45 protein-coding genes and 3 pseudogenes (2 of these 48 running past the window's edge) are annotated in these 57,671 nt (G+C 39.7%); 22 read left to right on the top strand and 26 right to left on the bottom strand.

What is annotated here, in order from left to right; all coding sequences use genetic code 11:
- Nucleotides 1-1,251 carry the 3' portion of a pentapeptide repeat-containing protein gene (locus H6G69_RS05130; protein ID WP_190682587.1) on the top strand. Its footprint begins 216 nt before the window's first position, so only the last 1,251 of its 1,467 coding nucleotides appear in the window; its start codon lies beyond the left edge, outside the window; its stop codon occupies nucleotides 1,249-1,251.
- 68 nt (nucleotides 1,252-1,319) lie between these two features.
- Here the strand turns inward: H6G69_RS05130 and H6G69_RS05125 are convergent, their stop codons facing one another.
- From H6G69_RS05125 to H6G69_RS05095, 8 genes and pseudogenes are all read right to left on the bottom strand, one after another.
- Complete coding sequence (locus H6G69_RS05125; RefSeq protein ID WP_190682584.1) at nucleotides 1,320-3,641, bottom strand: NACHT domain-containing NTPase; 2,322 nt, start codon at nucleotides 3,639-3,641, stop codon at nucleotides 1,320-1,322.
- A 350-nt stretch (nucleotides 3,642-3,991) separates the two neighbouring features.
- Nucleotides 3,992-5,170 carry a response regulator gene (locus H6G69_RS05120; RefSeq protein ID WP_190682580.1) on the bottom strand — a complete coding sequence of 393 codons (1,179 nt, stop codon included), beginning with the start codon at nucleotides 5,168-5,170 and terminating at the stop codon, nucleotides 3,992-3,994.
- 186 nt (nucleotides 5,171-5,356) lie between these two features.
- A complete protein-coding gene (locus H6G69_RS05115) occupies nucleotides 5,357-6,577 on the bottom strand; it encodes an EAL domain-containing response regulator (RefSeq protein WP_190682577.1) in 1,221 nt (406 codons plus the stop codon).
- A complete protein-coding gene (locus H6G69_RS05110; RefSeq protein ID WP_397326886.1) occupies nucleotides 6,570-9,968 on the bottom strand; it encodes a PAS domain S-box protein in 3,399 nt (1,132 codons plus the stop codon). Before H6G69_RS05110 ends, H6G69_RS05115 begins: the two co-directional genes overlap by 8 nt.
- A gap of 114 nt (nucleotides 9,969-10,082) precedes the next feature.
- Nucleotides 10,083-11,678: pseudogene (locus H6G69_RS34760) on the bottom strand (PAS domain S-box protein); the annotation flags it as partial.
- Nucleotides 11,679-11,939: 261 nt separating this feature from the next.
- Nucleotides 11,940-14,621 (bottom strand): family 10 glycosylhydrolase, encoded by a 2,682-nt coding sequence (locus H6G69_RS05105; protein WP_190682572.1) that lies wholly within the window; start codon nucleotides 14,619-14,621, stop codon nucleotides 11,940-11,942.
- A 99-nt stretch (nucleotides 14,622-14,720) separates the two neighbouring features.
- Nucleotides 14,721-16,061 carry a TIGR03279 family radical SAM protein gene (locus H6G69_RS05100; RefSeq protein ID WP_190682569.1) on the bottom strand — a complete coding sequence of 447 codons (1,341 nt, stop codon included), beginning with the start codon at nucleotides 16,059-16,061 and terminating at the stop codon, nucleotides 14,721-14,723.
- 113 nt (nucleotides 16,062-16,174) lie between these two features.
- Nucleotides 16,175-17,131 (bottom strand): undecaprenyl-diphosphate phosphatase, encoded by a 957-nt coding sequence (locus H6G69_RS05095; protein ID WP_190682566.1) that lies wholly within the window; start codon nucleotides 17,129-17,131, stop codon nucleotides 16,175-16,177.
- A gap of 400 nt (nucleotides 17,132-17,531) precedes the next feature.
- Between H6G69_RS05095 and H6G69_RS05090 the strand changes: the two genes are divergently transcribed.
- The 3 genes from H6G69_RS05090 to nadB all read left to right on the top strand — a co-directional run bounded on the left by H6G69_RS05090 (nucleotide 17,532) and on the right by nadB (nucleotide 20,832).
- A complete protein-coding gene (locus H6G69_RS05090) occupies nucleotides 17,532-18,311 on the top strand; it encodes a DUF3120 domain-containing protein (RefSeq protein ID WP_190682563.1) in 780 nt (259 codons plus the stop codon).
- 263 nt (nucleotides 18,312-18,574) lie between these two features.
- Complete coding sequence (psbU, locus tag H6G69_RS05085) at nucleotides 18,575-19,003, top strand: photosystem II complex extrinsic protein PsbU (protein ID WP_190682560.1); 429 nt, start codon at nucleotides 18,575-18,577, stop codon at nucleotides 19,001-19,003.
- Nucleotides 19,004-19,161: 158 nt separating this feature from the next.
- Nucleotides 19,162-20,832: an L-aspartate oxidase gene (gene nadB / locus H6G69_RS05080; protein ID WP_190682964.1), complete on the top strand. Its 1,671-nt coding sequence runs from the start codon at nucleotides 19,162-19,164 to the stop codon at nucleotides 20,830-20,832.
- 119 nt (nucleotides 20,833-20,951) lie between these two features.
- Here nadB and H6G69_RS05075 read toward each other — a convergent pair whose 3' ends face one another.
- From H6G69_RS05075 to btpA, 7 genes are all read right to left on the bottom strand, one after another.
- Nucleotides 20,952-21,212, bottom strand: a complete 261-nt coding sequence (locus H6G69_RS05075; protein WP_190682557.1) for a hypothetical protein — start codon at nucleotides 21,210-21,212, stop codon at nucleotides 20,952-20,954.
- A gap of 186 nt (nucleotides 21,213-21,398) precedes the next feature.
- On the bottom strand, nucleotides 21,399-21,524 hold the full coding sequence (locus tag H6G69_RS34325; RefSeq protein WP_277883346.1) for a hypothetical protein: 126 nt from the start codon (nucleotides 21,522-21,524) through the stop codon (nucleotides 21,399-21,401).
- Between the two features lie 474 nt (nucleotides 21,525-21,998).
- On the bottom strand, nucleotides 21,999-22,511 hold the full coding sequence (locus H6G69_RS05070; RefSeq protein ID WP_190682554.1) for a L,D-transpeptidase: 513 nt from the start codon (nucleotides 22,509-22,511) through the stop codon (nucleotides 21,999-22,001).
- An 81-nt stretch (nucleotides 22,512-22,592) separates the two neighbouring features.
- Nucleotides 22,593-23,225: a bifunctional 4-hydroxy-2-oxoglutarate aldolase/2-dehydro-3-deoxy-phosphogluconate aldolase gene (locus H6G69_RS05065; RefSeq protein WP_190682551.1), complete on the bottom strand. Its 633-nt coding sequence runs from the start codon at nucleotides 23,223-23,225 to the stop codon at nucleotides 22,593-22,595.
- A 98-nt stretch (nucleotides 23,226-23,323) separates the two neighbouring features.
- Complete coding sequence (locus tag H6G69_RS05060; protein ID WP_190682548.1) at nucleotides 23,324-25,522, bottom strand: CHASE2 domain-containing protein; 2,199 nt, start codon at nucleotides 25,520-25,522, stop codon at nucleotides 23,324-23,326.
- Nucleotides 25,523-26,294: 772 nt separating this feature from the next.
- Nucleotides 26,295-27,278, bottom strand: coding sequence for a vitamin K epoxide reductase family protein (locus H6G69_RS05055; RefSeq protein ID WP_190682546.1), 984 nt, complete (start codon nucleotides 27,276-27,278; stop codon nucleotides 26,295-26,297).
- 101 nt (nucleotides 27,279-27,379) lie between these two features.
- Nucleotides 27,380-28,228: a photosystem I biogenesis protein BtpA gene (gene btpA / locus H6G69_RS05050; RefSeq protein ID WP_190682543.1), complete on the bottom strand. Its 849-nt coding sequence runs from the start codon at nucleotides 28,226-28,228 to the stop codon at nucleotides 27,380-27,382.
- 653 nt (nucleotides 28,229-28,881) lie between these two features.
- Here btpA and rimO point away from each other — a divergent pair.
- The 4 genes from rimO (at nucleotide 28,882) to H6G69_RS05030 (ending at nucleotide 33,169) form a co-directional block, all read left to right on the top strand.
- On the top strand, nucleotides 28,882-30,207 hold the full coding sequence (rimO, locus tag H6G69_RS05045; RefSeq protein WP_190682540.1) for a 30S ribosomal protein S12 methylthiotransferase RimO: 1,326 nt from the start codon (nucleotides 28,882-28,884) through the stop codon (nucleotides 30,205-30,207).
- A gap of 54 nt (nucleotides 30,208-30,261) precedes the next feature.
- The gene (locus H6G69_RS05040; RefSeq protein WP_190682537.1) at nucleotides 30,262-31,788 is read left to right on the top strand and encodes a DEAD/DEAH box helicase; all 1,527 of its coding nucleotides are present in this window, start codon (nucleotides 30,262-30,264) and stop codon (nucleotides 31,786-31,788) included.
- Between the two features lie 127 nt (nucleotides 31,789-31,915).
- On the top strand, nucleotides 31,916-32,476 hold the full coding sequence (locus tag H6G69_RS05035) for a Uma2 family endonuclease (RefSeq protein WP_190682534.1): 561 nt from the start codon (nucleotides 31,916-31,918) through the stop codon (nucleotides 32,474-32,476).
- An 81-nt stretch (nucleotides 32,477-32,557) separates the two neighbouring features.
- The gene (locus H6G69_RS05030; RefSeq protein ID WP_190682531.1) at nucleotides 32,558-33,169 is read left to right on the top strand and encodes a Uma2 family endonuclease; all 612 of its coding nucleotides are present in this window, start codon (nucleotides 32,558-32,560) and stop codon (nucleotides 33,167-33,169) included.
- Here the strand turns inward: H6G69_RS05030 and H6G69_RS05025 are convergent.
- The 4 genes from H6G69_RS05025 to H6G69_RS05010 all read right to left on the bottom strand — a co-directional run bounded on the left by H6G69_RS05025 (nucleotide 33,166) and on the right by H6G69_RS05010 (nucleotide 37,200).
- Nucleotides 33,166-34,140 (bottom strand): aldo/keto reductase, encoded by a 975-nt coding sequence (locus H6G69_RS05025; protein WP_190682528.1) that lies wholly within the window; start codon nucleotides 34,138-34,140, stop codon nucleotides 33,166-33,168. The two genes, H6G69_RS05030 and H6G69_RS05025, sit on opposite strands and share 4 nt — an antisense overlap.
- Nucleotides 34,141-34,439: 299 nt before the next feature.
- Entirely contained in the window at nucleotides 34,440-34,877 is a 438-nt protein-coding gene (locus tag H6G69_RS05020) for a type II toxin-antitoxin system VapC family toxin (protein WP_190682525.1), read from the bottom strand.
- 36 nt (nucleotides 34,878-34,913) lie between these two features.
- Complete coding sequence (locus tag H6G69_RS05015; RefSeq protein WP_190682523.1) at nucleotides 34,914-35,255, bottom strand: hypothetical protein; 342 nt, start codon at nucleotides 35,253-35,255, stop codon at nucleotides 34,914-34,916.
- 139 nt (nucleotides 35,256-35,394) lie between these two features.
- Complete coding sequence (locus H6G69_RS05010; protein ID WP_199335740.1) at nucleotides 35,395-37,200, bottom strand: PmeII family type II restriction endonuclease; 1,806 nt, start codon at nucleotides 37,198-37,200, stop codon at nucleotides 35,395-35,397.
- 114 nt (nucleotides 37,201-37,314) lie between these two features.
- Here H6G69_RS05010 and H6G69_RS05005 point away from each other — a divergent pair, with 114 nt between their 5' ends.
- The gene (locus tag H6G69_RS05005) at nucleotides 37,315-37,497 is read left to right on the top strand and encodes a hypothetical protein (protein WP_190682520.1); all 183 of its coding nucleotides are present in this window, start codon (nucleotides 37,315-37,317) and stop codon (nucleotides 37,495-37,497) included.
- A gap of 201 nt (nucleotides 37,498-37,698) precedes the next feature.
- Here H6G69_RS05005 and H6G69_RS33775 read toward each other — a convergent pair whose 3' ends face one another.
- The 3 genes and pseudogenes from H6G69_RS33775 to H6G69_RS33765 form a co-directional block, all read right to left on the bottom strand.
- Nucleotides 37,699-38,592, bottom strand: coding sequence for a tetratricopeptide repeat protein (locus tag H6G69_RS33775; RefSeq protein ID WP_242071985.1), 894 nt, complete (start codon nucleotides 38,590-38,592; stop codon nucleotides 37,699-37,701).
- 111 nt (nucleotides 38,593-38,703) lie between these two features.
- Nucleotides 38,704-39,885, bottom strand: a pseudogene (gene rpoD, locus H6G69_RS33770) (RNA polymerase sigma factor RpoD); the annotation flags it as partial.
- Nucleotides 39,886-40,296: 411 nt separating this feature from the next.
- A pseudogene (locus H6G69_RS33765) lies at nucleotides 40,297-40,617 on the bottom strand (nuclease-related domain-containing protein); the annotation flags it as partial.
- 226 nt (nucleotides 40,618-40,843) lie between these two features.
- Here H6G69_RS33765 and H6G69_RS04995 point away from each other — a divergent pair.
- The 4 genes from H6G69_RS04995 (at nucleotide 40,844) to H6G69_RS04980 (ending at nucleotide 44,955) form a co-directional block, all read left to right on the top strand.
- A complete protein-coding gene (locus tag H6G69_RS04995) occupies nucleotides 40,844-42,277 on the top strand; it encodes a BCD family MFS transporter (protein WP_190682513.1) in 1,434 nt (477 codons plus the stop codon).
- 70 nt (nucleotides 42,278-42,347) lie between these two features.
- On the top strand, nucleotides 42,348-43,154 hold the full coding sequence (locus H6G69_RS04990; RefSeq protein ID WP_190682511.1) for an inositol monophosphatase family protein: 807 nt from the start codon (nucleotides 42,348-42,350) through the stop codon (nucleotides 43,152-43,154).
- A gap of 184 nt (nucleotides 43,155-43,338) precedes the next feature.
- A complete protein-coding gene (locus H6G69_RS04985) occupies nucleotides 43,339-43,914 on the top strand; it encodes a hypothetical protein (protein WP_190682508.1) in 576 nt (191 codons plus the stop codon).
- An 81-nt stretch (nucleotides 43,915-43,995) separates the two neighbouring features.
- The gene (locus tag H6G69_RS04980) at nucleotides 43,996-44,955 is read left to right on the top strand and encodes an alcohol dehydrogenase catalytic domain-containing protein (protein ID WP_190682507.1); all 960 of its coding nucleotides are present in this window, start codon (nucleotides 43,996-43,998) and stop codon (nucleotides 44,953-44,955) included.
- A gap of 109 nt (nucleotides 44,956-45,064) precedes the next feature.
- On the opposite strand, the gene H6G69_RS04975 is transcribed toward H6G69_RS04980, so the two are convergent.
- The 4 genes from H6G69_RS04975 to H6G69_RS04960 form a co-directional block, all read right to left on the bottom strand.
- A complete protein-coding gene (locus H6G69_RS04975) occupies nucleotides 45,065-45,358 on the bottom strand; it encodes a hypothetical protein (RefSeq protein WP_190682504.1) in 294 nt (97 codons plus the stop codon).
- Between the two features lie 245 nt (nucleotides 45,359-45,603).
- Nucleotides 45,604-46,653 (bottom strand): chlorophyll synthase ChlG, encoded by a 1,050-nt coding sequence (gene chlG / locus H6G69_RS04970; RefSeq protein ID WP_190682501.1) that lies wholly within the window; start codon nucleotides 46,651-46,653, stop codon nucleotides 45,604-45,606.
- Between the two features lie 80 nt (nucleotides 46,654-46,733).
- Nucleotides 46,734-47,834, bottom strand: coding sequence for an ArsA family ATPase (locus H6G69_RS04965; RefSeq protein WP_190682499.1), 1,101 nt, complete (start codon nucleotides 47,832-47,834; stop codon nucleotides 46,734-46,736).
- Between the two features lie 86 nt (nucleotides 47,835-47,920).
- Nucleotides 47,921-48,112 (bottom strand): DUF2862 domain-containing protein, encoded by a 192-nt coding sequence (locus tag H6G69_RS04960; RefSeq protein WP_190682496.1) that lies wholly within the window; start codon nucleotides 48,110-48,112, stop codon nucleotides 47,921-47,923.
- A 116-nt stretch (nucleotides 48,113-48,228) separates the two neighbouring features.
- Here H6G69_RS04960 and H6G69_RS04955 point away from each other — a divergent pair, with 116 nt between their 5' ends.
- From H6G69_RS04955 to H6G69_RS04915, 9 genes are all read left to right on the top strand, one after another.
- Nucleotides 48,229-49,020: a Uma2 family endonuclease gene (locus tag H6G69_RS04955; RefSeq protein WP_190682493.1), complete on the top strand. Its 792-nt coding sequence runs from the start codon at nucleotides 48,229-48,231 to the stop codon at nucleotides 49,018-49,020.
- Between the two features lie 10 nt (nucleotides 49,021-49,030).
- Entirely contained in the window at nucleotides 49,031-49,765 is a 735-nt protein-coding gene (locus H6G69_RS04950) for a Uma2 family endonuclease (RefSeq protein WP_190682490.1), read from the top strand.
- A gap of 234 nt (nucleotides 49,766-49,999) precedes the next feature.
- Nucleotides 50,000-50,806: an ABC transporter permease gene (locus H6G69_RS04945; protein ID WP_190682487.1), complete on the top strand. Its 807-nt coding sequence runs from the start codon at nucleotides 50,000-50,002 to the stop codon at nucleotides 50,804-50,806.
- 4 nt (nucleotides 50,807-50,810) lie between these two features.
- Complete coding sequence (locus tag H6G69_RS04940; protein WP_190682485.1) at nucleotides 50,811-51,557, top strand: ABC transporter ATP-binding protein; 747 nt, start codon at nucleotides 50,811-50,813, stop codon at nucleotides 51,555-51,557.
- 29 nt (nucleotides 51,558-51,586) lie between these two features.
- Nucleotides 51,587-52,519 (top strand): NAD(P)-dependent oxidoreductase, encoded by a 933-nt coding sequence (locus H6G69_RS04935; protein WP_190682480.1) that lies wholly within the window; start codon nucleotides 51,587-51,589, stop codon nucleotides 52,517-52,519.
- A 12-nt stretch (nucleotides 52,520-52,531) separates the two neighbouring features.
- Nucleotides 52,532-53,272 carry a sugar phosphate nucleotidyltransferase gene (locus tag H6G69_RS04930; protein WP_199335737.1) on the top strand — a complete coding sequence of 247 codons (741 nt, stop codon included), beginning with the start codon at nucleotides 52,532-52,534 and terminating at the stop codon, nucleotides 53,270-53,272.
- A 3-nt stretch (nucleotides 53,273-53,275) separates the two neighbouring features.
- Nucleotides 53,276-54,508, top strand: coding sequence for a hypothetical protein (locus tag H6G69_RS04925; RefSeq protein ID WP_190682477.1), 1,233 nt, complete (start codon nucleotides 53,276-53,278; stop codon nucleotides 54,506-54,508).
- Between the two features lie 105 nt (nucleotides 54,509-54,613).
- Nucleotides 54,614-55,594, top strand: a complete 981-nt coding sequence (locus tag H6G69_RS04920; protein WP_190682473.1) for a GHMP kinase — start codon at nucleotides 54,614-54,616, stop codon at nucleotides 55,592-55,594.
- Between the two features lie 25 nt (nucleotides 55,595-55,619).
- On the top strand, nucleotides 55,620-57,671 hold the 5' portion of the coding sequence (locus H6G69_RS04915; RefSeq protein WP_190682470.1) for a glycosyltransferase. The gene runs 933 nt beyond the window's last position; the window shows 2,052 of its 2,985 coding nt (coding positions 1-2,052); the start codon lies at nucleotides 55,620-55,622; its stop codon lies off the right edge, out of view.

Below are 57,671 nucleotides of genomic sequence, written 5' to 3'. Positions count from 1 at the left end.
GCGGAAGCAATGCAGAAAAATGCGATCGCATCTGAAAAAAACGTAGAATTGAGCCTCCAAAATGCTCAAATCTCTCAAGACAGATTGATTGCCGAACGCTATATGGCGGCAATTACGCAACTTGGTCATAAGAGAATCGAAACCCGTATCGGGGCAATCTACATTTTAGAGCGCATTGCCCAAGACTTTCCCAAAGAACACTGGACAATTATGGAAATCTTGGCCGCTTTTGTGCGTCAAAATACGGGGATTAAATCAGCAAACCCAGTTACAGAAGAAGACTCAGTACCAGTGTATTGGGGCAAGCAAAAAAACAGAATGCTCAGTACAAAGCCAATTGAGCAAGAGCAAGAAGAAGCACCCAAAATTCGCCGCGACGTACAAGCTGCACTCACAGTCATTGGTAGACGCAATTCTTTACTAGAGTTAGAAAACCAAAAACTAGATTTACGCAACACAGATATTAGGCGAGCCGATTTACTAGGAGCGAATTTAGAAAGAGCCGACTTACGCGGTGCAGACCTTTCCGGCGCAGACTTACGCGGTTCTAACTTGTCTGGCGCTAACCTGCATGGCGCGAAATTGGCTAAGTCGATTCTTTATGAAACCAATTTACTCAAAGCCAACCTGCGAGGAGCCAACTTACAAGGTGCAAACTTAAATCGTGCCAATCTGTTTGCGGCTAACTTACGTGCAGCCAACTTACAACAAGCAAGTTTACGCGCCGCCAATTTGCAAAGCGCTAATCTTTATAAAGCCAACTTGCAACAAGCCACGTTAAAAGTTGCCAATCTTTCTGGCGCGAAGTTGTTTTTGGCTAACTTACAAGGAGCAAAGTTAGGTAAAGCTAATTTACATTTATCGGGATTAATAGGCGCAAACTTGCAAGGCGCAAATCTCAATGGAGCCAATCTTTGTGGCGCAAATTTAAATGCTGCCAAACTCCAACAAAGCGAAGTGTTCTTTGCCAACCTGACAGAAGCGAGTTTAACAGAAGCTGACTTGCATCAAGCTAACCTCATGGGAGCCAATCTTAACCGGGCGATTCTTTATCAAGCTAACTTGTCTGGGGCCAATTTGATTGGAGCAAATTTATTTGGCACAAACCTGTGCGATGTCAAATTAGAAGGCGCGATTTTAACAGGAGTAAAAAATTTGGACTCTCAACAGATTGGCATGGCAGTAGGCGATCGCACAACTCGCCTACCGGATGATATGGAAACGCCGCCCCATTGGCGACAATCGGGCTAATTTCGTTCAAAATGATCACTTGTTGATTCCAGATTATCTCTCCCATTCAGGGTAAATATTTTCAAAAATCAAACATACTTCCTATCAACATTTTCAATTAAGAACAAGGTTTTTTTCAGATTAATGCGTAAATCTGGCGAAATCTCAGCACTACTCTTCAGACAATCTAACAGCAATTTATTAGCATCCCAATACTGTTGAATATCATGTAAATCTTGCGGCGTGAACTGCCAATCATGACCAATTTGGCGAGTCTCAATCATTAAAGTTCGTAATGCTTCAGTCCAGAATTTTCCGTTGGTTTGCCACCATACTTTTAAAGTATCTCTACCTTGGCTAGGAGAAGGCAGCTGATTTTTGAGATTTTGCAGCGATGCTTGTAAATATGGTTCATTAGTTAACAAATGCTTCAAATCCAGAGCTAAACTCAAAGCTGAAAATCTTGGCAAAAATATATCACCATTTATCCCTAAACTAACCGTTAATCCATGAATCAAAGCAAGATCCAATGCCAAATCTGCTGATAGATTTCCCGCAAACTGACTATCTAACAATATGGCTAAATCTTGTTTACAAGCTAGCGAATGTTCTGAAGGTAGGGCAAGAGTAAAGTAAAAAGCACGCAAACTTGCTGGATGATAAAATGTACTAGCGGCGGCGGCTTTCTTTTCTAACCAAATCAAAAAGTCCCACAATTTAGAATTTGTGGTAGCTAAAGTGTTAATTTTTTGCTGAATAGCAACTAATAAATCATCTGCTGGGTTCAACATTCCAGCACTGATTAAAAATACTGTCTGCCAATGTTTTTCACTTATGTGATTCATGAATTCTGGCATCGGTTGAGTATTCAGACTAGTAACTACTTCCCTAGCGGTGAAATATTTTTGAAAGCTCAGATGGGAAAAAGAGTAAATGCCTCGCGCTCTTTTGACTAATAATCCATGCTGGATTTCAAAGGCTTTCAAGATGGATGTAGTTTCTAATTCTAAAGCTTCTAAGTCAACTGGCTCGTGGATAATCTGCCGCAGGTAATTTGTAATTAATTGACGTAGTTTGGCTTCAGATAGAAAATAATTACCTTGAGCAAAGCTATGCGCTGCGATATAACAAAGTAACTTAATCTTGTGTAACAAAGTTAAGTTACAAGGAAACTTATCTCGCTTCATGCCTCTAGCTTCATCCCATCGCATCAGCATCAAATCTATTGCTTGTTTATAAAATTCTGTCCGATGATCAGGAAAATCACCATTAAACAGAAATACTAAGCACAGAAAACTGAGTAATAGCGGTGTAGTTGCTAAATCTAAAATTTCCCCATTTGCTGGCAATTCTAGCTTTTGCATAAACCGAGATACTAAATCTGTTGCTGTCGCAGAATTTTTAGTATTATTATAAAACCACTTTTCGGCAAATTTTGTTATTTGTAGTTTGCTAAAATCAGCAATTTCAACTTCGGTAAAACCAGAAAACTTGTAATTTTGACTGCCTAATCTGCTAGTAATAACTAGAGAATTTTTATAATATTTTTCAGTAAACTGCCGAAGTTTATGAAATATGAGTTCGCAATCTTCCTCCGCAATTTCATCCCAACCATCTAATAAAATTAATGCCTTACCGTGAGCTAAAACAGTTGCGATTTCTTGGGCATGAATCCCCAAATTGCTAAAGTATTCTTGCAAGTATTGACAAAAGCTAGTTTTTTTTCTTCCTTGAATATCTTCAGCAAAATTTTGCAAGCGAATATATATGGGTAAATAATCAGCTAGATAAATACCTTGATTGCAACTGTTAGCTATTGCTTGTAAAAGTGTGGTTTTTCCTGAGCCTGGCTTACCAAATACCATGAGTTTGGAATATTTACTCAGTGCTTCTAATCCGGAAACTCTGGTTTGTGTTAAGTCAGTGAAACTGAAGTGGTGATTTTCCTCAATTAACAAATTAGGTAACTTGTGAATATCTAACCATTTTTGGCTATTAATTTCTTCGAGGATATCAACATCAATATAGATGTCGTTGAAATTAATTGGTCGTGGAATATCTAAAAGTTGTACAGTTCCACACTGTGCTTGTATATTTTCTTGATGAACAGACCTAAGTTTATGCACTAAAGTCTCAATATCGATAGGGATATCTAAAGACAGATTCAATAGTGTTGCTTCATCTCCGGCTACAGGTTGAATAATTTCTGCGGAGTCGAGTTCCAACACAAAGCAGATATCGTTGAAAACATGACGGTCAATAGGTTTACCTGTAAAAAACTTCCAAATAGTTTGGCGAGTCTCTAAGCCTACTTCAGCTGCTAGATATTCTTGTGTCCAACCTTTACGCTTAAAAGCTTGTTTTGCTTTTCTAATACCCTCTGCTGATGCTTGAAGCGATCGCCTTGCCATAATTCTACCACCACACTACTTCGGAAGTTGCTTGTTTGTATACAACTTATACAAGTTATACGCTAACTTCAACATAAACCCCAACATTAATTCATACATCGGTTGGACATAATAGTATTCGAGTCAGCCAAATCTACATACCCAACTAGCTGAAGGCATTGCCAAACCAGCTATTGCTTAGTTAGCAATGCCCAAGCTTTTATTTATGTTGTGTATAAAGTTTGCTCCGTAGCCGGAAATAAATTCCATAGCTATGGATAAACTGGGCATTTAAAGTCAAACTTTCAATTAGCTCGAAAAATCCGAGTTAATGCCCACTTTAGCGATACTAATTTTTTCACAACTAAATATTATACCAAATTAGAATAAGTAGTGGTGTTGGCAATCTCTGGAAGCGTCTGATTGTCAATTAGATTATTGTTCGTGCTGACTACCTGGGTGTGATGTGGAAGTATGACGGTTACAAGAGTTTGTACTTGTGGTTGGCTGTGGATGCTCATCTGGCCGCCATGTAACTCTGCTAAACGTTTGGCGATGATTAAACCTAACCCAGAACCTTGTTGTTCGTGCAGTTTGCGCTCAAATTGGCGATAAGCTCCTAACTCGGCAATTTGCTCTAAGGTCATACCGCGTCCGCGATCGCCTACTGTTAAACTAAAATGATGATTAACGATTTGGTTCTTAATTGTAATTGGTGTGCCACTAGGCGAAAACTTGCAAGCATTATCAATTAATTCTTCAATAATTTTGCTAATTTTATTTTCGCCAATCTTGATTATACAGGGATAAAATTCTATCTGTACATCTGCTTCCCTGTCATAACTTTTAGCTTTTTCCCTCACTAAATTAATCAAATTGTTTGTGGGGAAATCTGTTATCTGACTTTGGAGTTCATGAATTCGCTTGGGGTCAGTGGCAATAATTTCTAATTCTGCGTATAACAAAAACTTTTGAATTAAATGAAATAAACGTTGACTAGATATATGAATAAATTCTGCCATTTCTTTAATGGATTCTATATCCAGTAACTCGCTTTCCTCCATGAGCATTTGCGAAAAACCTAATATCCCATTTAAAGGAGTTCGCATTTCATGGGGGAGAGATAGCGTGATACTATTGCGCAAATTATCTAATTTTTCTTGAGTGCGTTGATAAATTGCTGTTTGTTTATTTAAGCGACAGGTAATTGCTGCCAATAATTCTGTCCGTGAAAAAGGCTTGACAATATAATCATCTGCACCTAATTCCATCCCTTTGCGAAAGTCTGTTTTCTCGGATTTAGCAGTTAAAAAAATAAAAGGAATAATGGCAGTTTTAGGATTTTGACGTAATGATTTAACGACTTCATAGCCATCTAATTCTGGCATCATGATGTCGCAAATTATCAAATCTGGAATTTCTGTTTGTGCTAATTGCAAGCCAATATAACCATTATCTGCTGTAATTACATTAAAATTTTCAGCATAAAGTAAATCTACCAGATTGAGACGCACACTTATATCATCTTCAATAACTAAAATTTTAGTCATATTATAATATTTAATGGCATTTTATCAAACAATACATAAATTTCTCTTAATAGTATTTTTAGCAAAATGTTGAATAGAGCCAATTTAATTTATAACAAATGTCTAAAAAATTATATATTTATGTTGGTCAAGTAAACACAAAAATTCTATATATCAAATCAGCATAATTTTAAATTTTCTATAAATTTAGATATACAAATGCCGATTACTCCATAAAAAGTTCTCAAAATCTGCTGCGGGTAATGGACGGCTAAATAAATAACCTTGCATAGCATCACAGTGATGATGACGCAGAAAATTTAATTCCTCTTCTGTTTCTACGCCTTCAGCAACTACCCGCATATTTAGGTTATGAGCCATTTCAATCAAGGCTTTTGTAATCGCCGATTTTTGGCTATCGATAGATACATTGTGAATAAAATAGCGGTCAATTTTTAAAGTATTTACAGGCAAATTTTTTAAATAAACCAATGAAGAATAACCAGTGCCAAAATCATCAATAGCAATTTTTACTCCTAAAGTCTGCAATTTATTCATAGTGGCGATCGCACTATTAATATCTTGCATTATCATACTTTCTGTCAGTTCTATTTCGAGATATTGAGGTTCTAAATTATTGATTTTGATAAACTCACTAATTTTGTACGTTAAATCAATACTCTTAAATTCAACTACTGATAAATTCACACTCATGGTTAAGTAAGAAATACCTACATCATGCCAGCTTTTTATTTGACGACAAACATTTTGTAAAACCCATTGATCAAGCTGTATAATTAACCCAGTTGATTCAGCTATGGCGATAAATTCTGTTGGTGTCACTAAACCCAACTCAGGACTTTGCCAACGCAATAAACTTTCAGCTGCAATTATTTGTCCCGAGGCAATATCAACTATCGGTTGATAATAAACTTCAAATTCTTGAAACTTTTGCTGTTGCACAGCTTTTTGTAAACTAATTTCCAGTAACTGGATTTTGGGAGATAAATGTTTATTGCTTTTTTCTGGTAGCGGTGTTGATAAATACTTTTTTAAAGTTGCTTGTCTCTCTAAGCGGTTGATAATTGCACTTAATAATTCAGCGCGGGTAAAAGGCTTTGTGAGATAATCATCAGCCCCCATATCCATACCTTGGCGGAAATCAGCTTTGGCAGATTTAGCAGTTAAAAAAATGAATGGGATGGTTGCTGTTAATGGATCTTGGCGTAATGCTGTTAGTACTCCATAGCCATCAACTTCTGGCATCATCATGTCGCATAAAATTAAATCTGGCACTTCAGAAATAGCTAAACTGAGGCCGATTTTGCCATTAGCTGCTGCCAAAATCTCAAAATCTTCTGCTTCTAGTAAATCTAAAAGATTTTCCCTGACGGATTCTTCATCTTCAATTACTAAAATTTTAACCATCTTCTTCCTCATTTAAGATTGCATTATTTAACGGTAGCCTCACAGTAAAAGTTGTACCAATTCCCAGTTTGGTATTAATATCAATTTTCCCTTTGTGGATATCTACACACTTTTTCACAATTGCTAGACCTAATCCAGTGCCTAGGATATTCCCAACATTCCTCGCTCGGTGAAAGGATTCAAATAAATGTGGTAAATCTTCTTGGGGTATACCAATTCCTTGGTCTTGAATTTCGATGATTACTTGTTCATTTTCACAAACAAGCTTGAAGTTGATAGTACTACCTTGGGGAGAATATTTAACGGCGTTTGAGAGTAAGTTACTTAAAATATGGTTGAGTAATTTCTCATCCATACAGCACAAAAGAGATTGATATTGGCTGATAAAAGCAATGGTGCAATGATTATGTTGATTTAATTCAGTTTCTTCAACTATATGCGAACAATATGCAATCAAATCAAACACCGATGGATTATATTCAAGTTTTCCAGCTTCTGCCTTGCCAATGATTAAGATATCATTCAACATCTCATTCATCCTCTGTACTGCTGCTTGAATGCGTTGCAGGTGGGTAAGTTGTTTTTCCTCCGTCCATTTATAACGATAATGTTCTAGTAATTCTGAGGAAGAAAGGATTGTACTCAACGGTGTCCGAAATTCATGGGAAGTCATGGCGACAAACCGAGATTTTAATTCGTTGAGTTCTTTTTCTTTAGCCAGAGCTATTCTGATTTCTTCCTCTAATTGCTTGCGTTCGGTAATATCTGCTAAGTAACCAACCAGTTCTACAGGGTTTCCTGCTTCATCCCGAACTAGTTTACCTTGGTCAGAGACCCAATGGTAAATACCATTTTTGTGCAGAAAACGGTATTCTAACCTGTAATGTCCTTGTTCCCAGATGTTTGCGAGTTCTGCAAATACCTGCGGTGCATCCTCTGGGTGGATATGGCTAAACCAAAAGTTACTATCTTTGGTAAAGTCTTCTGGTTGATGGCCGATGACGCTGCTGACATTATCACTCACAAAGGTAGTGCCGAATCTTTCATCAACTTTGCTGGTATAAATGACCGCAGGGCTAGAAGATAATAAATATTGCAGTCGTTGTTGACTAACTAATAGTGCTATTTCTGTTTGTTTACGTTCGGTGATATCTGTTTGGATACCGATGTAATGGGTAAGTGTGCCATCGGCATCGTATACAGGAGAAATATTTAGTTCATTCCACCATAAGCTGCCATCTTTGCGATAGTTGCGGAGAGTCAAGGTATGGTCTTTGCCTGCTTGGATAGCAGCATTTAGGTCTTGGAAACTAGATTGGTCAATGTCTGCGCTTTGAAATAAGCGAAAGTTCTGGCCGATAACTTCATCAGCACAGTAGCCTGTCATCCGCTCAAAAGCCGGATTCACATAAATAATTGGCCCGTTGGGAATGCTGGCATCGGCGATAATAATCCCATTACTACAAGCGGCGATAGCTCGATCTCGCAGTCGTAAGCCTTCTTCCGCTTGTTTACGCAAAGTTAAGTCAGTATGAATACCCACTAGCGCAGTAATTTTACCAGTAGCATCTTTGACAGAATTAGCCCGTAAATAAATTTGTAATAATCGACCATCGCGGGACTGCATTGTCACTTCACCACGCCATGACTCACCACTTTGCAGTTGATTGAATACTTGCTGTAACTCTGCTGGATGCTTGAAGATGCTAGTGGCTCCGCCTGCCGCCTGAAATTCTGCTAAAGTGTAACCATAGAGATTCGTAAATCCCGAATTGACATAATTTACTTTCCCTGTGATGTCGGTCATACAAATAGCATCACTGGTACTGTCTATGGCTTGATGAAAGCGAATTAATGATTCTTCGATTAATTTATAGTCAGTAATATCTGTAGAAATTCCACACACAGCATAGGACACCCCGCGAGTATCTTTTAACGGAAATTTAACTGAAAAATAAGTGTGGATACCATCATCTAGCGGGACAATTTCTTCAGCTTTGACAGGGGTATCATTCGTGAGTACTTGGTGGTTATTAATTGCAAAACCATCGGCAATTTCTTGAGACCAAATCTCATAGATACTCTTACCCACCATTTGCTCTTGGGTCATGTTGAAGATTTGGGTAACATGACGATTCACTAACAAAAATTTATTGTTAGTATCAAATACATAAATTGCTGCTGGGGAGTTATCTAAAATTGCCTGTAACTGCTGTTGAGTTTCTTGTAATGCGGTTTCTGCTTGTTTGCGGGCGGTAATGTCCCGATTTGTGCCACGATAACCAATAAATTTGCCATCTAAATCAAAAACAGGGACACCACTAGTTTCTAAAATTACTTGATGGCCATCTCGATGAATTTGAATATTTTCCAAGCATTGAAATGGCTGTGGCGTTGCTAAAATCGCAGCAAAACCGGGAGCGTATGTTTGCTGTAATTCTAGTGGCATAAAATCTAGAGGCATTTTGCCTAAAACTTCTTCTGGTTCATAGCCTAAAATATCGTAGATTTTAGGACTAACGTAAGTATAGGTACAATTTTGATCGACTTCCCAAATTAAATCGTAGCTGGATTCGACTAAGTTGCGAAAGCGTTGTTCGCTATGCTTCAGCGCCAGTTCAGCACTCACGCGATCGTCAATGTCCGTATTAGTGCCAAACCAGGTATAAATTTGACTTTCTTGCTCGTACCAAGGAATGGCGCGGACTAAATGCCAGCGATAGGTTTTATCTGCGCCTCTCAGCCAGCGTATTTCTTTTTCAAAGGGTTGACCCGTAGCTAAAGATACTTTCCAGGCGGCTAAACACTGGGGTAAATCTTCTGGATGCGCCCATTGCTGCCATGCTTCACCTAGGACTTGCTCAGGAAGACAATTAAAATAGTCTAAAGTCCGTTGGTTAATATATTCGACTTTGCCATGAGCATTGGCAATCCAAACTTGTTGCGGGATGGACTCTGCCAAGCAGCGAAAGCGTTCTTCACTTTTTTTTAAAGCTGCCTGTGCTTGTTGGCGTTCTGTAATATCTTCAACTGTACCTAGTAATCCGACTACATTACCTGCGCTATCGTGCAGGGGAATTTTATTAACTTCTATCCAACTTTTTCTGCCATTAACTAGTTGTAAAGGTGCAATTAGGTGATACTCAGCTTGATTTGTCTGGATGACTCTCAAATCACATTCTCGATGAAAATCGGCTTCTGGGTTGTTGGCTAGAACTTCATGAGTTGTCTTACCAATGAGATATTCTGGCTGTTCTACATCAAGTAATTTGGCAAAGTTACGATTACAACCCAAAACCACAGAATTCAAATCTTTCCACAAAATGCCTTGGGGAATAGCATCCATCACTAATTGCAGCATTTTTTGAGATTGTCGGAGTTGCCCTTCGATAATTTGGCGTTCAGCAATCTCAGATAGTAGTTGCTGATTGGTTTGTTCTAAGGCGATGGTACGTTCTGAAACTCGTCGTTCAAGTTCGAGATTAGCTTTTTTGAGTGCGGCTTGAGTTTGTTTGAGTTCGGTGATATCTCGCCCTTCGGCAATTAACAAGATAGTTTGTCCTGTCTCATCTTTTAAGGGTTTTAAGGAGAAGTCTACAGTGCGTACTGTTTGGTTAGCACCCAAAATATCCACTTGATAGCGGATAAATTCACCCCTAGCGGCGATCGCAATAGCCTGTTTTAATTGATTTTGGGTTGTTTGGTTCTGACTCCACCACAAAGTTTCCCAAAACGGACGTTTAACTACCTCTTGTAACTTTAGCCCACCAAAATCAAGCAGAGTTTGATTCGCTTCTAGTAAAATTCCGTTTAATGTTAATAATCCTGAAAACTGAAATGTTCCGTTGAAAATCGCCCGAAATCGTCTTTCACTTTCGTGCATTGCGGCTTTGGTTTGGATGCGTTCAGTTATATCTACGTCTATACCCACGAATCGATGAACTGGCCCAGGTTGATGCATCACCGGAAAGACCTTGGTAGAAATCCAGCGAATTTCCCCATCAGGACGAATTATTTGATATTTTTCTATCAGGCATTGACCTGTTAACAAACTATCAAATGCCGCAATAATGCGATCGCGGTCTTGGGGATGAATGGTAGCAAAATGAGATTGGGGATTTTTTAACAAGCTTTCTCGACTTCTACCCCAAATTTTTTCGTAAGCTGGACTGAGATAACTAATTTGCTGCTCTTGAGCATCCCAGACATAAAATACTTGGGGAATATTTTCTGTAAATAGTTGTAAGAGTTCTTCACTTAAGCGCAGCTTTGCTTCTGTTTGTTTTCTGTCAGTAATATCGCGGTGTATAGCTACAAAATGAGTAATACGTGCTTGAGCATCTTTAATTGGTACTAGGTTCATATCTACCCAGTATGTTGAGCCATCTTTGCGATAACTCAGTAATTCTGTTCTCATCGACACCCCAGCTTGTACAGCAGCAAACAGTCTCTGCATTTCAGTACGGCAAGTCTTTTCTCCGTGGGAAAAGCCTGGTGCTTTGCCAATTACTTCTTCTAGGGTGTAGCCAGTCATTTTCGTATATGCCGCATTAGCATAAACTATGCGCGGTTGGATCTTACCCTCAGCAATATGAGCTTCTGTAATTAATAAAGAATCGTTGATATTGACGACAGCTGACTCTAGCAAACTTAACTGTTCTAGCTGAGTTGAATTGGACAATGATGTTTGTTCAACAGACTGTTCTAGTGCTGACAAAATGCTTTCAGTGCTAACTGTGCCTATTAATCTATTTTCATCATCCACAACTGGCAACATACTCAACTGCTGCTGACGCAACAGTGAAAATATCGTGATTAAATTATGAAATTCTGATAGCTTAAGTGTGACTACAGAAGCTTGCATCACTTCTGCAATCTGGGTAGTTTTGCAGTCAATACCTGAAGCTATTAGCTTGACTATATCTTTTGCTGTTAGCCATCCCACTACCTGCGAAACCGATAAGACCACCACTCCAGCCCCCTTGTTGGCCATCAGTGAGATCGCTTCTGACACTAAAGTTTCCGGCTGAACTGTTAGTGGCGCAAAGTCAATTACTGACTCTAAGCTTTTTAGCCAGAGAATTTGTTTGAGGGTACGCATAGATAATCACGATAGCTATCATAAATCAATAGTTATCTCAACTTAAGTTTATTCCAGTATTTTTTCGTATTTGGAACTCAAAGGAATATTATTATCCTAGTGAAAAATACTGTTAATCTACTGTAAATTTTGCATGAAGCAAAGCAAATATTAAGTTATATGAACACAGTAACTAGTTCGGAGGTAAATAAATAAAAAATAACAGAAAATTGACAGATTTATTTTTCTCTGGTCAATCTTATTATTTAGTTTATGTCGTGATTAGCGTAGCCGCGATCGCCTCTCACCATAACGTAACAGTCTTTCGATAGTGGCTAGCCGATTTTCCCAAACTTTCACCTGATAAGGGTTGTTGAGCGTAACTTCGCGCATCCAAATGCGAAATTTTGACTGAAAACGCGTTAAGGTGGCTTTAGCTGTCAGCAACTTAGTCGCAGAAGGCGCAGCAGCTAACTGACCCAAAGCTTTGTCCACTACTTCTATCTGGTTATTAAACTCAGAAATGGTTGTCCCAGGTATGGGCAATTGCTCATTTTGGATGAGAAACTGCCATTCTCGTTTTAAAGCAGCATAACGAGCAATAGCAGTTTGAAAAGGTTGGCGATGGGGAATCGGTTCACTGGCTACAGGTTGTACCTTGCCTTGGGTACTACTAAAAATCTTCAACAAGTCGCTGTTAAAATTCTCGGCGGCAAAAAGCGCATACCCACTAGCAGGCAAATCGCGGATTAATTGTAATTGGTCAAAGGCAGCGAGATTTGGCAAAGACAGCAACCGAATTCCCGGCACTAGCAAAGTCGAACCTAATTGGGTAGAAGCTATCCAAGGTTGCGCTAGACGCTGAAAACGCGCTGTATCTTGGGCATAAGTCATCGGCACGATTAAATCTATATCTCCCCGTCTCGCCCACACTTCCCAGTGCTGTTGTAGCTTTTGGATGCGTTCTTGTTCTGGTAAGGGAAATACAGCCACCGATAAAATGAGATGTTCACCCTTTTGTCGCAGCATCTGGGAGACATCAGCCACAAAGCTATCAACTTGCTGAGTCCGAAAATCTGTCCACTTTTGCCATAAATCGGTTTGCGTCGGCGAAATAGTTAGCGGATCGACCCCGGTTAATTGCTGAAATTGCGCTCTGGCGGCTTTACCATAACCATAAGTCCTACCCGCACTAGGGTCTTGGAAAGGATAGCGAATATAGTCTAGCTGTAAACCATCTACTTGATAATCAGTGACAATTTCCGCAAATAGTTTTAAGAGATATTGCCGTAACTGTGGGTTAGCTTGGTCGAAAAAGGGCTTGGTTTGTCCAGGGGGAATGGTGTTGCCTTTGTTGTCGTAGTTGGCCCAATCTGGATGTGCGGCTAAGACTGGCCCTGGATAATTGGGATTAACATTAATAATCTGATTATGGCGTTGATTGCCAGCCGCAAAAGTCCATACCCAGGCGTGTAACTCCATACCGCGTTCGTGGGCTAATTTCACGCCAGATGCTAGGGGGTTCCAGCCACGAATCAGGGAATTTTGCTGTGGTGCTACTTTGCTGGGATAAATCGGATAACTGGCGTTGATAGTTTCAAAAAAAACTGTGTTAATTCCTGACTGTGCCAAACGGTCAAAAACTTCGGCTAATCCTTTTTCGCTTCCCGCCCGCACAATTGTGCCTCGGTCTAGCCAAACTGCCCGAATTTCTGCTGGGGCTAACCGACGATTAATCGGAAAATGTTTCCATAAACTAGCCCTTGTGGCTAACCATTGCTGACGGGCTAAAGCATAGTTTTTCTTGGCAATTAGCTGGGGAATATTTTTGGCAACTAACCGCGCTTGTGCTATTGCTTGCTGTTTATTTGGCGTAGTAAATCCTGGTCTAGTTGAGGCGACGCGCGTTTCTTCTTCTTTTAAAGACTGCGGTTTGCTAATAATAGCTTCGGCAACATTCGCAGGATGAACTGAAGCCGCTAAATCAGCACTTTCTATCCGACTAATTAAATTTTCTAACTCTTGTTGCAGAGCGATCGCTTCTCGTTCATCAATTGGTGTATTGGAATTTGGTTGCACATTCCAATGGACGGTTTGTTCTAGTTGGTCAATGGGTTCTACTTGGGGAGTGGGGAGTTGTGAGTTTACAGTGTTTTCTCTGCTCCCAGTCCCCTTATCAGGCGCACTCGCTATTGTGGTAGAACAATTGGCAGTAGCTCCGGGAATTTTATTTCTATTTTGAGATGATGTTGTTAAATGACGATTGATAGCTGCTTTTAACCAAGCATTATCTAACTCGAATGTAGAGGCGATATCTGTACCCCAGCGCCAACCCATTAAAGTAGACCTTTCGGTTGTGACTACAGCCGCAGGATTATCTTGTGCATTCCACACCGCCGCCGCTTGGCTAATGGCACTGTCAGCAACCAACACACCACCACGAATTTTGCCAAACATTTGCGCTTGATTTGCCCATGCTGGTGATTTAGTGTTGGCTGGTTTGATTTGTTGAGTTCCAGCTAGGCCAAATCCCCAATAACTGCCGAGGAGCGATCGCAATAACTGTCTGACTCCCGGTGCTGATAAACTGCCGACAGGGCCACTGGCGATGATATTGCCGCCTTTGCTTGACCATTCTTCAAGGGAAATGACTTGTGTTGGTGTTAATGTCTCGACGTTAGGTAAAAATAATACTTTGCGATCGCCCCAATCTGCGGCAGTTTTAATTTCTGCTAAGGAAATCACACAGTATTTTAACCCAAGGCTTTGCAAGCGTTTCGTAATTCCTGTCCACTGCTGGGTGTTTTCTTTACTTTGAACGACACTGAATACAGGTTCATCATTTGCTGCCCTGACCTGAGCAATATTTAGAGTGCTGAAACAATTAATAATTAACAGGTTAAAACTAATGATGAAGAATCTGTGTTTTTTTGTTTTTTTTGTTGCACATTCTTGATTCTTCACCACTTAAGCCTCACTTAATTTAATCGGAAATTTCCTTTACTAGTTATTATTCAGCATAACAACTAAAAACCTCCGAGAATCAACTGAATATTTTATATTTTAATTTTTGAATTTCTCCGCACTACAGGTGTTGATTAATTCTTGAACTCCTGCTATGGGAAATATTTTTGTATTGAGTTTCCTAGCTAATTCTTCAACGCTAACATCATCTAAAAATACTAATTCGCCATGTTTAAGCATCACATTGGGCAACAAAATGCCATCGCCTAAATCTTTTTCTTTTAAGTTTAAAAGTAAATCATGTCCTGTAAGTAGGCCAGTAACACTAATAGTTTGCCCCCAGTAATCACTAGCTAAGGCACACATATTTACTTCTAAACCATCAACAGAATTTAAGCACTGCAAAATAGGTTGAAATGCTTTTTCCACCGCGTTACCGACTACCCAAGTCAGTTTTCTTTGAGGATAAACTTTTGCTGGCAGTAATTCAGCTGCGGCAGATGCAAATTGCTTGAGAAATAGCTGAATTGAACCAACACCGTTATCAATTTGCGGATAGTCTTCGTATTCTGATTCTTTTGGTAGTTCTTCCCCCGCAATTAAATACCACTCATCGGCTAACCAAACAACATTAGTGCCGAATTTTTGGCGAAATTGCTGGGCAAGCGATCGCACCTGTAAAATTACTTCTTGGGCTTTTTCTCTGGTAACAGGGATTAATTCGTCTTCTTGGGGACGGAACCGCGTCAAACCTACTGGTACAACTGCCACTGATGCCACAGCAGGCAGATCACCAGTATAAAATGACGCTAAATCTTTGAGGGTTTGTTCCAGATGTTGCCCATCATTGATACCAGGGCAAACTACCACTTGAGCGTGAATTTGCAGCCGTCTTTTTTGGAACCAGCGCAGCTGTTCCATAATTTGTCCCGCCCGTTGGTTTTTGAGCAGGCGAATTCTCACATCGGCTTCGGTAGCGTGAACCGACACAAACAAGGGAGACAAGCGCATTTGTTCAATTCGCTGCCACTCCCGTTCGGGTAAGTTGGTTAAAGTCAAGTAAGAGCCATACAAAAAGCTCAAACGATAATCATCGTCTTTTAAATATAAGCTGGAGCGTTTACCTGGAGGCTGTTGATCGATAAAACAAAAGGGACATTTATTATTGCACTGAATTAAAGCATCAAATAAAGCTGTTTCAAATTCCAGCCCTAAATCATCGTCATAATCTTTTTCAATTTCGACGTGATGGGTTTTACCAGCAGTATCTAAAACTTCTAGTTCTAAAAATTCATCAGCACAGAGAAATTGATAATCAATTAAATCCCGGGGACGTGTACCATTGATAGCAACGATCGCATCCCCAACCTCAAAGCCAATCTCAGCAGCGATGGAGTCTGGTATTACTTTGGTAATTTTGGCAGGACGAAGGTTAGTCATCGGAAGTATGAAGTGTGAAGTTTGTAGACGCTTCTAGCGGCTTGCCGCAGGCTAGTGTGAAGTATTATTTTTTCATCCTTCACTCTTCATAATTTATCCTTCATCCTGGCTCATCAACTATTTTTCAATACTCCGGCACTAATAGCACTTAAAATTGCCACACCAAAGGCTAGGCGATACCAAATAAATACCCAGGTGCTTTGGGTTTTGAGGAAGCGGAGTAAGCCAACGATAGATATATAGGAAAAAATTGTGGCGGAAATTACGCCAGCGAATAAGGGAATTATCCCAGTACTGCTAATATCTCCCAACACATCTTTTAATTCGACTAGCCCAGCGAGGGTAATGGCTGGGATACCGAGTAAAAATGAAAATCTGGCGGCTGTTTCCCGTTGTAAAGTCATAAATAAGCCAGCCGTCAGAGTAGAACCAGAACGGGAGACACCAGGAATTAAAGCTAAAGATTGAGCTAAACCCATTAATAGCCCATCATTCATGGTTAGGTGTTCAAAGTCTCGTTGGCGTTTGCCGAGTTTTTCTGCTATTCCCAACAATAAGGACATAACGATTGAGGCGATCGCGATCGCACCGATGCTTCTAATCGGTGAATTATCATAATCTGGGATAAATCTTTTGATTAATAGTCCAAAAAAGATAATGGGCAAGGTTCCTAAGGCAATTCCCAAAGATAGGCGTAAGTCATAATTAGCATAATCTTTTTGGGCGATCGCTCTGGTTGCGCCTGTGAGAATTCGAGTCAAATCTCCCCAAAAGTACCACAGTACAGCAGCAATACTCCCTAATTGAATTACGGCTGTAAATGCCACACCAGGATCGCCCCAACCCAAAACTACTGGAACCACTTTTAAATGCGCTGTACTGCTTATCGGCAGAAATTCCGTCATTCCCTGCACAAAGCCTAAAACAATTGCCTGGAAAATATTCATTTGTTGTATCCCATTCTCCCCTGCATTGGGTGGTGAGGCACTGAGGGCGGGAAATGCCGCACTAGAAATTAATGCGGATGCTGCAAATAAGCACACAAACCATTGACGTTTTAATAAAGCCATTATCCTACCTGCGATCGCTGTGATTACAACCAATTACACAAACATCTTGATCAGAAACCTGCCAGGAAGATTACCCAATCAAGTACTAGATTGCGGCAATCAGTTTGTCTGTGAAGATGAGGTATCAGGTTGTCAAGCTTTTCAAGACGAAGGGTTTGTTTCCCTACACCCCTAAACCCCCACACCCGAAGATTTCCTCTCTACACCCACCCTTGTAGTTTCTGGACAGATTTACTGGAAAAGAATCCAGAATCCAGGATACAGAATCTGAATTATTTTTGCTTTTATTTCCGCGATATCCAACTTACGTAAAATCTCGGTAGAATAAATATGCCCCCAGGGTGGATTTATGGGTATGCTATCTTAAATAAAATAAAGTTTAGTTACAATTATTAAAACTTTGATTAATACTACATTGTCATCTTACAAAGCTTCTACCACTTCCATAGCCGAAGAAATAACTGTCAAAGATGCTGGACGGTTAGGTATTTCAGAATTAGAATCAACCCTTGCCGCCTCGCCATCTTTACCTTTATTAATATTATCTAGACAAACTTGGTTAGTATTTGCGGCAGCAGTATTTTTAGTCTCAGTCCCAGTATTTATTGAAGCACCACTGGTGCGATCGCTTCCCAGCCTTAGTTTAGCGATGACTGGATTTTGGGTATGGCTAAGTTTTCGCTTGATGTCACGTCCGGCAACATACCTATGGGGGGATTTGCTCTTAGGCTTTAGCTGGAGTTGGTTAGCTGGAGGAATTTACTGGGGTTGGTTGCGTTGGGAACCTTTATGGCATTTACCAGTTGAGTCTATTGGCTTGCCATTTGCTTGTTGGTGTTTAATGAGAAACTGGTGCAAAGTTGGTAACTGGTTTTATTTAGGTTCTTTATTCGGCACTGTTTTAACAGATGTGTATTTCTATATAGTTGACTTAATGCCTTACTGGCGACAAATCATGCAAGTAGAGCCAGAAAACGTGTCGCCAATTTTACAAGCTGCGGTAATGCAAGTCCAAACCCCTTGGGGGGAAGCTTGGGCAGTATCTCTTGCACTCGTGCTATTAATAGCAGGGATTTTACCTTTACGTAACCAGCATCGGCACTGGTATGCGTTTGGCGGTGCAGTTTTAAGTACAATTTTGGTAGATAGCTTATTTTTATTAGCTGCTAGACTGGCTTAAACCTTGTCATCTGTCAGCTGTTGACTGCCCCAAGATGAAGCAAAAAATCTAAAATTCCTAGTCAAACCCAGTAGCCGTAAATATTGTGGATATTAATAAGCTGTATATTAGTTTCTGATGACTGCTGTGTGTTGATGGATCTACTAGATTTGAGTCAAGGGTTAATCAATCTAAAGTCATAACTGTGACTCAAAGATTATAAACTGTTGACATCTGTCTGCTTAGAGCCATTATTCAGTTTGATGGAAAGAGGTAGAAAAATCGTGAAAAGATTGGTGCGTTTATTAACAGTATTTAGTTTGTTGGTTGGTTGCTGGGGATGGTTAGGTACAAGTGGAATAGCCCAAGCTGCTGGAATTAACAGTCTTGCTTTACCGCAAGTTCCTGTTTTAGCAGTGGAATTCCGCAATCGTGCAGATGATAAACTAGCAACGGAATTTGGTAAAAAAATTGATTTAAATAATACCAACGTCCGCGCTTTTCAAAGCTACCCAGGTTTGTATCCTACCCTGGCGAAGAAAATCATCAAAAATGCTCCTTACCAAAAGGTAGAAGATATTTTGAATCTACCAGGGTTGAGCGATCGCCAAAAACAACTCCTACAAGCTAATTTTGATAACTTCACTGTTACCGAGCAAGAAGCAGTCTTCAACGAAGGAGACGATCGCTTTAACAACGGTATCTATAGATAAGCTCATTTATCGCTAATCTAAGAAACAGTAATCCACTCCCGCATCTGGGAGTGGTTATTTTCATCAAACAAAGTCCAAACTGAAAAATGCTCAATGCCGCAGATTTATCTGTGGTATCAATCTAAAATCCCAAATCCCAAATCCAAAATTCCTTGACCTTGCCTGAAATCGAAATTCCCCGCCAATTTGATGTTTTAGTAGTCGGTGCTGGCGCAGCTGGATTATATACAGCCCTGTGTTTGCCAGAATCGTTGCAAGTCGGCTTGATTACCAAAGAAACAGTAACTTTATCAGCGAGTGATTGGGCGCAAGGTGGTATTGCAGCTGCGATCGCCCCAGAAGATTCGCCACAACTGCACATTGAAGATACAATTCAAGCTGGTGCAGGTCTGTGCGATCGGCAAGCTGTGGAATTCTTAGCGCAACACGCCCCTAGTTGTATTCAATCTTTGGTAAATTTGGGCGTAGCTTTTGACCGTCACGGTAACGCCCTAGCTTTAACTTTAGAAGCAGCCCACTCGCGTAATCGCGTTCTGCACGCTGCTGACACCACAGGTCGAGAAGTCACCACAACCTTAACCGCGCAAGTATTACAACGACAGAACATTCAAGTTATTCAGCAAGCTTTAGCCTTGAGTTTGTGGTTAGAACCGCAAACAGGTCGCTGTCAAGGAATTAGTTTGTTTTATCAAGGTCAAATTACTTGGGTAAGAGCAAAAGCCGTAGTTTTAGCCACTGGTGGTGGTGGTCAAGTTTTTGCCCAAACTACTAACCCTGCTGTCAGTACAGGCGATGGTGTAGCGATCGCTTGGCGGGCTGGGGCAATTGTCAGAGATTTAGAATTTGTCCAATTTCATCCTACAGCCTTAACTAAGCCTGGAGCCGATCGCTTTTTAATTAGTGAAGCTGTCAGAGGCGAAGGCGCGCATCTTGTTGACCATACAGGGCGGCGGTTCGCGTTTGACTATCACCCCGCAGGCGAACTGGCTCCTAGAGATGTAGTCAGTCGTGCCATTTTTAACCATTTACAACTTACAGCCGTCGATCCAGCGACAGCTAATGTCTGGCTAGATATGCGTCCTATCCCCCCAGAAAAAATTCGCCATCGCTTTCCGAATATCATTAAGGTTTGCCAGCGTTGGGGAATTGATGTCTTTAATGAGCCAATTCCGGTTGCGCCTGCGGCTCATTATTGGATGGGTGGTATTCTTACTGATTTACAGAATTGCACAAATATTCCGGGTTTATACGCAGTCGGTGAAACTGCCAGTACTGGAGTACATGGTGCGAATCGTCTAGCTAGTAATTCATTGTTGGAATGTATTGTCTTTGGCGCACAAATGGCAAATCTGCAACTAGCAGAAGTTGAACTGGTCGCACAAACAGCAGAAATCCCTTGGCGTGAGTTTAGTTTAAATGTGGATGAAGAGCCAAACCAACAAGCCCAGCTAGAAGCATTGCGCGAGAAGTTACCCCGTTTAGTTTGGCAAAGTGCCGGGATTTGTCGGCAACAGTCACGATTAATCGAAGCGATCGCTACTATTGAATCTTGGCAGCAAGATTTTGCTATTTTACCTTTAAGTCAATTCTTACTTTCTTTACGTGCCAACGAATCTGTAAAATTGACCATCCCAGATGTAGAACGACAGTTAAGACTTTGGGCAGAAACTCGGAATTTGTTAGATGTAGCTTATTTAATTCTCAAAAGTGCTGCCTTTAGAACAGAAAGCCGTGGTGGACACTACCGCAGCGATTATCCACAACCAAATCCTGATTGGCAAGTTCACACCCTAATCCAAAACCGTGGCTGGGAAAAATCTTCAGTGTAAACCTGTTGAGCAATAGTTTCTTGATGCTACAAGCCCCCAAATTAATCTGTGGGGTCAATCCAAAATCCAAAATTGTGTGACGCTCAGTTTATTTGTAGATGGTTGATGAAACAGTGGGATTAGCGTGTACCACTGCCGTGCTGGCTGTCCGGTCTGCCAAAATTAGGCGGAACATATGTATCATCTTCTCCTTCAAGACTGCTATCAGAATTAGCTAAAAGACTTTGCTCTGCACCAGCCAAGCCTTTGACAACTAGGCTGCTAAATTCACCAGTAGCATCAGCGATCTTAGGAAGGCTTAAGCAGCCACTGACACAGATGATTAAAACAGTTGTGATTCTTAAATTAATGCCCATAAAGCTTTTGTAAAGTTCCTGCATTCTGATTTCATCCAATACTTTTTTTACCTACACAAGGTTCGGTCTTTATTTCTGAAAAAATTAAAATTAAATTAAAGTTTTGCTGGCAAAATACCTATTTGACTGAGATGCTGATACTTGCTGCTAGAAGGCTCAGGACAAATGTTTTCGAGGAAAATCTGCTCAAACTACTATTAAGAAATAAACTTAAATAGCCTTTTCCGACATCAGCCAAAAGTTAGAACTCTCTATTTCCAAAATCAGAGATACTCCTTGAATACCTCTAGGAGATGCCTCGGAAATATATTTTTTTAATAAAATCTTTATATTCATAAGCTGAAATACTCTCTTGACTTGTTAAAAAGTATACACTATTTAGTGGTATTTTCTGAGATAATTTGGGATGAATCAGTATGTTCTAGGAGATAGAGCCTAAAAAGTGACTTTCTCTCAAATTTTTAATTAATTTTTAATTAACTATATTAAGGGTAATTATAAATAAATATAAGTACTGTTACTCATGTATATAAAATTTAAATTTCAAATCAATAACCATAGACAAGCTCCAGCTTAAAAAAGCTGTATGCGGTATGTAATCTATGTTAAAGTTAAGTAAATACTGATTATAGTACATATGCACTAAATAGCATAACATCTCTAGGACTTACGCACCCAGATTATCTGTAGGGACTGGGGTTAGGGGTTAATGGGTATAGGGTGTAAGGCTTTGGATATATACACCCCCATACCCTTGCATCCTTACACCCTTTCCTAAAACCTTAATTTTTCGTTTTCGTAAGTCCTATTTTATTTTTGAATGATGACAGCTGTTCCTAGTGATGCCCAATTGAATAACCATTTAGCATGATTGGGTGCAACATTAATACAACCATGACTGACTGGTGTACCAAATTTCTTATGCCAGTAAGCTCCGTGAATACCGTAGTTACCTTGGTAATACATTGTATAAGGTACATCCGCAACATCATAGTCTCGTCCGCGCATTCGCGCAGATTTGTGCTTAGATTGAATTTTAAAACTACCAATCCGTGTTGGTGTGGACTTTTTGCCTGTAGAAATAGTAATTGCGTAAACAGGTTTACCACCCTCCCAAGCGATGAGCCTTTGGGTGGAAAGTTTAATTTGAATCCAACGCTGGTCTGATTTTTGAAGCGTTTGAACTGTTTGGTTGATTGTATCTTCTGGAGAATTGGCTTTTACTGGACTGATTGCAGTACTCACCACGCTTAAAGATACTGCAACACCTATAATAATTCTAGTGAAATGACCCATTTGGTCAGAATTAATCAGACTTTTCATAATCTATGCACATCTCATGATCGAGCCTAGGGATGTTCCTTTTTACGTTGTAGCCTATGACTCCATTTAGTGTGTATTTTGCTACGCCAATTTTTGTATGAGTTGAGTTGTATGATGGGCGATCGCTTGCCAATTTTCCGCAGCAACGAGTTTTTTCGGAAACAATTCACTACTTAAACCAACCGCCACAGCCCCAACCTCGATAAATTCTGGAGCATTATCTAAAGTGACGCCACCTGTAGGAATTAAGGGAATATGCCCCAAAGGGGCTTGCAAACTCTTGATATAACTAGCTCCTCCTACAGCTTGCACCGGAAAAACCTTCACACAACTAGCCCCTTGATGCCATGCTGTCACAATTTCTGTAGGAGTCAACGCTCCAGGAATCATGGGAATATCTTTGGCTACTGCTGCGTCTATCATTTCAACATCAACATGAGGTGAAAACAAAAATTGCGCTCCGGCAGAGATCGCTTCTTTTAACTGCTGCACATTAAACAGCGTACCTGTACCAATTAGGCAATCAGGTAACTTGACACGTAGTTTAGTGATCAATTCTGCGGCGCGATCGCTATTCCAAGTAATTTCGATGAGATGCATTCCTCCAGATGCTACCGCCATCGCCATCTTCTCTCCTATTTCCATGTTTGATGCACGGATAACAGCGATCGCTCTGTGTTTTCGCAACTGTGTTAACCAAACTTGATTAGGCATTCTGACTTGGACTTAAAACAAGGCGTTGCTAGCTATGTTAGAACATCTCGATATCAAACCCAAAAATCTAGATGTGAGTAAGTTATAACCATCAAACATCAAGCTAGTTCATAGCGATTCTTACCCAAGTGTTTAGCACGGTACATTGCTGCATCTGCTTGTTTAATCAAGCTTTCGGAATCTTGACTGTTGACTGGGTAGATACTAATACCAATGCTGGCAGAAATTTTCGTGGTGTATCCTGCCAATACAATTGGTTCAGTAATACTAGCTAAAATTTTGGTAGCCACCCTAGCCGCTACTTGCACGTTAGGAATTGCCCGTAAAATCACAGTAAATTCATCACCACCTAAGCGTGAGACAGTATCACTACCACGCAAGCAATTACTCAGTCTTTGGGCAACAATCACTAACAGGCGATCGCCCATATCATGCCCTAAAGTATCATTTACTTGTTTAAACCCATCTAAATCAATAAACAATAATCCTAATAACAAATTATTATTTTCTGCCCAATTTAGCGACTCATAAAGTTGTTCAGCAAAGAATTTCCGATTCGATAAACCTGTTAGGGGATCATGATAAGCCAAGTAGCGTAAGTTGTCTTCTTTGAGTTTTAGTTCTGTATTAGAGCGAAATAATTCAGCTGCTGTGCGCTTTAATTCTTCTTCTATTAACTTACGCTGAGTAATATCACGAATTACTCCTACTAAAAATATGTTACCTGCTGCATCTTTGTGGAGCGATCGCTTAGTGGCAATTAAATGAGTTTTACCAGCCGCATCAGTAAATTCTTCTTCATTTTCTTGGGCTTTTTGGGTGAAAAATACTAACTGATCTTGTTGATGAAAAATATCCGCTTCATGTTTGGGAAAAAATTCATAATATGACTTATCAAGTAATACATTGTCAGGATAACCAATAAACTTACAGTAAGCATCATTTAAAACAATCCACTTATGCTGCTCGTTTTTCACAAAAATAGGGTCAGGAATAGAATTGATGACTTGATGTAAAAACTCTCTAGAACGTTTTAACTCTTCTTGCATATAAGCAATGCGAAAAATCATCCAGCCAGATACACAGCTAAAGCTTAGTAATCCAGGAATGACAGGTAGCCACCATCCAGCTAAAAAAGCTAGATAACTAATAATAATTAATATTAATAAACCTAGGAAAAGTCTGGGGAAACTTTTCCTGAATGATTTACTACGACAAATAATTGCTGACCCTATATAAGCACAGGCCAAAATCCCTAAGTTTTCGCAGAATTTTGGCCAAACTTTTAATAAAGGTCGCCCTGTAAGCGCAGATGAAATTAATTCACTAATAAAATAAGCTTGTAGTTCAATCCCGGCAACAGGCTGGGCGGCTTTTAGCATAGTATTAGAGTAGGGAATAAACACAAAATCTTGCAGACTAGGAGCGGTAGACCCAATTAATACAATGCGATCGCGTATCCAACTGATAGGCACTTTATCATCTAGCACATCACTCATAGAAACTGTACGATAACTGCAAAATTCTTGATGAGGTTTTTCACATTCGGGTTTAGGAAAATTAGCGAGAATCTGATAGCCTTTATCATCAGTTCTTACATAACCACCATCATTGCCTTGAAAACGAGTAAATATAGCCTTACCTAATTTTAAATAATCAGAATTATTAGGTGCTTTTTTAGGTTTAATACCTTCCTTTTTTAAATATAGTAAAGCTAATTTGAGAGCAAAACTTTCATATCGTTGATTGTTGAGATGCAAATACAGCAAATTGCGTCTTACTTTCCCATCGATATCATATAGTATGTTGTTAAAACCTGCTTGATTCGGACTCAAATTAAGCGGTGGTAAGACGCGAGTATTGGGGTTATTAGTTAATAATTGAATACCAACTAAGTTTGGCATTGAATGATAAGTTTTAGCTAACTCTTCATGACCTGGATTGACAACTAAATCCCGATAAATATCCAAGCCCACAGCACGAGGTTGATGATTTCGGATTTTTTGTAACAACTGGGCGATTATACTATCTGGAATTGGCCATGAACCTGCTCGATGCAAAGCTGCTTCATCAATAGCTACAATTGTGATGCGATCGTCTGATGGTTCGTTATGACGGAAGCGAAAAAATTGATCTAATCCTGCTAACTCCAAGGACTGCAATATTCCCATAGAACGTAACAGTAAAATGCAGGCTGCAACAGTAAAAGCGACAATCAATTCTTGATATTTTCGACCAAGAGGCTGTTTCAGCTTCAATGCTACCCTAATAAAATGCTTGCCTAGCTGCTTACTCATTCCCATGACCCAGTAGGGAGAAATATTTCTATTTTGTATAGCTATCAACTAGCAAACAAATAACTAGCAAATATAGCTTGTATATCACTGTATTCATTTTTTAAGAAAGTTGTCATTGAAGTGAAGTTAAAGCACCTTCTTTGAAGGATTTTTAACAAATTATTTCTCATCATGACTGATTATTAAGAAAAGTTTGGCTAGTATAGCAATCCTCTTTGATTTCTAAACTAGTTTTTTCGGAAGATCATCGGGAGTAGGAAGTAGATTAGTTGAGAATTTCGATCAAGGCTGCGTAAGTATACATTCGCCTGAATCAGCTTTTGCACATATAAGAAAGTATATTGAGGCCACAGGGAGCAAGAATATCTCCTTGATGTCGTGGCCACTGCCTCCTCCTAAGTGCTGAATTTGCTAGATGCAGATTGAGGATAGATATTATTTATTGACTGTTCACAAAAGTATATTTTCGTTAGCGAAAAAGTGACAAATCTTTTTGTAATAAATTAAAAGAAAAAATATTTATGGTTGTATTTTATTTTCACTTGTCATAGCAAGTAAGTCAGCCTAAATAAGTGTGGTTGGGATCAGGCAGGGTTGAGGAAACAGCCTGATTAAGAGTTTGAGCCTGATTGACAGTTGATTGCTTGGTTCATAAACTTCTTTGAATCATCACTTACCGAAAAATGAGTCAACCAGCTATAAACAATAATTTTAGCCAGTTGACTATTTGAGGAAAATCTTAAAATTTACACAGTCGTCTTGGTGAAAACAATTATTTAAAATACTTAAAATTGGTCGGCCCTGTGTAATTAGTAATTTTGGCTAGTTCTGCTAAATTTTGGACTCCACTGTAAGTTTGACCATTGATAATCCAAGTTGGGAAAGCTTGTATTTTTGCAGCTTTACATAATTCTGGCTGACTTTTAGGGCTATCACCGGCACATTCTATTTTGATATTATCGTTGATAATTTGATAAGCTTCTTTCCCAAAAATTAGTTTCTGTTCGTGGCAGTGAGGACACCAATAAGCAACGTATTCTTTCGCGCCTATTTTAACTAAATGTTTTGCTAAAGCAATTTCCGCATCACCAGAGTTTGTGGTGATTGGCCAACCAAATTCTGGGTTAGGGTTTTCTGTTGGAGTAAAGGTAATTTGTTGTTGTCCGCTAGTTGAATCTGGTGTCGTCCCTGATGTATTCACACCAGCATAAACGCCCAAAGTACCTATTAAAGTTACCATCCCGACAATAATGGCAGTAAAGAAAATTTGCCCAATATCTTCCCAAGAATGGCCAATGAGAGTCAGTAGCAACATACTGGTGGAAAATAAAGCCGAAGCTATGCAGTAGGGACAAATAGCTTTAAGTTGGAAAGCCAGCACATACATTAAGTAACCGCTAAAAACAGTCATAGCGATCGCTCCGGCTAACAATAGCAACCAAGTCCAGCTTTCTATTTGTCGGCGTTGGTTACTGTCCTCAGAGTTCAACACCAAAGGAGCCAAAGCAAATATCACCATACTGAGATAGGCCAAACATCCAAATAAGGCTAATGGCTGACCGAAAACTGTACCCCAAGGGCTGGAAAGTACGTCATTACAACCTTTTGTGCCAGCTTGCGCCAAACAAGCTGCACTGCCTCCTGTTAACTTTTCAATGGTGAGATAGCCTGTGACTAAAGCACCACATCCAGCGATCGCGGCAATTATTAGGCGCGACCATTTATGAATCCAAGGCGTAGAACGGCGGCGAATCATAACTGCGAAGTATGAAGTATAAAGTATGAAGTCTGAAGTATGAAGTGTGAAGTCTGAAGTATATAATTTCTCCCTACTCCCTACTCCCCACTCCCTACTTACTAAGAATGTAACTTTATTTGTTGGACTGATTTGCTTGGGCTTTTGGAGTTCCAAGTGCGATGGGCTGCTTCAACAAATTGACTGACGCGAATCGGATCAATTGGTTGCTCAATGCGACCATGACGTTTTAAGGAACTGGAAACTATCACCCCATCTGCTGCCTGCAACAGTGTAGCAACATTTTCCCAGTCGGCTCCACTACCGATAAATACTGGTGTGCCTTTGGCTGCACCGCTCGCTAGTTCTAAATCTTCCTGAGTAGGAGGACTACCTGTCGCCCAGCCAGATAAAATTACTGCGTCTGCTAAACCTCGTTCAATTGTGTCTTGAACTGCAACTGTGAGATTCGGCGAACTTAAAGGCCGGGCGTGCTTAACTAAAACATCTGCCAAAATTTTGACATCAGAGCCTAATTCTCGGCGATAGCGCAATAATTGATGGGCTTCTCCTTCAATTAATCCTTGGTCGGTGGCCATGACTCCAGTTAGCACATTCACACGGATAAATTGCGCCCGCACACAACTGGCGATCGCAATGGCACTTTTGGCATCATTTCGCAATACATTTAAACCTAGCGGCAAAGTTACTAAATTTTGTATCCTTTGCACCACTACGGTCATAGCACTCACAACTGCGGGATCAACTTGGTTTTTTGTAAACGGCGCATCGAAAAAATTCTCTACAATAATGCCATCTACTCCACCACTGGCAAGGGCTGTTGCTTCTTGTTCAGCACGGTCTATCACGGCTTTTAGGCTACCTCCCCAGCGGGGCGAGGTGGGTAATGGCAGTAGGTGAACTACGCCAATAATTGGTGTACGAGTTTTAAAGGTCTGATATAAGTCCACGTCTTCAAATATTATTCAGAGATCAGGGATTAGGGATTGGATTTTAGGATTAAAATTCACCTATCTCCTATTTTCTCGTCTCACGTCCCTAGTTCCTTGATTAGCATTCATGTGTTCGCTGGTACTGGTTTCACTACCTCCATCTGAAGATGGAATTTGGCATAAAACGTTCCATAAGATATGTTAAGATAAAACCTGGCTACAAGAGGAGTTTGCCACTCACAACACGCAAGGCAACTTCCCGTCGTTTAGGCTTTTCGCCTAAGCGTCAGGGTATTACTGCTTGATTAGGCGTAGTCGCAAGCGCGATTTCCCTGAGGGTAGCGACTTCTCACAACCAGCCTTTTCGGCGGCTTCCCAACGGGTAAATTAACAACGCATACGCTCCGGTAGTGTAAAATACTAACAGGCGAATTGTTAAAAAATATTACAAGTGTCCTATAAAATCAAAGGCACTCCTATTTACCCAAGGAAACAGACTAATAGTAGACATAATCATAGCATGACCGCAAATTATCGAGGTCATCAGTCCACTGACAGTTGTTGATAGTGGCGAAGTTTGCCTGAGCATGATCGGCAAAAAGGCGTGCATCACAAAGAGCGAAGTCATTGCACTTTGTGTGACCAGAAGAAAAAACCTTAGATATGAAAGTATGGGTGAAAAGCCAACAATAGCAATATCTCATTTGGGCTGCGAGAAAAATCGAATTGATACAGAACATATGCTAGGGCTGCTAGTAGAAGCAGGTTATGGCGTAGATACAAACGAAGAGTTAGCAGATTACGTTATCGTTAATACTTGTAGTTTTATTGAAGCAGCAAGAGAAGAATCTGTCAGAACTTTAGTAGAATTGGCAGAGGCTAATAAAAAAATCGTAATAACAGGCTGCATGGCGCAGCATTTCCAAGAGCAATTATTGGAAGAGTTGCCCGAAGCCGTAGCCGTGGTGGGTACAGGTGATTATCACAAAATCGTCAATGTAATCGAGCGAGCCGAACAAGGAGAGCGCGTTAAACAAATTAGCGCCGAACCAACTTATATCGCTGATGAAACCACACCGCGTTACCGCACAACAACAGAGGGTGTTGCCTACCTGAGAGTAGCTGAAGGATGCGATTATCGGTGTGCGTTTTGTATTATTCCGTATCTGCGAGGTAATCAGCGATCGCGTACCATTGAATCAATTGTGGCCGAAGCCGAGCAGTTAGCCAGCCAAGGCGTAAAAGAAATCATTTTGATTTCTCAAATTACTACTAACTACGGATTGGATATTTACGGTAAGCCCAAACTCGCCGAATTACTCCGAGCCTTGGGGAAAGTGGACATACCTTGGATTAGGATGCACTATGCCTATCCCACAGGATTGACCCCAGATGTGATTGCGGCAATCCAAGAAACGCCCAACGTCTTACCTTACTTGGATTTGCCATTGCAACATTCTCATCCAGAGATTCTGCGCTCCATGAACCGTCCCTGGCAAGGGCGAGTCAACAATGAAATTATTGAGCGCATTAAAACTGCACTACCAGAAGCTGTATTACGGACAACCTTGATTGTGGGTTTTCCCGGCGAAACAGAAGAGCATTTTGAGCATCTACTCAACTTTGTGCAGCAGCATGAATTTGACCATGTTGGTGTTTTTACCTTTTCACCAGAGGAAGGAACCCCCGCTTACAGTCTGCCCAATCAGTTACCCCAGGAAATTATGGACGAGCGGCGGCAAAAAATCATGGAACTTCAGCAACCCATTTCTTGGCGGAAAAATCAACAAGAAGTCGGCAAAATCGTTGATGTCCTGATTGAGCAAGAAAATCCTGAAAGTGGGGAATTAATTGGTCGTTCTAGCAGAAGTTCGCCCGAAGTTGATGGTCTGGTTTATGTCACAGGCGCAGCTAAATTAGGAACCATTGTGCCTGTTGCAATTCGCAGTGCTGATACTTATGACCTCTATGGTCAAGTCGCCCTCAGTCACAGATAGATTTCGATTTCCCAATCTAAACAAAAAGTCAAAAAGCAAAATCTAGGAGAGTTGATGAATCTTTCGTTTATTGAACTAGGAATTTCCCAAGAACGCGCTGAACAACTAGAAAAAATTGGTTTTACCGCACCGACTAACATTCAAATCCAAGCTATTCCCCAACTGTTGTCAGGTCGGGATGTAGTAGGACAGTCTCAAACTGGTACAGGCAAAACAGCCGCCTTTTCCCTGCCAATTTTAGAACGGCTGGATGTTAGCCAAAGAGCCGTGCAAGCTTTGGTGTTAACCCCAACCCGTGAATTAGCAATTCAAGTCCATGATGCTGTTAGCCAATTTATTGGTAATAGTGGCTTACGGGCTTTAGCAATTTATGGTGGTCAATCCATTGACCGTCAAATTATGCAGCTCAAACGCGGCGTTCACATTGTTGTTGGTACTCCCGGCCGGGTGATTGACTTGCTAGAGCGCGGTAGCTTGAAATTAGATCAAGTCAAGTGGTTCGTGTTAGATGAAGCCGATGAAATGTTGAGCATGGGCTTTATCGATGATGTTGAGAGAATTTTGTCCCAAGCACCCCAAGAACGGCAAACAGCGTTGTTTTCTGCCACAATGCCCCCGTCAATTCGGATGTTGGTGAACAAGTTTTTGCGATCGCCTGTTACCGTTACTGTTGAGCAACCAAAAGCTGCACCCAACAAAATTAACCAAGTAGCTTACTTAATTCCCCGCCACTGGACAAAAGCCAAAGCATTACAGCCAATTCTGGAAATGGAAGATCCAGAAACAGCCTTAATCTTTGTGCGTACCCGCAGAACTGCGGCAGAACTCACCAACCAACTGCAAGCGGCTGGTCACAGTGTGGATGAATATCACGGTGATTTGTCCCAACAAGCCAGAGAACGGTTATTAACCCGCTTCCGCAATCGCCAAGTGCGCTGGGTAGTCGCCACTGATATTGCTGCACGCGGTTTAGATGTTGACCAACTATCTCACGTCATTAACTACGACTTACCCGATAGCGTAGAAACCTACGTGCATAGAATTGGTCGGACTGGTCGGGCTGGTAAAGAAGGTACAGCCATTACCTTGGTTCAGCCTTTTGAGCGTCGCAAACAGCAATTATTTGAGCGCCATATCCGCCAAAGCTGGCAATTACTGTCCATTCCCACACGGGCGCAAATTGAAGCACGGCACATCAACAAATTGCAAGAACAAGTGAGAGAAGCCCTAAGTGGTGAAAGACTGGCTTCCTTCTTACCCATTGTCAGCGAATTGATTGAACAGTATGATGCTCATGCGATCGCTGCTGCGGCACTGCAACTTGCTTACGATGAAACCCGTCCCGCTTGGTTAAGCTCTGAAGTGGAAGTTCCCGAAGAAGTTCCCGTTGCTAAACCCAAAATTGTGAAGCGCCGTGAATTTTCTGGCGAAAGAAACCGTTCTTGGAACAAGTCAGATGCTAACAACAATGACGAAGGACGCTCCACACCCAAGCCCAAACTACGCTCAGGTCGTCGTGAAGCCCCCGTTTCTGCCAATCAAAAGCTAGGTTCCTCTGGCGCGAGAGAATCTGCCTCTTAAGTAGTGAGTGCTGAGTGCTGAGTGCTAAGTGTTTTGATGTGTACTCAGGACTCATAACTTGCAAAAGTCGCTCACCGTTTCTATCAGCTTGTAGGAACATAGATAAAGATGTATTTTCTGTAGTTTTATGTTCACAATTGCAGATTTAGAGCAGCTACAAGCTGAACATCCAGAATGGCAGATGGAACTGGTAGATGGAAGCATCCTAGTCATGGGGCCATCAGATTATATTTCCGAAGAAATCGGGGCTGAGTTAATTCGCTTACTCGGCAATTGGGTACGTCCACGTAAGCTAGGAAGAGTTACTGGTTCTAGTGCTGGTTTTATTCTGCCTAGCTTGGAAACTAATCATGAAAAACGCAATCTCCGCGCTCCAGATGTGTCCTTTTTGCGTGCTGACAGACTCAAAACTAGCAAGCGCGATTTTGTAGAATTAGTACCTGACTTGATGGTAGAAATTAAATCCAAGTCAGACCGTGTGAAAACATTAGAAGAAAAGATTCAATTATTTTTAGAACTTGGTTGTACTGTTGGGATTTTGATTGATCCAGATGAGTTGATATTAAAAGTTTATCGCCTGAATCAAGCACCAGTAATTTTACAAAATAACGATAAATTGACACTGCCAGATTTACTTCCTGGTTGGGAGCTAACGATATCAGAATTGTGGCCGCCTGTATTTGAATAAGAGGCTAGAGGCTAGGGACTAGGGACTAGAATTTAGAAAGTTAAACAGCAGATAAACTTGCCTTGTGTTGATAAAGTACTTATGACTCAAGCTCTACGCAAAACAGTAACGTTTGCAGAATTCGTCAGTTGGAAACCTGATGGAGAACGCTATGAATTGCACGATGGAGTAGTTGTTAAAATGGCACAACCATTAGGAGGTCATGAAGAGGTTACAGGCTTTTTATCTATACAGTTAGCTGTTCAGTGTTATCAATCACGCCTACCTTATTTGATACCTAAAACAGCATTAGTTAAGCCAATTGATAGCGAGTCTGCCTATTCACCAGATATTTTAATATTAAACCAAGCTAATTTGATGAACGAGCCTTTATGGCAACAAGAATCAACTGTGAGCTATGCAGAATCTATTCCCCTAGTTATTGAGGTCGTAAGTAGTAACTGGCGCGATGATTACTACAAAAAATATGGTGAATATGAGGGAATTGGCATTCGTGAATATTGGATTGTAGATTATTTAGGATTAGCTGCTAAAAAGTTTGTTGGCGAACCGAAACAACCAACTATTTCTATTTATTCGTTAGTTGATGATGAGTACCAAGTGAGACAATTTAGAGGTGATGACTGCATTCAGTCGCCAACATTCCCAGAGTTAAATTTAACTGCAAAACAAATTTTTCAAGCAGGTAGTTAATTCAGCCAAGGACGAGTAATTTTTTCTATTTCTGCGATTTCATCGCTATTTAATTGCCAACCTAAAGCGCCAGCATTTTGTTTGACTTGTTCATCTGTTTTTACCCCAGCGATGGGAATCACATTACCTTGGGCAATTAACCAGTTTAGTGCGACTTGCGCCGGGGTGCGATGACCTACGGTCGATCGTAGACCATCGCGTTTTTCGCCAATCTCGCGTAATAAAGATATCACTGGGGCAATTTTTTCCAAGCCTTCTTTACCAAATTTTGGGTCTATCTTTCTAGCACCGCTTAATTTTTCGAGATTTTCCGGCGTGTATTTACCTGTGAGTAATCCTTGTGCTAAAGGACTGTACGCTAAAATTGTCACACCAAGCTCACGAGCAGTTGCAATAATACCACTACTTTCTACTTGGCGCTTAAATAAAGAATAACGTACTTGGTTGACAGCTAAAGGAACGCCCCTAGCTGCTAATATTTGATGGGCTTCTCGCATTTGGGAGGCTGAGTAATTACTGACACCGACTGCGGCAATTCTGCCTCGCTGCACTTCATCGGCTAAGGTGTTCATCAGTGTTTCTTGACTCAAAAAGAAAGCAAATGGCCAATGCACTTGATACAATTCAATTTTTTCTAGTTGCAGACGTTTGAGGCTTTCTGTTAACGCATCACTCACAGATTGTCCGGTAAATCGCCAAGGCAGAGGGGCGAATTTTGTGGCCACTTGCACAGGTTGGTTTGCCTGTTTGATAAATTGCCCTAAAAATTTTTCTGACAGCCCCATTCCGTAAACTTCTGCGGTGTCAAAAAAAGTAACCCCCGCTTCTAAAGCTGCTGTAAAGGCTGCTTGTAATTGTTCGGGGCCGTAGTCACTGCCATAATTCCAAAACAGTTTATCGCCCCAAGCCCAAGTTCCAATACATAAGGGTGGAACAGTCGGGCCATTTTTGCCTAATGTGATAGTTTCCACGATCGCAATATCTATACATTTACATTTCTTTACTTTTTTAGTGTAGCGTTAAGGACAAAAAGGCGAATAGGGCATTAGATATAGTTAATTAGGCAAAATTTTTCTGTTTTACTGAGAGGATGTTTTAAAAGTTTTGGGCGAATATAATTCGCTACTACACAAACAAAGTCCGCACTTCGACAAGCTCAGTGACCACCTGCGCGGACTAATGAAAAATCAAGAGTTTTGAACCCACGAAGGTGGTTTTTGTCTGTGTAGCCGCGATTTCTAATCGCCAAGGAAAGTAATAAATTAGACTTTTAAAACAACCTCTGAGTCCAATCCTCTAATACCAAGTCGGGAATTTGAGAAAAATCCTTATGGTTACGACTCACCATCACTGCATTTGTCGAAAGAGCGATTGCAGCTATTCGTAAATCTTTTTGTAGTCTTTTCTTATTTAATTGTTGGTTTTCTCTGAGTAACTTTTCATAGTAATTGTAGGCAGAATTGTCAAAGTTAAGTATTCTCACTCCTTTGAAATACTCTTGAGTAGTCCAAAGTTTTGTATAAAGGTTTACTAAATTTTTAGATTCAGTCCGGTCATTAATTTTGACTACCCAACCGTTAAAAATTTCTTGGACTGTGATAATTGTGATAGCCAAATTAGGATAAACTTGAGCAACTTTAGATATGACAGCTTGGTTTCCTTGAAGTAACAGCGAAACATGGTCTGTATCGAGTATATAAAGACTCATCCTACATTTCTCTAGTTAAATTGCACCCTCAGCTATTTAATCTTCATCTACTGCGTTACGTTCTGCTCTAAGACTATCGGCAATTTCAGTAAAATCTGTATCATCTTTAAATACACCTGCAAATTTCATCCAGGGATTTTCTACTTCGTTTTGGGTTAACGAAATTTCTACTGGAATAATTTCTGTCTTTTCCAGACGAGTTGACAAAAGTTTTTTTAATTCTTGTACAGCTTGTTCTTGAGTCGGTGCTTCAATCCGAGTGTTGGGAAATTCCAAGACAGAAGCTATGAAATTTCCTGCATCACTACGTTCTAGTAAGATATGTAAATTTAAATTTCTTGATTGAGATAAATCTGCGGAAGATAAATTGATAACCATATATTTGCATAGAGGAATATTGAAAAATAACTTATTCTTCTACAAAGACTAGTTTAACTCAATCTGTGTTTCTGGAGATGATAGTTACTGCGATCGCTCTCTACTATAATAGACTTTTCTTATTCAGCTTATAACCGTTCTACTCTTCAAAATCCAGCGCATCGGCTAAATCTAGAGGTTCTTCTAAATCTGAATCTCTTGCTTCTAGTTCCAATGTCAACTGTTGAGATATGGGTTCTAATTTAACATCTCCTTTTTTAGAGACATAATCCACCAGCTTAATCCAATCAATACGACCGTTACTAGTAAAATACTGCATAAATTCAAAAGTCATCTCATTAACTTTTGCATCCAGAGTAGACTTAAAAAGTTCATCCTTTTTCTTTGCCTCTTCTCCGATAGGCACAATCATCTCTTGATAAAGGTTGGGATTTTCTGAGATAAATTCCCAAAATTCTTGCCCTGCATATTTAAAATATGTTTTATCAGTATCTACATCTTTCTTTAAAGGATTACTATCTTTGCCATACATACAACCATTAACCGCAATGATATTGCTTGTAACACCTTGTTTGATTAAAAACTGTCTGGCTTTTTTAAAATTGTCTTTCATCTTACTAATTTGGTCAGAATTACCCCAATTAGTACCAGATTTAATTCCTACAATATAATAATTTTCATCCCTGCTAAACTCTAGATCGATACTGTTGAGCTTTGACTTAAAACCACCGTACAAAGTTTCAGCTATATGTATTGCAAAGCCTTCTAACAAATTGCCAAAGATGGTTTCTTCCTGTGAAGAAAGGAATGCAGTAATTATACTATCAACAAAATCTTGGGCGCGTTCAATATTTTTCGCCTTGAATAAATAAGGGTTTTTACGTTTCAGAACATCTTTGAGCCTTAATTTGCTCAACTTCTCAAATCTTTTGTCATAGAAAGGTGTAAGAACGTATCGAATCAAATAATCATGATAAATTTCAGAGTTTGAGCCAGCCACATTTAATTCCTCATGATTTTGATTACTGTTATTTAAAATTTGAGTATGAGAAACTGCCGTTTTAATATTCAGTTCTGCTAATTCACAATATTCTCTTTTAATTTCAATTCCTACATAATTTCTGCCTAGCTCTTTAGCAGCTACGCAAGATGTTCCTGAACCTGCAAAGGGGTCGAGTACTACATCATCTACATCAGTGAATAGCTTGATAAACCATGATGGGAGAGTTTTAGGAAAAGCTGCACTATGATTTTTATTTCCACATTCAGTTGCTAAATGTAAAACATTTGTTGGATAGGCCATTTTCCTTTCTACCCAATTAGAAATATTTTTACCAAATCCACTGTCAACTTTAGAATTATCGCGTCTTTTATCTGTCTCGCTCAAATTCTTGAGCCGGGACTTTGCCCAATCTCCCATAGGAACCATGACAGATTCCTGATACATCTTGAATTTCTTTTGCTTGTTAAAGTGTAAACAACGCTCCCAAGAATCTCGAAAACGATTAGACCATTTGCCAGGATAACTATTTTTTTTATGCCATATATATTCTTCAGTCCATAACCATCCTTGCTGCTGCATTCCTAAAATTAAATTCAACACGTATGAATGTCTTTGACCATCAACAACTTTTTCTTTAATATTAAGAATGAAGGAACCTTCTGGTTCGAGGACTCTTTTTAGTTCTAAAGCTCTTGTGAGAAACCAATTTGTATATTCATCGGGAGAAATTCCTCCATAGGTTTTTTTCCGACTATCAGCGTAGGGAGGCGAGGTGATAATTAAATCAACGCTTGCAGAAGGAAGCTTTTGGAGTACTTCTAAACAATCACCAAGAATCAGCTTGTTTTTCCAGGATTGTGGGTTATTCTGATCTACTAACCCTAACTCCTGAATCAGAATTTCTTCAGATGCCAAGGTAATATCTAGTGCTGCTTCTGCCATTGCCGAACCTATTAAAATGAAATCTTGTTTGACCAAAATATACTAAAGATAAGTATGCAGCACTTTATACTACCTCACAAGATGTATACACACATCATGCACTAGCCCCGACGAATGGAATTCGCGGCTATAAAAACAAAGTCAGCCTATCGCGCTTGCGCTGCGCTTGGCGCACCACGCGGACTAACAGAAAATCCACTGCACGGATATATTGCTATTTTAAGCCTTCTGATTACCACATCAACCCCAGGCGATCGCTTGATTGCAACTACCGCATACCAAAAAATTTATGTTTGATTGTCATAGCCGGAGCGCGATCGCAATATCTATACATTTACATTTCTCTACTTTTTTAGTGTAGCGTTGGTCAATGCTATGTGATAGGCTTAAGCTTTGGGATGATGCTTTATATATTCCTGTAATTCTGCTTCAGTTCATTGCTGATAATTTATCTCACTCATTTTGGTGACTGAAGAATAGCTTTGTTGTGACTTACCACTAAATATGGTTAAGTTTTGAAGCTTTTTGTAAGTCTTCCATTGCGCCTTGGTAATCTTTCAGGGCAGAGCGAATACTACTTCGTTTGTTATAAGCTTGAGAATTATTAGGATTTATACGCAGTAATTTATTTAAATCTTCAAGTGCTTGTTGATAGTTTCCTAGATTGTAATGAATACTGCCTCGTTTATAATATGTTTCGGTAAGCTCAGGATTAATCTCCAAAACTTGGTTATAGTCCTCAAGTGCTTTCACAGAGTCGCTGAGGGTTTCATACACCAGTCCACGATAGTAGTACGTTATAGCATTTTCAGAATTAATTTTTAATGCTTGCGAGTAATCTTCAAGTGCTGCTTGGTAATTTCCCAGAGAATAATGTGCAAATCCCCGCCGACTGTAAGCTTCAGCAATGTCAGGATAGATCCGTAAAGTATAATTGTAATCCTCAATTGCTCTATGTAAGTCTTTTAAATAAAAAAAGGCAATACCTCTATGAAAATAAGCTTCGGCAAAGCTAGGGTGAATTTTCAATGCTTGGTTGTAATTACCAATAGCTTCTTGCATTTCTCCAAGATTACTACGGACAAAACCACGGTAGAAGTAAGCTAAGGCTTCATTGGGCTTAAGAAATAGTATTTCGCTGTAATCTTCAATTGCTTTTAGATTATCACCTAAACTGTAGTAAAGATGACCTCTTTGGTAGTAAGCATCTATATATTGAGGGTTTAGATTAATAGCTTGAGAAAAATCTTCAATCGCTCCTTTGTGAAATTCTCCTTCAGTTTTGGATAGCCCTCTGCGATAGTATAGCTGGGAATTAGTGGGTTCAAATTTCAGTGCTTGGCTAAAATTTTCAATCGCTCCCAAAAAATCCTGATGGTGATGACATTTCATCCCTTTTTGAACGTAATCAGTAGCGTTTATTATCTTTTGGGTAGAACTGTAGTTTGCTTTCGATTGCTCTACACATCTCCTCTTTTGCGAGTCATGCAGTTGGCAACTGTAAATATACCCTTTGAGAATGCTATTACGGTTAGGGTGGCGTAACTTACGGAGTGTTTTCGCTTCAACTTGGCGGATACGTTCGCGGGTGGCGTTGAAGATGTGACCAACTTCTTCAAGGGTTTTCATCCGTCCATCATCCAAGCCGTAGCGCATTCTGATAACATCACGTTCGCGCGGGCTGAGACTATCGAGGACTGTTTCTAAATCTTCGCGGAGCAAATTTTTAGAAACTTGATCTTCTGGGGTTTCGCCATCAGATTCAATAAAATCGCCCAGTCGAGAATCTTCTTCTCTACCAATAGGCGTTTCTAATGAGATTGGTAGCTGTGCAGATTTAGCAATAAACCAAAGCATCTGAACTGTCATTTCCATCCGAGTAGCGATTTCTTCCTCAGTGGGTTTGCGACCCATTTCTTGAGAAAGTAGCTTGGTGGTTTTCTTAATCCGGGATATAGTTTCGTAAAGGTGAACTGGTAGGCGGATAGTACGAGACTGATCTGCTATCCCGTGTGTAATTGCCTGACGAATCCACCATGTAGCGTAGGTGGAGAATTTATAACCTTTTTCGTGGTCGAATTTTTCCGCAGCACGAATCAAACCAAGGCTACCTTCTTGAATTAAGTCTTGGAATGACAAACCACGATTCATGTATTTCTTGGCAATCGAAACCACAAGCCGGAGGTTCGACTGCACCATTTTATCTTTTGCTCTCCGGGCAATGTGCAGACGATAGCGAAAAGCGGGTAACGGTAACTGTACTGCTTCTGCCCATTCGCTATCACGGGGATCACGATCTAACTGTTCTGAAAGTCTTTCTCTGACTCTTTCTAATTCCAGTAAATCTGCAATTTTCCGCGCTAATTCGATTTCTTCGTCTGCCCGCAACAAACGAATTCGCCCTATTTCTTGCAAGTAAAGACGAATTGAATCTTCGGTGTAATGCTTTTTCTTGCTTTGTGTGCGACGACGCGATTTAGCGGCTTTTCCAGACTTTGCGTCGTCCTCATCAGACTGAGGCTCTAAAAATTCCTCCATTTCGCCATCATCAACAAGAAGCAAGTCATCCTCTTCTTCAATTAAGAGGTCTTCTAACTCCTCAAAGTCAGGTTGATTTATTATTTCTAGGTCAGGCTGAAAAATGCTTTCGAGTAAGTTGTTAGCATAATTTTGGTGGACACAAATAATAGGAAAGTTATTATCGGGAAAGTTCTGACGAGGCAACTTAATTATTTTACAGGCAGGACTACGATTTTCTGAGTCATCTGTTTTTTGCGTTTTTTCCTTTTCTATATATCTCTCTTTAGATATTGAAAATGATACTTTGTCCACAGGTGTTTGATTGGTGATACCAAAAACACGCATTAATGATTGCCATTGTTCATCATTTAAATTTATTTGCCTACTTTTAACACTCTGAGTAAATTTATGCTTTAAAGTATAAGGTTTAAAATCTTCTGTAATTAGTACAACACCCTGAGTATTGGGAAAATTAGCAAATCCTTTATTTTGCCACTGTTCGTGACTAATAAAGGGCAGAGCAACTCTAAAATTGAAGTATAATGAATTGCAAAAATCTAGCCGTTTCTGCAAATGATTTTTAAGCGCAAACATTTGAGCTTGTGCTTGGTTAACTGGTTTGATCCAATCCTCATACCAGTCTTTCATTTTCCATTCAGCACCATTAATAGTTTGTATATTGTTGATATAACATCCCTTGCATTCAATTACCCATAATCCTAACTGACGATGAACAATAAGAATATCAATTTCGCGCTGAAGATTTCCATATTTGTCAAATAATTGATAACAATGGAATGCTTCACCCTGCTCATCAATGAAAGCAGATTTTAACTTTTGCCAAACGGCTTTTTCAGCTTGGTAAGCATCAAAAATATCATCGGGATGGAATTTCATAAAATATATAATTGAACGAATTATTATTAAGATTAACTATTTTAGCGATATCATCTACACAAAATGTTTTAACGAGAAACCACTATTTTTAGTATTCCCCGAACTGAATGTGTTATTTAGCTTACTAAGCCAAAAATTTTTTAAGAATTGGGAATATAAGTTTTATCGAACAGTTTATCTTTAATTAAAGAGAGACTATTTTGATAAACCATCAGAAAAAACAGCTATGGCAAGCGGTGAAGTGTTTGATAGTGAAACAAAATACCCAGTTGCGCCAAGGGTCAATTTACCGACTATGTTTCGGCTTGGCTTGTTTCAAATGGGGTTGAGTATGATGTCGATTTTGACTCTGGGAGTACTCAACAGGGTGATGATTCAAGAAATAGCGATTCCGGCGACGTTGGTGGCGTTGGTGCTGGCTTTACCTGCGTTTGTGTCGCCTTCGCGGATTTGGTTTGGTCAGATATCGGATGCGAAACCGTTGTGGGGTTATCACCGGACAGCTTATGTATGGGTGGGGGCGGCGATATTTGCGATCGCTGCTTTTTTCGCGGTACAAGTAATGTGGCAGTTAAATAATGCTGCGAGTATTTCTAGTAGCTGGACTTGGACAACTGACACTATCGGCTGGACTGCACTGCTATCTTTAGTTTTTGCAATTTACGGTTTGGCAATTTGCGCTAGTGGTACGGCTTTCGCGGCTTTGTTGGTGGATGTGTCGGAAGAAGATAACCGGTCTAAAGTCGTGGGTGTGGTTTGGTCAATGCTGATGGTGGGAATCATTGTCGGTGCAATTATTAGTTCTAGCTTGCTCAAACAATTAACACCAGAAGCCAGTGTAGAAACATTGCAGGCATCAATCAACCAATTATTTATCATTGTCCCAGCTATTGTGTTTGGACTGGCGATCGCAGCCACATTCGGTGTTGAAAAAAAATACTCCCAATATTCCAGCCGTTCCACATTAGTCAACCGCGAAGACAGCATTACCCTAAATGCAGCGTGGAAAATCTTAACCGCCAGTCCCCAAACAGGTTTGTTTTTCACCTTTTTGGTGGTGATGACGCTGTGCTTGTTTATGCAAGACCCAATTTTAGAACCTTATGCGGGTCAGGTGTTTAAAATGCCCTTAGCGGAAAGCACCAAATTAAATATTTATTATGGTATGGGTTTGCTAGTTGCCTACGCTGTGGCTGGATTTTTGATTGTGCCACGTTTGGGTAAACGCCGCAGCGCCAGGTTAGGTTGTATGTTGGTGGCTTTATGTGCCGCATTATTGGGAATTTCGGGATTTACCGCCAATGTAGCTTTCTTAAAATTTGGGTTGGTGTTGTTTGGTTTAGCGACTGGTTTCTTAACTACAGCAGCAATTAGCTTGATGTTGGATTTAACCGCAGCCGAAGCCGCCGGGACGTTTATTGGTGCGTGGGGACTGGCGCAGTCTCTTTCTAGAGGTTTAGCGGTTGTAATCGGCGGTACACTTTTGGATATTGGTCGCAGAACTTTACCCAGTTTGGAATTAGCTTATGGGCTGGTATTTGTCTTAGAAGCAGTGGGAATGGTACTTTCAATTGGGTTCCTCAACCGCGTCAACATTACAGAATTTCAAACAAGTACCAAACAAGCGATCGCATCTGTCTTAGAAAGCGATCTAGACTAATTTTAAAGTCTGAAGTGTGAAGTCTGAAGTGTGAAATGATTATCACTACTCCCCATTCCCACATATTCAAATGAATGATTTTTGGTTAACGGTGCTTGATTTTGCCCAGACTACAACTACCAGGGTGGGCAAACAACTGATGCAAGATTTTGGACAGGTGCAGGCTTTACAAAAAGCTGATGGTAGTTTGGTAACACGCGCCGATAAATGGGCAGATCAAGAAATTCGGGATGCGATCGCCGCTAATTTTGCTGGTTATGGTATTCTCAGCGAAGAATCTGACAAGACCTTTCCGGGGACAGAATGGTGTTGGGTAATTGACCCTTTGGATGGGACAACGAATTTTACCCGTGGTATTCCAATTTGGTCGATTTCTCTGGCTTTGCTTTATCAAGGTACGCCTGTTTTTGGATATATCCATGTACCGCCATTAGGACAAACTTTTCACGGCTTTTGGCAAGGTACATCTGGGTTAGCAACACCCACTGGCGCATTCCTCAACAATCATCCCATACATACCAGTGCAGATGCTCCCAGCAGTCATCACTTTTTTAACCTTTGTTCCCGCAGTACAGGCGTTATTCAACCAAAATTTCCCTGCAAAATTCGGATGTTGGGTGTGGCGAGTTATAACTTTCTCACCGTTGCAACTGGCGCAGTTTTGGGTGGAATTGAAGCGACACCAAAAGTTTGGGACTTAGCCGGCGCTTGGGTAATTGTGCAAGCGGCTGGTGGGAGTTGGAATTCTCTTAAATCTGAGCCATTTCCATTGATTGCAGCAGAAGATTATAGCGATCGCTCTTATCCTACCCTAGTTCTCAGCCGTTCAGACTTGGCGAGTGTGTTTGCACCATTTCTTAAAGAATTGAAAATTTAATATCGCTCACACAACTTATTTCAAAAGCCTATACCCATCTTTTGGGTGTAGGCTTTTATGCTCTAATTTAACGAAAATTTGAAGTAACAATATTTTTAGTGTAAATCGATTTGTACTGATCCTGATTGAGGTAAAAGCCTAGTGAAGCTATTGAGTTACAAACCTTGTGCTGCATATCAATATTATGTTGTCCAATTTAGAGCTGATTCGTGAGTTTGTCGATAAAACTATCCACAATAAAGATATTTTGTTATCAAACTCTGCCTTGACTGCACAAACTGTATATAAAACTAACCAACTCACCGCTAAATCTCAAGGTGTAATTGCTACATCCCAATTAAATGGGACATTTCCTGAGTTTTTAGTTCAAGGAAAGTCCTCTCATTGGGAAACAATAAATCAGGCATTAGCAGAGTATAATTACTTGCTCAAAGGAGAGATAGACAATCGAGGTTTCTATCGATATGAACATTGTGAAGTGCCTCAAGGTTATCAGATGCACTGTACTCAATCTGTTTTGTTATGGCGTGCTTGGTGGAAAAATCGCAAGAATGTTTTAAGAAGTGATATTCCTTTATATCTTTTGATTCAAAACCGTAATTCTTGGTATCCAATTAGGGATTTAACTATTAGTGATGGACTGCTTTATATAAAAACCCTAGGAAGTGAAATTGCAATTCACTCAGAAGATTTGGTAATTTGGTTAAGTAAAATTGAAGATAATTCTGAACTAAAAAACACAGAGTTAGCTGAATTTTAAAAGATTCTACTCAGGACTTTGCTATTGGCAAAAATTATTGTACTGTTGACCTGTGAGTGCAGTATCTACCAGTGAAATAGTATGAAAGGAATCTGGCTTGAAAATCAACAACTGCAACTACGCACAGATATCCCAGTTCCCCAACCGCAACTCGGCGAAGCTTTAGTGCGTGTTTTGCGTGCAGGGATTTGTAATACTGACCTGGAATTGCAGCGGGGTTACTATCCCTATACTGGGATTTTGGGACACGAATTTGTTGGTATCGTAGAACAAGGCCCAGAAAACTTAATTAATCAACGGGTTGTCGGCGAAATTAACGCAGCCTGTGGTCATTGTCGCTTCTGTCTTCGAGGACAACCGACTCATTGCGAAAATCGCACAGTTTTGGGTATTGTCAACCGTCACGGGGCTTTTGCAGATTATCTGTGTTTACCCGTAGAAAATCTCCATCCTGTACCGGATAATGTGCCTACAGATGTGGCAACTTTTACCGAACCTCTAGCCGCAGCTTTGGAAATTCAACAGCAAGTGGTTGTTTGTCCCGATGACCGCGTGTTAGTGGTGGGTGATGGGAAACTAGGTCAACTAGTAGCACAAACACTAGCGTTAACTAATTGTGAGTTGTTGGTTGTAGGTCGTCATGCTGAAAAACTGGCGAACTTAGCCACCAGAGGAATTAAAACGGGTTTAGTTGATGCAGTTAAAGATAAAGCTTTTGATATTACTATAGATTGTACAGGTAATCCCGAAGGATTTGCGATCGCACGTCGCGCTTTACGCCCCCGTGGTACTCTAGTCATGAAAAGTACCTACGCAGGCAACCTGAGTTTAGATGCTTCGTCTTTGGTTGTAGACGAAATCACACTCATCGGTTCCCGTTGCGGCCCGTTCCCGGCGGCACTAGAATTATTAGCAGCAGAAAAAGTAGACGTAAAACCTTTAATTCATGCCCAATATCCTCTCACAGAAGGTCTTGCAGCTTTCGCAGCAGCGCAACGCCGGGGCGTGTTAAAAGTGTTGTTGGAAATTAGTGAAGTGTGAAGTGTGAAGTGTGAAGTATGAAGTGTGAAGTATGAAGTATGAAGTATGAAGTGTGAAATTGAGAATACCCTCATACCCCCACACCCCTACACTCGCACACCCCCACACCCTAATATAAATAAGGATTTGTCTTTGGCTGATAGTCCCTACAGTCGATCGCATCTTCTGTGTTGGCAACAGAGGGGTGTACAGTACATTTGAGGCGGTAGTCTGCGGTGAAAAATTGGCAGCCAGGACAGGGAATTTGGTGCATTTGTTTGGCTTTGGTCACACTATCGCGTGCAGCTGCCCACAAACTCCAAGCAATGAGAATAGTCAATCCCCACGCCGCCACAAAACAAATAGGGACTAGCAACCTTTGAATTCCGTGAATCAAAAATATAATTGCTTCCAATACTGTCATACCTGAAAAAAATTAACAGTTGTACCATTTTGGATGTGAGATTTTGGAAGACTGTGTGAGTCAGCTTTTCAGCATTCCATCTGTCACTATCATGCTTCAATCTGGTCTTATCAAGTATGTTATCGCAGTCTTGAGGGCTAAGTGCTGAGTCGTAAGTCAGATTCAAACTCTTTTTTTGCGATCGATGTTAGTATTGTGTCGCAAAAATGAGCCTCAGCACTCAGCACTTTTAACTCAGCACTTTTTCAAACGCCAGCATGACCTAATGCTATACCAACCACCAGCATTCCTAGCACGAGGAATGGTTGGGCACTGGCTTGGTATTTCACATCATTGGCTAAAGGGTCACGCAAAAAGTACATATCCTGGAAGGTGATTTGGGGAATGATTAACAATACCAAAATGGCTGCGTATAAATTCTCGTGGATACTGACGAGATAAGCTGCCATAAAACCTTGGAATAGGTCAATCATCAGTACACAAATCCAAGCGGCGGTACTGACCCCAAACATTACTGGTAGTGATTTTAACCCTAGTTGGCGATCGCCTTCAACACTTTTGAAATCGTTGACAATGGCAATGCCCAACCCAGCCAAGCTGTAAATTAAGGTGAGAACCAAAACTTTCCAATTCAATTCACCAAACAAAGCATGACCAGCCCACCAAGGTAAAGCAATGTAACTCGCGCCTAAAGCATAATTCCCCAGCCAACCGTTTTGCTTGAGTTTTAGGGGAGGGGCAGAGTAAATATAAGAAATAAATGAGCCAAAAATTGCGAGGACTGCAACTGTGGGGAACGAGTGACCAGCCCAGACATCCAGCACATAGGCTAAACCAATGCCCGATGCTAACAATACTAAAATTTGAGTGACAACCTGGGGTACAGAAATGGCGCCAGAAGGAATGGGGCGATAGGGTTCGTTGATGGCATCAATTTCGCGGTCATAAAAATCATTCATTGTCTGGGTGTAACCAGCCAGTAGCGGCCCCGACAGTAACATACAAGCTGCGGCTTTCAAGACATTTTCTAGCGTCCAGGTATAGTTTCCTGAAGAAGCCGCACCGCAGACTACGCCCCAAATTAAAGGAATCCAGGTGATAGGCTTCATCAATTGCAGGCGAATTTTCCAAATAGAAGTTTCCCCTGGTGCTGCGCCTTTCATTCCTAGTAGCTGGCGAGTTTTGGCGGTGCGTTCGTTTGGAGCTAATGTTCCTGTTTCACCAGAATTATCTATTACTGAGTCTACTGCCTCAGCCTGGTTGGAGTTTGGAGGTACGGGAGTTGATTCAGTCATAAGATTATGTATGGGAAAGTCTGAAGTATGAAGTATGAAGTATGAAATTTTATGGTTCAGACTTCATGCTTCATCCCGAGCTAAAAAGAAATAATCAAATAATTAGTTTGGAATTTGGCTCCAGTTACAGTTCTACCAGTCAAGGCTGGCGGTAGGAAAAGATTACGACGTTGGTCGCCTGCTTCTATTGTGACTTCTGGCCCAACCTGGGTAAGTTTTACCTGTTTTTTATCAAATCCAGGCAAAAATAAGCGTACCTGACGGTTATGGACATCAATTTCGATTGGTTTAGGTGCTTGACGTGCTTGCTCAACAAAGTTGGGTAAAGCGTCAATTAGCGGTTGCCAGTCACCTTGCGCCACATTAGGAACAACACTTACAGCTAAAGGTGAAAATTCATTGGCTAAATTCGTTGCTTCCTGGTGAGCAATTTGGACAACGCCACCGACTGTCAGACCAACTTGTTGAGAACTACCCCACAGGTAACGCGCAACAGCCACCTCAATTGGGTCGTTAGTGGTTACGAGAAAAGCCGCTACTCGGTTGGGGTCAGCTAAAGCAGCTTTCCCCTTATCTAAGAAATCGTTGGCTTGGTTGGTGGGTTGAGCAAAATTGTCAGATGTCCAATTGACATTAAAAAAACTGGTAATCAGTGGTTGAATTAAAGGCGACTCTGTAAGTGTCTTGCCTAAATCGGAGTTGGCAAATAACTGCCGAAATCGCCGGACATACCAACTGAGAGATTCTGGTAAACCCAATAGCCGCACAGTCAAAGAATCACCCGTGCCATCGTAAATAATTGCATCGTATTTGCCACTGGCATCATATTCACGGATAGCATTTAAGGCGAGGGCGCTGTCCATTCCTGGTAATGCCACCAGTTCTTGACCGTAAACCTCTTTAAAAATTGGTGTGCGGAGGTATTGCGCTTCCAGTTTTTTGACTTCTTCCCAGTTGCGTTCTAATAGTACAGATGCCAGCAGCTGTACCGCGTGCAAATTAGGAGCGATTACTTGAGGGTCAGCCGAGAGTGTTTGCTCTAACAGGATAGGTAAAACTGGTTCTGCCAGTCCTGCTAGTAGTACACGCTTACCTTGACTTGCCAAAAGTTTAGCTGCGGCTATCGCTACTTTGCTGCGAGCGATGCCGTCTTTGCCCAAAAATGTCAATATTAGGGACATTTCTTGATTTCCAATTACCGCCTGTCGTTTCTACTCCAACTTAGCACTAGGTAAATCCTCTTAGCTTGCGCCTTGAGTTTGTCCTACTACACAGGTTTAATTTCGTCTTCAAAAAACCAAGTGGCAGTGTTATCTTCAAACTTCACCACTACACCAATACCGCAGCCGTCAGTTACTTTATAACCTTCAATAACGCCGATTTTGCCGAGTTTTTGAGCAATTGAGCTAGATACGCGATCGCGTAAACGAAACACCTTAACCTTTTGTCCGATTTCCATGCTGCCTGATTACAATGCAATAAACCAAGTCTCAGTTTAGCGGAATCTGGGACTCATCTGTTGCTTCGCTCCACTCCAAATTAAAATTAAATCAACACGCAATCAGGTATAGAACCATGTTTGTCACAGCGCAACAGCTAGAACAACAAATGCCCGATGCAACTAGACTTTTAAGTGATGAGCCAGAAATGGAAACTTCATTGCATTATACGCAGTTATTGGTTTTAGTAACTTGCTTAGAATGGCTATGGCGTGACCAAAATGACTACTTCATTGGTGCAAACCTGACAATATACTTTAGCCGTCAACAGTTACGAAATCGAGATTTCCGTGGCCCAGACTTTTTTCTGGTGAAAGATACTGAAAAACGCCCCCGCAATTCTTGGGTAGTTTGGGAAGAAGATGGTCGTTATCCAGATTTGATTATTGAATTACTTTCAGAAAGTACAGCTAATATTGATCGAAATTTAAAGAAAAGTCTATATGAAAAACGATTTCATACACCTGAATATTTTTGGTTTTCGCCAGAGACTTTAGAATTTGCTGGTTTTGAGTTGGTTGGTAATAAGTATCAACCAATCGAGCCTGATGGTCGTGGCTGGTGTTGGAGTGAAGTACTGGGTCTGTATTTAGGTGTGGAAAATGGTAAACTTCGTTACTTTACTTCTGAGGGCGACTTAGTACCAACACCAGAAGAAGCGGCGCTAAACCTGCAACAGCAAGCAATTGCAGCATATCAACAGGCAGTTGAGGCACAGCAACAAGCAGTTGAGGCACAGCAACAAGCAGTCGAGGCACAGCAGCAGTTATCTGATGCTGAATTAAGGTTGCAACAAGAACAGGAGCGATCGCAACGGTTGGCAGAATATTTGCGTTCTCAAGGAATTGACCCAGATAATTTGATTTGAGATAGCAGCCATGTATCAAACAGATCCACCCCGCCCACCGCAAGAAACTATGCCCACCATGTATGATTTACCTAGTGAATTGGTGGGAGAATCAGGTTTGCCAGATGAATTTCATTGTATTCAAGCAGATTTACTCAGCGAGACTTGTCACTCCCCTAACTACTCCTCGTCAGAAATTTTACTTGCTAGTGATTTAAACCTTTATTATGATCCCCGCCATCCATTGTGGTACAAACGTCCTGACTGGTACATGGTTTTAGGAGTACCGACTGCTAATCAACAGCAAGAACTACGTTTAAGCTACGTCATTTGGCAAGAGGGAGTTGCACCATTTTTAGTAGTGGAATTACTTTCACCAGGTACAGAACAGGAAGATTTAGGACAAACACTCCGAGAAGCAAACAAACCGCCAACAAAATGGGAAGTCTATGAGCGAATTTTGCGCGTTCCCTATTATGTTGTTTACGACCGCTACAAAAATAATTTCCGGGCCTTTAAACTCAATGGGGCTGGTTATGAGGAAATACCTTTACCAGAGCAGCGATTTTGGTTGAAAGAGTTAGATTTAGGCTTAGGTCTTTGGCCAGGGACTTATCAACAGACTAGCGGTTTATGGTTACGCTGGTACAACAGCGCAGGCTGGATACCAACGCTGAAAGAACAAGCCCAACAAGCACGCCAACGGGCTGATAAACTAGCAGAATATTTGCGATCGCAAGGAATTGACCCAGATACTTTAACATAAGCCATTAAAGTAAAACTCATACTTCCTCTGAGGAACTGCAACTAAGCAAACTGGTCATATAAATTTGTTATGTGACGAGTGAGGGAAGCGCAAGTTTAGCAATGTTGCTGATATTCAACATTGCTTTTAGTAAAAAAATAGAGTGTAAATACTAGACCAACCTCGTAAACTACACTCTGATAGTATAAAATGCGCGAATAACAACCTGTCTGTGGTGTGTGGTGATTTTTCAAGATGACACTTTTGCTCAAAGACAATTTAACTAGATTACAAGTGCAGCGATATTGGGAATTACTGCACGTATTAGTATCACGAAATCTCAAAGTCCGCTACCGCGGATCGTTCTTAGGCGTATATTGGTCACTTTTAAACCCATTAATTATGACGGGTTTATACACGGCAATTTTTGGTGCAACTTTCGCGTCATACTATGGCAATTCTATACTGAACTACGTACTAGCGGCTTTTACAGGATTAATAGTTATTAATTTTTTCTCATCTTCTACATCTCAAGCACTTAGTAGCGTCGTTGGCAACGGAGCATTATTAAATAAAATTCGTCTACCTGTTAGTATATTTCCCGTATCAATGGTTACGGCTAATGTATTTCAGTTTGCAGTTGGAGCTTTTCCTTTATTAGCAATCATAACTTTAATTTATTCCAAAAGTTTAGTAAATGTACTGGCACTACTGCTGCCATTTTTATCGCTTGTATTGGTGTGTACTGGTATAGGTTTTTTAGTCAGTGCATTATATGTATTTTTTCGAGACTTGCCATATTTTTATGAGCTAGTAGTATTTGTTTGTTGGATTAGCAGCCCTGTATTTTATCCAGCTGCTATTGTGCCGAAACAAGTCAAGCCATTTCTCGGTTTAAATCCTTTATCACCAATTATTGAAAGTATCCGACAGATTACACTATCAGGGAACTTTCCCGATTTTAGTTTAATTTGGGGGGCCATCCTTAGTGGCATAATTATTTTGGTATTAGGATGGGTTTGTTTCCAAATGTTACGCAATCAATTCATGGATTTGTTATAGATAGATGGAAGTAATTCGTCTAGACCAAGTTTCACTATGGCGACGCACACAAGAAGAGTTTTCTTACGATCTCAAGAAAACTGTATTGGCCTTTTTTGAAGGAAAATATCGTCAACCTACAAAAAAGCTAGTGCTAGATCGGATTGATTTAGTCATTAATTCAGGTGAAAAATTAGGTATCATTGGAGCCAATGGTTCAGGAAAATCAACCTTACTCAAAATAATTTGTGGCATTTTGCAGCCAACCAGCGGTTCAGTCAGAGTGCGGGGTAAGATAGCTCCTTTAATTGAACTAGGAGCAGGGTTTGATGTAGAAATCTCTGTGATAGATAATATTTTGCTCTATGGCGTGTTATTAGGATTTTCTAGAGCAGAAATGAAAAGAAGAATTGCTTCCATATTAGAATTTGCAGAATTAGAAGATTATGCACTAGTCCCAGTTAAGGGACTATCTTCTGGTATGGTCGCCAGATTAGGATTTGCGATCGCTACAGATGTGCAACCAGACATTCTAATATTAGACGAAGTATTATCTGTAGGGGATGAAAAGTTTAAGAACAAAAGTAAACAAAGAATTGATAAATTTTGGCACGGTAATACCACCGTTTTAGTTGTATCTCATGATTTAAACTTTATTAAAAAATCCTGTCAGCGTGCAATCTGGCTGAACAAAGGTCAGATAAACTTCATAGGAAGTGCAGATGAAACGGTAGACTATTACTTGCAATCCGTTAAAGAAACTAGCGGATAACTATTGATTGAGTGAACAAAGGGGACTGAATGAAAATATTAATTACTGGCGGCGCAGGCTATATTGGTTCAGTACTGACACCAACACTGTTAGCTAAAGGTTATGAAGTAACTGTCTTAGATAACTTCATGTTTCACCAAAATAGCTTGGCTGACTGTTGCCAATATGATGGTTTCCAAGTTGTTAGAGGTGATTGCAGAGATGAAGAGACTATAAAAACCTTACTTAAAGATACAGATATAATAATTCCTTTAGCAGCATTAGTTGGTGCGCCTCTTTGCAAAAATGACAAAATTGCCACTCAAACAATTAACTTTGATGCTGTACAAATGTTATGTCGTCTGGCAAGCAAAGAACAAAGAATTCTCATGCCAGTTACAAATAGCGGCTATGGGATTGGTGAACCTGGTAAGTTCTGCACAGAAGAAACCCCTTTGCGTCCCATTTCTTTATATGGAGTCACAAAAGTAGAAGCAGAAAAAGCAGTCTTAGAAAGAGAAAATAGTATTACTTTTAGGCTGGCAACAGTGTTCGGTATGTCACCACGCATGAGAGTTGACTTATTAGTTAACGACTTTGTTTATCGGGCTGTACATGACCGAGCAGTTTTAGTATTTGAGGGGCATTTTAAGCGAAATTATATTCATATTCGTGATGTAGCCAAGGTCTTTTTGCATGGCATCGAAAATTTTGAAAAAATGAAAGGTAATCCTTATAATGTGGGGCTTGATGATGCTAACTTATCTAAATTAGAACTGTGTGCCGAAATTAAAAAGCATTTATCACATTTTGTTTATTTAGAAGCTCCCATTGGCGAAGATCCAGATAAACGCGATTATATAGTTTCTAACGCCAGAATTTTGAACACAGGTTTTGAGCCAGATTGGTCTTTGAGTCGAGGAATAAAAGAACTGATCAAAGGTTATACAATCTTGCGTAACAGTCTGTACTCTAATGTTTAGTTGAGGAAGGCAATGTCATCTAACCTGAACGATGTCATAGCAGTAGTACTAGCAGGCGGCTACGGTACACGCATTAAGCACCTACTCAACGGTGTGCCTAAACCTATGGCATCAGTCGCAGGTAAGCCCTTTGTCGAATGGGTTGTCCGCTATTTAAAAACCCAAGGCATCAACAAAGTTATTCTCTCAACAGGTTATCTTGCAGAGGTCGTAGAGCAACATTTTCATCAGCAACCTGTTGATGGAGTACAAACTATTTGCTGTCGAGAAACAGCGCCTTTAGGTACAGCTGGGGGTTTTTTAAATGCTGTAAATCAAAGTAGAGAATCCCCCCCAGCTTGGTTGGTAGTTAATGGAGATTCTTTAGTTTTTGCCAACTTGACTACACTTCGTACTCATCTTTTAGACCCTACAGTTACTGGCGTAATCTTAGGTTTATCAGTTGACGATGCTTCTAGATACGGTTCTTTAGTGTGTAATCAGTCCGGTCATTTGAAAAAATTTGCGGAAAAATGCCCAGGTGCTGGAATAGTAAATGCGGGGGTCTATTTATTCCCAGACTTTGCCATAAGAGAGTTTCCTACAGCAGTTCCATTAAGTTTTGAGAATGAAGTCTTTCCTTATTTACTATCCCAAGACAAATGTTTATTAGTAAATACAGTTGATGCTCCCTTTTTGGATATAGGCACTCCTCAATCCTTTATAGAGGTAGAATCATTCATTGCAAAGAATCAAAATAAATTTATTGTATAAAATATGACAATTATTTATTCACTTTTCAAGAAATTAGTCCCTCAGTCTCTACGTACTTTTATTAGAGATTTAGATAGTGCTTATCGGGAAAGATTAACAGAAATAGATATAAAAAATCAACAAATTTTAGAATTAGAAAAAAAATATGAAGATATTTCCCAAAAAATGGAAACTCTTATGAGAGATTTAGATAGTGCTTATCAGCAAAGATTAACAGAAATAGATATAAAAAATCAACAAATTTTAGAATTAGAAAAAAAATATGAAAATTTTTCACAAAAAATGGAACCGGCAAAAAACGATATTCAAAAACAGCAAGTATTAGCTAAAACTGTTGATAATTCTAACTTATCGGATGAAGAATATGAAAAACTAAGCAAAGCAGGTCTTTTTATTGTTGGTAATGCTAGATCTGGCACATCTATTCTATGTAGTTCTTTAAATCTTTCTTCAGAAGTGTTTTTGTTAGGCGAAGCAAATTTAGCTTTACATTATAATCTAGACGATTTTGTAGATTTTTATAATAATCAACATATACTTTTTAAAAACCCCAAATTTAAAGGCACATCATTTGCTCCGCCATCTAGACTTATAGAAAAGGGGGCCTTTCCTTTTTTATTAAGGATGAACAAAAATTACAAATTTATAGGAGAAAAAGTAGCTTTTGGCCCTCACGGTATAAATATCGATAATAAATCTCATCAAGAATTATTTTTTAACTTTCATGCAAGATATTTTTATTTTTCAAAATACATAATTATTATACGTAGACCAACGGAAACCGTGTGGTCTATGTTAAAAATGTTTCCTGACATAAGTTTAAATTTATTATTCGAGTCTTGGTTAAGAACTTTACTACTAAAAATTGATATAATTTGTGCTTTTCCAAATTCTTATGTACTTTTTTTTGAAAGTTTAAGTTGTGAAACCATTTTAAGTTTGTGTTCATATATAGAAATTAATAATATTAATATTCCAGAAAATATGTTCACTAAAAAACATCAAAACTCGCTTTTAGATAATTATGAAATTCCCGAAGAATTATCAATTTACTCCGATATTTGTCTAGCTTGTGAAAATATATATAAACAAGTACAAGATGTATTTTGTTTTAAAACTTTTCAATTCAAAGAAATAATAGGAAGTTCCACAGCACCTGATGGTTATACTTTTATCACAAGTACACAAAATCAAATAAATAATCTCCTGTATCAGCTACAGCAAGCAAAAGAATAACAAAAATTTCCCCAAAACAATTGATAATTTATCTCTGCAAAATCTGTCATTCAGTTTGTAACATTTATTAAATTGATATCCTCTTTATTCATAAAAAATAAATCTATGTTAATATCTCGTGCGCCCGTTCGTATTAGTTTTTTTGGAGGTGGAACTGATTACCCTGAATATTTCCTTCAACACGGAGGCGCTGTCTTAGCAACTGCCATAGATAAATTTTCTTATGTTACAGCTAGTCCCTTTTTAAGTCGGTTGTTTGACTATTCAATTAGAGTTTCTTACCGCAAAGTCGAACTAGTAAAAAATGTAGATGAAATCGAGCATCGTGTTTATCGTGAATGTTTAAAATTTTGTGGGTTAGAAAAGGATATTGAATTACATAATGTTGCAGATTTGCCTGCTTTTACCGGGCTAGGTTCTTCTTCAGCATTTACTGTTTCTTTACTACAAGCACTTCACAGTTTTAAAGGTGAGTTTATCAAGCCACTAGAGTTGGCTTATGAAGCCATTTATGTAGAAAGACAATTAGTTAACGATAAAGTAGGCTGCCAGGATCAGGTTTTAGCGGCAGTTGGTGGTTTTAATTTGGTTGAATTTAGGGCTGAAGACGATATTATAGTTAACCGTTTATCTATCTCTCCACAGCGTTTGCAAGAATTTGAGCAACATCTTTTTATCGTCTTTACAGGTATTAGACGCAAAGCAGCTGATGTGGTAGAACAACAGCTACAAAAAGTAAAAAGTAACACAGACACCTTGAAGAATATGCGCTACATGGTTGATGAAGGCTGGGATATCTTAACTAGTAATAAATCTTTATCAGAATTTGGAGATTTATTACATTGTGCGTGGTTAGCCAAACGTAGTCTCGATGGTGGCATTTCAAATCCTGAAATTGACAAAATTTATCATATGGGTATAGAAGCAGGTGCATGGGGTGGTAAATTGTTAGGTGCAGGGGCTGGAGGATTCATGCTGTTTTTTGCACCACCAGAATTACATAAAAAATTACATATTACTTTTGCTAACCATCAAATATTAACTACGAAAACAAATTCACCAGGTTCTCAGATAATCTTTTGCTAAAAATTACTAAATATTAATCACACTTATGAAAGTTTTAATTGTTGATTTTGATTTATTTAAAAAAGTTGGCGGAGGACAAACGTTTTATCGTAGTCTCATTGAAAAAAATTCTCACATTGAATTTTACTATTTTATAGTTTCTGAACTTTCTACAGATACACGTCCTGCCAATGCTCACCCAATTATCTATCAAGAAAAATATGATGTTTTAAACAATGAAAATTTTTGTGATTTGACACCACCAAAATGGATATATAGAGCATTTGTGATGGCTAATAATTTTGCCATATCCGTAGCTGGACAGCGTTTTGATGTAGTCGATGTACCAGATTACGAGCAGTTTAGTACAATGCTACGTCCAGCTTTTAAACATCATAATGTCGAATTTGAACGTATAGTTTTATCAATGCATGGTAATGTTTCTACATCAATTCGACTTGACTGGTTTAATAATGGAAATGTTGATCAAACTCTAGTTCTACAAGAAAAAATTCAGTACGCTGTGGTTGATACACGCTATGGAATAAGTAAAACATATTTGAATGAATGGAGAAAAATTTTAAATTTAAAATCTTATTATCTAAATCCTTTATATGTAATTTCGTTACCTACACCTAAATTAGCTAATTATTCAGATGAACTACCCACCCTTAACTTTGTTGGACGCAAAGAAAGACGAAAAGGCCCAGACATTTTTGTAGAATTAGCATGGTGGCTACCTCGTTATAAATTTAAAACAGCTAATCTGATTGGCCCTGATAGCTTTGATCCTAAAGGAGAATTAGGTTCAGGAATTTTCCTTTACCAGATGATTAATAACCGATTAAAAGATGATGTTAATTTAATAGCTTCTATAAGCCAGGAAGATTTGTATCAAAAAATATTTTCTGAGAAATCTGTAACGATACTACCTTCCAAATATGACACTTTTAATTTAACTGCTCTTGAATCTCTATTTTCAGGATGTCCAACAGTTGTTGGTACTGGTGCTGGAGTAGTAACATTTCTTCAAGAGACTTATCCTAATATACCTTTGATAACAATAGATATAAATAATATATATTGTTGTCTTCCTGAAATAATTGCTTTATTAGATAATTATCACAATTATCGCTACGACTTAGTAGAATATCTATCACAATCACAACCAGAATTATCTGGTTTATCTCTAGATTCAATATATGAGAGTTCACCAATTTATGATGAAGATATGCGTACTCAATTAGAGTATTGGTATTCTTTATTGATCAAAATTCAAGAAGCTGGAAATAAACAAATTATTGCAAAGCCTAATTATATTAAACATGAAGCTTTAAAACTTGTTAAAAAACAACTTACACCAGAAAGCAAGCAAGGTTTTCATCAAATTAAGTTTTTGATGAATAACCCCAAAGGATTCATCAAAAATAAAATACGTTCTATTTTGAGTAAAGATAACTATGAAGATTTGAAGATAGTAGACCAAGGTATAAAAGGCTTATCTCTACTAAAAAAATATCAATACATCTTTAATTGGGGTGAAGGCAGTAAGCAAGAATTAAGTGATAAAGTTAAAATTTGTTGGGGTTTATCATCTGAGTCTCGAATTGATCGCGTGCGAATTTGGCAAGAAATAGCGAGATTAGAGATGCTAAGAGATAATAATCTTGTTGCAGCAACTTATCAAATAAGATGTATGCGGCTGCTAGGTTACGACTATTTTGGTAATCTCAAAAATGTTGTATCCTCTCTTAACTTTGAGGGCTTTAGTCAAGAAGCACTTGTGATTGAAGCTATGTATGGTAAATATTCCGATAAATATGAACGCTGTCAATCGCTTCTCAATCAGGCTTTATCACAGAATAAACTAAATCAAAAGTGGGAATATGAGTTTTTAGATGATAGGCGACCTTCTTCTAATTACAAAGTTTCTATTATTGTTTCACTTTATAATGCAGCCACTAAGCTTCCTTTGTTTCTTCAAACACTGCAATACCAAACTTTGATTCAAGCGGGTGCTGCTGAAATAATTTTAATTGATAGTGGTTCTCCTGCTGATGAATACACTGTATTTAAGCAGGTTATGGAATCTTTAAGT

It is taken from the genome of Nostoc sp. FACHB-110 (genome assembly GCF_014697425.1).
Classification (GTDB): Bacteria; Cyanobacteriota; Cyanobacteriia; order Cyanobacteriales; family Nostocaceae; genus Nostoc_B.
The sequence above is the reverse complement of the archived record's forward strand: the minus strand, read 5'-3'. Positions and strand labels throughout refer to the sequence as shown.

Coding starts and splice junctions, on each gene's coding strand:
- H6G69_RS05030 (WP_190682531.1), top strand. CDS start 32,558: ATGACTCAAGCTCTACGCAAAACAGTAACGTTTGCAGAATTCGTCAGT.
- H6G69_RS04930 (WP_199335737.1), top strand. CDS start 52,532: ATGTCATCTAACCTGAACGATGTCATAGCAGTAGTACTAGCAGGCGGC.
- H6G69_RS05075 (WP_190682557.1), bottom strand. CDS start 21,212: ATGCAGGAACTTTACAAAAGCTTTATGGGCATTAATTTAAGAATCACA.
- H6G69_RS04995 (WP_190682513.1), top strand. CDS start 40,844: ATGGCAAGCGGTGAAGTGTTTGATAGTGAAACAAAATACCCAGTTGCG.
- H6G69_RS04950 (WP_190682490.1), top strand. CDS start 49,031: ATGTATCAAACAGATCCACCCCGCCCACCGCAAGAAACTATGCCCACC.
- H6G69_RS05115 (WP_190682577.1), bottom strand. CDS start 6,577: ATGGTTAAAATTTTAGTAATTGAAGATGAAGAATCCGTCAGGGAAAAT.
- H6G69_RS05125 (WP_190682584.1), bottom strand. CDS start 3,641: ATGGCAAGGCGATCGCTTCAAGCATCAGCAGAGGGTATTAGAAAAGCA.
- chlG (WP_190682501.1), bottom strand. CDS start 46,653: ATGACTGAATCAACTCCCGTACCTCCAAACTCCAACCAGGCTGAGGCA.
- H6G69_RS05035 (WP_190682534.1), top strand. CDS start 31,916: ATGTTCACAATTGCAGATTTAGAGCAGCTACAAGCTGAACATCCAGAA.
- H6G69_RS04940 (WP_190682485.1), top strand. CDS start 50,811: ATGGAAGTAATTCGTCTAGACCAAGTTTCACTATGGCGACGCACACAA.
- H6G69_RS04960 (WP_190682496.1), bottom strand. CDS start 48,112: ATGGAAATCGGACAAAAGGTTAAGGTGTTTCGTTTACGCGATCGCGTA.
- H6G69_RS04975 (WP_190682504.1), bottom strand. CDS start 45,358: ATGACAGTATTGGAAGCAATTATATTTTTGATTCACGGAATTCAAAGG.
- H6G69_RS05005 (WP_190682520.1), top strand. CDS start 37,315: ATGGAATTCGCGGCTATAAAAACAAAGTCAGCCTATCGCGCTTGCGCT.
- H6G69_RS05020 (WP_190682525.1), bottom strand. CDS start 34,877: ATGAGTCTTTATATACTCGATACAGACCATGTTTCGCTGTTACTTCAA.
- H6G69_RS05120 (WP_190682580.1), bottom strand. CDS start 5,170: ATGACTAAAATTTTAGTTATTGAAGATGATATAAGTGTGCGTCTCAAT.
- H6G69_RS05065 (WP_190682551.1), bottom strand. CDS start 23,225: ATGCCTAATCAAGTTTGGTTAACACAGTTGCGAAAACACAGAGCGATC.
- H6G69_RS05010 (WP_199335740.1), bottom strand. CDS start 37,200: ATGGCAGAAGCAGCACTAGATATTACCTTGGCATCTGAAGAAATTCTG.
- H6G69_RS05015 (WP_190682523.1), bottom strand. CDS start 35,255: ATGGTTATCAATTTATCTTCCGCAGATTTATCTCAATCAAGAAATTTA.
- H6G69_RS04920 (WP_190682473.1), top strand. CDS start 54,614: ATGTTAATATCTCGTGCGCCCGTTCGTATTAGTTTTTTTGGAGGTGGA.
- H6G69_RS34325 (WP_277883346.1), bottom strand. CDS start 21,524: ATGAATATAAAGATTTTATTAAAAAAATATATTTCCGAGGCATCTCCT.
- rimO (WP_190682540.1), top strand. CDS start 28,882: ATGGGTGAAAAGCCAACAATAGCAATATCTCATTTGGGCTGCGAGAAA.
- H6G69_RS05040 (WP_190682537.1), top strand. CDS start 30,262: ATGAATCTTTCGTTTATTGAACTAGGAATTTCCCAAGAACGCGCTGAA.
- H6G69_RS05095 (WP_190682566.1), bottom strand. CDS start 17,131: ATGGCTTTATTAAAACGTCAATGGTTTGTGTGCTTATTTGCAGCATCC.
- H6G69_RS05100 (WP_190682569.1), bottom strand. CDS start 16,061: ATGACTAACCTTCGTCCTGCCAAAATTACCAAAGTAATACCAGACTCC.
- H6G69_RS04935 (WP_190682480.1), top strand. CDS start 51,587: ATGAAAATATTAATTACTGGCGGCGCAGGCTATATTGGTTCAGTACTG.
- H6G69_RS33775 (WP_242071985.1), bottom strand. CDS start 38,592: ATGAAATGTCATCACCATCAGGATTTTTTGGGAGCGATTGAAAATTTT.
- H6G69_RS05060 (WP_190682548.1), bottom strand. CDS start 25,522: ATGAGTAAGCAGCTAGGCAAGCATTTTATTAGGGTAGCATTGAAGCTG.
- H6G69_RS04985 (WP_190682508.1), top strand. CDS start 43,339: ATGTTGTCCAATTTAGAGCTGATTCGTGAGTTTGTCGATAAAACTATC.
- H6G69_RS05070 (WP_190682554.1), bottom strand. CDS start 22,511: ATGAAAAGTCTGATTAATTCTGACCAAATGGGTCATTTCACTAGAATT.
- H6G69_RS04925 (WP_190682477.1), top strand. CDS start 53,276: ATGACAATTATTTATTCACTTTTCAAGAAATTAGTCCCTCAGTCTCTA.
- H6G69_RS04990 (WP_190682511.1), top strand. CDS start 42,348: ATGAATGATTTTTGGTTAACGGTGCTTGATTTTGCCCAGACTACAACT.
- H6G69_RS04945 (WP_190682487.1), top strand. CDS start 50,000: ATGACACTTTTGCTCAAAGACAATTTAACTAGATTACAAGTGCAGCGA.
- H6G69_RS04965 (WP_190682499.1), bottom strand. CDS start 47,834: ATGTCCCTAATATTGACATTTTTGGGCAAAGACGGCATCGCTCGCAGC.
- H6G69_RS05055 (WP_190682546.1), bottom strand. CDS start 27,278: ATGATTCGCCGCCGTTCTACGCCTTGGATTCATAAATGGTCGCGCCTA.
- H6G69_RS04980 (WP_190682507.1), top strand. CDS start 43,996: ATGAAAGGAATCTGGCTTGAAAATCAACAACTGCAACTACGCACAGAT.
- H6G69_RS04955 (WP_190682493.1), top strand. CDS start 48,229: ATGTTTGTCACAGCGCAACAGCTAGAACAACAAATGCCCGATGCAACT.